At 51.5% G+C, this 55,731-nt stretch carries 59 protein-coding genes and 1 pseudogene (2 of these 60 only partly in view); 32 read left to right on the top strand and 28 right to left on the bottom strand.

Annotated elements, in window-relative coordinates; translation table 11 throughout:
* The 3 genes from NM96_05710 to NM96_05700 all read right to left on the bottom strand — a co-directional run.
* Positions 1-102: the 5' end (the start) of a phosphoadenylyl-sulfate reductase gene (locus NM96_05710; GenBank protein AVR78899.1), read on the bottom strand. It extends 630 nt beyond the left edge of the window; the window shows 102 of its 732 coding nt (coding positions 1-102); the start codon lies at positions 100-102; the stop codon falls past the left edge of the window.
* Positions 103-232: 130 nt separating this feature from the next.
* Positions 233-1,291: a DNA polymerase IV gene (locus NM96_05705; protein ID AVR78898.1), complete on the bottom strand. Its 1,059-nt coding sequence runs from the start codon at positions 1,289-1,291 to the stop codon at positions 233-235.
* Between the two features lie 93 nt (positions 1,292-1,384).
* Positions 1,385-2,230, bottom strand: a complete 846-nt coding sequence (locus NM96_05700; GenBank protein AVR78897.1) for a 23S rRNA (adenine(2030)-N(6))-methyltransferase RlmJ — start codon at positions 2,228-2,230, stop codon at positions 1,385-1,387.
* A 214-nt stretch (positions 2,231-2,444) separates the two neighbouring features.
* On the opposite strand from NM96_05700, the gene recD reads away from it, so the two are divergent.
* Positions 2,445-4,202: an exodeoxyribonuclease V subunit alpha gene (gene recD / locus NM96_05695; GenBank protein AVR78896.1), complete on the top strand. Its 1,758-nt coding sequence runs from the start codon at positions 2,445-2,447 to the stop codon at positions 4,200-4,202.
* Positions 4,203-4,453: 251 nt separating this feature from the next.
* Complete coding sequence (locus NM96_05690; GenBank protein AVR78895.1) at positions 4,454-5,572, top strand: hypothetical protein; 1,119 nt, start codon at positions 4,454-4,456, stop codon at positions 5,570-5,572.
* 148 nt (positions 5,573-5,720) lie between these two features.
* On the opposite strand, the gene NM96_05685 is transcribed toward NM96_05690, so the two are convergent.
* The gene (locus NM96_05685; GenBank protein AVR78894.1) at positions 5,721-6,122 is read right to left on the bottom strand and encodes an RNA-binding S4 domain-containing protein; all 402 of its coding nucleotides are present in this window, start codon (positions 6,120-6,122) and stop codon (positions 5,721-5,723) included.
* A 219-nt stretch (positions 6,123-6,341) separates the two neighbouring features.
* Here NM96_05685 and NM96_05680 point away from each other — a divergent pair, with 219 nt between their 5' ends.
* From NM96_05680 to NM96_05660, 5 genes are all read left to right on the top strand, one after another.
* Positions 6,342-7,301, top strand: coding sequence for an acetyl-CoA carboxylase carboxyl transferase subunit alpha (locus tag NM96_05680; protein AVR78893.1), 960 nt, complete (start codon positions 6,342-6,344; stop codon positions 7,299-7,301).
* Positions 7,302-7,394: 93 nt separating this feature from the next.
* On the top strand, positions 7,395-8,738 hold the full coding sequence (tilS, locus tag NM96_05675; protein ID AVR78892.1) for a tRNA lysidine(34) synthetase TilS: 1,344 nt from the start codon (positions 7,395-7,397) through the stop codon (positions 8,736-8,738).
* 83 nt (positions 8,739-8,821) lie between these two features.
* Entirely contained in the window at positions 8,822-9,421 is a 600-nt protein-coding gene (rpoE, locus tag NM96_05670) for an RNA polymerase sigma factor RpoE (protein ID AVR78891.1), read from the top strand.
* A 44-nt stretch (positions 9,422-9,465) separates the two neighbouring features.
* Entirely contained in the window at positions 9,466-10,011 is a 546-nt protein-coding gene (locus NM96_05665; protein AVR80278.1) for an anti-sigma factor, read from the top strand.
* Between the two features lie 175 nt (positions 10,012-10,186).
* A complete protein-coding gene (locus NM96_05660) occupies positions 10,187-10,969 on the top strand; it encodes an RNA methyltransferase (protein AVR78890.1) in 783 nt (260 codons plus the stop codon).
* 130 nt (positions 10,970-11,099) lie between these two features.
* On the opposite strand, the gene NM96_05655 is transcribed toward NM96_05660, so the two are convergent.
* On the bottom strand, positions 11,100-12,272 hold the full coding sequence (locus tag NM96_05655; protein ID AVR78889.1) for an L-lactate dehydrogenase: 1,173 nt from the start codon (positions 12,270-12,272) through the stop codon (positions 11,100-11,102).
* On the bottom strand, positions 12,269-12,469 hold the full coding sequence (locus tag NM96_05650) for a hypothetical protein (protein ID AVR78888.1): 201 nt from the start codon (positions 12,467-12,469) through the stop codon (positions 12,269-12,271). The genes NM96_05655 and NM96_05650 overlap by 4 nt, the downstream gene beginning before the upstream one ends.
* A gap of 154 nt (positions 12,470-12,623) precedes the next feature.
* Here NM96_05650 and iscR point away from each other — a divergent pair, with 154 nt between their 5' ends.
* The 8 genes and pseudogenes from iscR (at position 12,624) to iscA (ending at position 17,323) form a co-directional block, all read left to right on the top strand.
* A complete protein-coding gene (iscR, locus tag NM96_05645) occupies positions 12,624-13,070 on the top strand; it encodes a Fe-S cluster assembly transcriptional regulator IscR (GenBank protein AVR78887.1) in 447 nt (148 codons plus the stop codon).
* A 29-nt stretch (positions 13,071-13,099) separates the two neighbouring features.
* Complete coding sequence (gene iscS / locus NM96_05640) at positions 13,100-14,314, top strand: IscS subfamily cysteine desulfurase (protein AVR78886.1); 1,215 nt, start codon at positions 13,100-13,102, stop codon at positions 14,312-14,314.
* A 42-nt stretch (positions 14,315-14,356) separates the two neighbouring features.
* Entirely contained in the window at positions 14,357-14,749 is a 393-nt protein-coding gene (locus NM96_05635; GenBank protein AVR78885.1) for a hypothetical protein, read from the top strand.
* 289 nt (positions 14,750-15,038) lie between these two features.
* Positions 15,039-15,224, top strand: a complete 186-nt coding sequence (locus NM96_05630) for a hypothetical protein (GenBank protein ID AVR78884.1) — start codon at positions 15,039-15,041, stop codon at positions 15,222-15,224.
* Between the two features lie 131 nt (positions 15,225-15,355).
* Positions 15,356-15,849, top strand: a pseudogene (locus NM96_05625) (cell filamentation protein Fic).
* Positions 15,850-15,861: 12 nt separating this feature from the next.
* Complete coding sequence (locus NM96_05620; protein AVR78883.1) at positions 15,862-16,248, top strand: Fe-S cluster assembly scaffold IscU; 387 nt, start codon at positions 15,862-15,864, stop codon at positions 16,246-16,248.
* A gap of 444 nt (positions 16,249-16,692) precedes the next feature.
* Complete coding sequence (locus NM96_05615) at positions 16,693-16,938, top strand: recombinase RecA (GenBank protein ID AVR78882.1); 246 nt, start codon at positions 16,693-16,695, stop codon at positions 16,936-16,938.
* A 64-nt stretch (positions 16,939-17,002) separates the two neighbouring features.
* Entirely contained in the window at positions 17,003-17,323 is a 321-nt protein-coding gene (gene iscA / locus NM96_05610) for an iron-sulfur cluster assembly protein IscA (protein AVR78881.1), read from the top strand.
* On the opposite strand, the gene NM96_05605 is transcribed toward iscA, so the two are convergent.
* On the bottom strand, positions 17,283-17,504 hold the full coding sequence (locus NM96_05605; protein AVR78880.1) for a ribosome alternative rescue factor ArfA: 222 nt from the start codon (positions 17,502-17,504) through the stop codon (positions 17,283-17,285). The genes iscA and NM96_05605 overlap by 41 nt on opposite strands.
* Positions 17,505-17,586: 82 nt before the next feature.
* On the opposite strand from NM96_05605, the gene hscB reads away from it, so the two are divergent.
* The 6 genes from hscB (at position 17,587) to NM96_05575 (ending at position 24,402) form a co-directional block, all read left to right on the top strand.
* The gene (gene hscB / locus NM96_05600; protein ID AVR78879.1) at positions 17,587-18,093 is read left to right on the top strand and encodes a Fe-S protein assembly co-chaperone HscB; all 507 of its coding nucleotides are present in this window, start codon (positions 17,587-17,589) and stop codon (positions 18,091-18,093) included.
* A 357-nt stretch (positions 18,094-18,450) separates the two neighbouring features.
* The gene (locus NM96_05595) at positions 18,451-20,730 is read left to right on the top strand and encodes a ribonucleoside-diphosphate reductase subunit alpha (GenBank protein ID AVR78878.1); all 2,280 of its coding nucleotides are present in this window, start codon (positions 18,451-18,453) and stop codon (positions 20,728-20,730) included.
* A gap of 2 nt (positions 20,731-20,732) precedes the next feature.
* Positions 20,733-21,689, top strand: coding sequence for a CAAX protease (locus tag NM96_05590; protein ID AVR78877.1), 957 nt, complete (start codon positions 20,733-20,735; stop codon positions 21,687-21,689).
* 218 nt (positions 21,690-21,907) lie between these two features.
* The gene (locus NM96_05585) at positions 21,908-23,041 is read left to right on the top strand and encodes a ribonucleotide-diphosphate reductase subunit beta (protein ID AVR80277.1); all 1,134 of its coding nucleotides are present in this window, start codon (positions 21,908-21,910) and stop codon (positions 23,039-23,041) included.
* A gap of 119 nt (positions 23,042-23,160) precedes the next feature.
* On the top strand, positions 23,161-23,463 hold the full coding sequence (locus NM96_05580) for a 2Fe-2S ferredoxin-like protein (protein AVR78876.1): 303 nt from the start codon (positions 23,161-23,163) through the stop codon (positions 23,461-23,463).
* A 111-nt stretch (positions 23,464-23,574) separates the two neighbouring features.
* Positions 23,575-24,402 (top strand): d-alanine-poly(phosphoribitol) ligase, encoded by an 828-nt coding sequence (locus NM96_05575; GenBank protein ID AVR78875.1) that lies wholly within the window; start codon positions 23,575-23,577, stop codon positions 24,400-24,402.
* 176 nt (positions 24,403-24,578) lie between these two features.
* On the opposite strand, the gene NM96_05570 is transcribed toward NM96_05575, so the two are convergent.
* The 4 genes from NM96_05570 to NM96_05555 all read right to left on the bottom strand — a co-directional run bounded on the left by NM96_05570 (position 24,579) and on the right by NM96_05555 (position 29,152).
* Positions 24,579-25,874: an FAD-binding oxidoreductase gene (locus NM96_05570; GenBank protein AVR78874.1), complete on the bottom strand. Its 1,296-nt coding sequence runs from the start codon at positions 25,872-25,874 to the stop codon at positions 24,579-24,581.
* 285 nt (positions 25,875-26,159) lie between these two features.
* Complete coding sequence (locus tag NM96_05565; GenBank protein ID AVR78873.1) at positions 26,160-27,047, bottom strand: polyamine ABC transporter permease; 888 nt, start codon at positions 27,045-27,047, stop codon at positions 26,160-26,162.
* Positions 27,047-28,012 carry a putrescine/spermidine ABC transporter permease gene (locus tag NM96_05560; GenBank protein ID AVR78872.1) on the bottom strand — a complete coding sequence of 322 codons (966 nt, stop codon included), beginning with the start codon at positions 28,010-28,012 and terminating at the stop codon, positions 27,047-27,049. Before NM96_05560 ends, NM96_05565 begins: the two co-directional genes overlap by 1 nt.
* 15 nt (positions 28,013-28,027) lie before the next feature.
* Positions 28,028-29,152: an ABC transporter ATP-binding protein gene (locus NM96_05555; protein ID AVR80276.1), complete on the bottom strand. Its 1,125-nt coding sequence runs from the start codon at positions 29,150-29,152 to the stop codon at positions 28,028-28,030.
* Positions 29,153-29,691: 539 nt separating this feature from the next.
* Between NM96_05555 and NM96_05550 the strand changes: the two genes are divergently transcribed.
* A complete protein-coding gene (locus NM96_05550) occupies positions 29,692-30,372 on the top strand; it encodes a JAB domain-containing protein (GenBank protein AVR80275.1) in 681 nt (226 codons plus the stop codon).
* Positions 30,373-30,556: 184 nt separating this feature from the next.
* On the opposite strand, the gene NM96_05545 is transcribed toward NM96_05550, so the two are convergent.
* A complete protein-coding gene (locus tag NM96_05545; GenBank protein ID AVR78871.1) occupies positions 30,557-31,060 on the bottom strand; it encodes a DUF1841 domain-containing protein in 504 nt (167 codons plus the stop codon).
* Positions 31,061-31,187: 127 nt separating this feature from the next.
* Here NM96_05545 and NM96_05540 point away from each other — a divergent pair, with 127 nt between their 5' ends.
* Complete coding sequence (locus NM96_05540) at positions 31,188-31,787, top strand: ABC transporter substrate-binding protein (GenBank protein AVR78870.1); 600 nt, start codon at positions 31,188-31,190, stop codon at positions 31,785-31,787.
* 60 nt (positions 31,788-31,847) lie between these two features.
* Here NM96_05540 and NM96_05535 read toward each other — a convergent pair whose 3' ends face one another.
* Positions 31,848-32,507 carry a nickel-dependent hydrogenase b-type cytochrome subunit gene (locus NM96_05535; protein ID AVR78869.1) on the bottom strand — a complete coding sequence of 220 codons (660 nt, stop codon included), beginning with the start codon at positions 32,505-32,507 and terminating at the stop codon, positions 31,848-31,850.
* Between the two features lie 132 nt (positions 32,508-32,639).
* Here NM96_05535 and NM96_05530 point away from each other — a divergent pair, with 132 nt between their 5' ends.
* Positions 32,640-33,539: an NAD(P)H-hydrate dehydratase gene (locus NM96_05530; protein ID AVR78868.1), complete on the top strand. Its 900-nt coding sequence runs from the start codon at positions 32,640-32,642 to the stop codon at positions 33,537-33,539.
* Between the two features lie 335 nt (positions 33,540-33,874).
* A complete protein-coding gene (locus tag NM96_05525; protein ID AVR80274.1) occupies positions 33,875-35,401 on the top strand; it encodes an ABC transporter permease in 1,527 nt (508 codons plus the stop codon).
* Positions 35,402-35,437: 36 nt separating this feature from the next.
* On the opposite strand, the gene NM96_05520 is transcribed toward NM96_05525, so the two are convergent.
* Positions 35,438-36,163: a methyltransferase gene (locus NM96_05520; protein ID AVR78867.1), complete on the bottom strand. Its 726-nt coding sequence runs from the start codon at positions 36,161-36,163 to the stop codon at positions 35,438-35,440.
* A gap of 134 nt (positions 36,164-36,297) precedes the next feature.
* Here NM96_05520 and mpl point away from each other — a divergent pair, with 134 nt between their 5' ends.
* The gene (mpl, locus tag NM96_05515) at positions 36,298-37,674 is read left to right on the top strand and encodes a UDP-N-acetylmuramate:L-alanyl-gamma-D-glutamyl-meso-diaminopimelate ligase (protein AVR78866.1); all 1,377 of its coding nucleotides are present in this window, start codon (positions 36,298-36,300) and stop codon (positions 37,672-37,674) included.
* Positions 37,675-37,926: 252 nt separating this feature from the next.
* On the opposite strand, the gene NM96_05510 is transcribed toward mpl, so the two are convergent.
* Positions 37,927-38,892: an IS30 family transposase gene (locus tag NM96_05510; GenBank protein AVR78865.1), complete on the bottom strand. Its 966-nt coding sequence runs from the start codon at positions 38,890-38,892 to the stop codon at positions 37,927-37,929.
* 320 nt (positions 38,893-39,212) lie between these two features.
* A complete protein-coding gene (locus NM96_05505) occupies positions 39,213-39,557 on the bottom strand; it encodes a cupin domain-containing protein (GenBank protein ID AVR78864.1) in 345 nt (114 codons plus the stop codon).
* A gap of 198 nt (positions 39,558-39,755) precedes the next feature.
* On the opposite strand from NM96_05505, the gene NM96_05500 reads away from it, so the two are divergent.
* The gene (locus NM96_05500; GenBank protein ID AVR78863.1) at positions 39,756-40,664 is read left to right on the top strand and encodes an IS30 family transposase; all 909 of its coding nucleotides are present in this window, start codon (positions 39,756-39,758) and stop codon (positions 40,662-40,664) included.
* 54 nt (positions 40,665-40,718) lie between these two features.
* Here NM96_05500 and NM96_05495 read toward each other — a convergent pair whose 3' ends face one another.
* The 3 genes from NM96_05495 to NM96_05485 form a co-directional block, all read right to left on the bottom strand.
* Positions 40,719-40,847, bottom strand: a complete 129-nt coding sequence (locus tag NM96_05495; protein AVR78862.1) for a FeoB-associated Cys-rich membrane protein — start codon at positions 40,845-40,847, stop codon at positions 40,719-40,721.
* Complete coding sequence (locus NM96_05490; protein AVR78861.1) at positions 40,847-42,709, bottom strand: ferrous iron transporter B; 1,863 nt, start codon at positions 42,707-42,709, stop codon at positions 40,847-40,849. The genes NM96_05495 and NM96_05490 overlap by 1 nt, the downstream gene beginning before the upstream one ends.
* Before the next feature lie 171 nt (positions 42,710-42,880).
* Positions 42,881-43,147 carry a ferrous iron transport protein A gene (locus NM96_05485; GenBank protein ID AVR78860.1) on the bottom strand — a complete coding sequence of 89 codons (267 nt, stop codon included), beginning with the start codon at positions 43,145-43,147 and terminating at the stop codon, positions 42,881-42,883.
* 138 nt (positions 43,148-43,285) lie between these two features.
* Here NM96_05485 and NM96_05480 point away from each other — a divergent pair, with 138 nt between their 5' ends.
* The 3 genes from NM96_05480 to NM96_05470 all read left to right on the top strand — a co-directional run bounded on the left by NM96_05480 (position 43,286) and on the right by NM96_05470 (position 45,453).
* Positions 43,286-43,465 carry a hypothetical protein gene (locus NM96_05480; protein AVR78859.1) on the top strand — a complete coding sequence of 60 codons (180 nt, stop codon included), beginning with the start codon at positions 43,286-43,288 and terminating at the stop codon, positions 43,463-43,465.
* Positions 43,465-44,091: an NAD(P)H-hydrate epimerase gene (locus tag NM96_05475; protein ID AVR78858.1), complete on the top strand. Its 627-nt coding sequence runs from the start codon at positions 43,465-43,467 to the stop codon at positions 44,089-44,091. The genes NM96_05480 and NM96_05475 overlap by 1 nt, the downstream gene beginning before the upstream one ends.
* 318 nt (positions 44,092-44,409) lie before the next feature.
* Positions 44,410-45,453, top strand: a complete 1,044-nt coding sequence (locus NM96_05470) for a sulfate ABC transporter substrate-binding protein (GenBank protein AVR80273.1) — start codon at positions 44,410-44,412, stop codon at positions 45,451-45,453.
* Positions 45,454-45,621: 168 nt separating this feature from the next.
* On the opposite strand, the gene NM96_05465 is transcribed toward NM96_05470, so the two are convergent.
* The 4 genes from NM96_05465 to NM96_05450 form a co-directional block, all read right to left on the bottom strand.
* Positions 45,622-46,530 carry a drug/metabolite DMT transporter permease gene (locus tag NM96_05465; GenBank protein ID AVR78857.1) on the bottom strand — a complete coding sequence of 303 codons (909 nt, stop codon included), beginning with the start codon at positions 46,528-46,530 and terminating at the stop codon, positions 45,622-45,624.
* Between the two features lie 365 nt (positions 46,531-46,895).
* Entirely contained in the window at positions 46,896-47,948 is a 1,053-nt protein-coding gene (gene bioB, locus NM96_05460) for a biotin synthase BioB (protein ID AVR78856.1), read from the bottom strand.
* 422 nt (positions 47,949-48,370) lie between these two features.
* Positions 48,371-49,345 carry a class 1 fructose-bisphosphatase gene (locus NM96_05455; protein AVR78855.1) on the bottom strand — a complete coding sequence of 325 codons (975 nt, stop codon included), beginning with the start codon at positions 49,343-49,345 and terminating at the stop codon, positions 48,371-48,373.
* 72 nt (positions 49,346-49,417) lie between these two features.
* Positions 49,418-49,813 (bottom strand): hypothetical protein, encoded by a 396-nt coding sequence (locus tag NM96_05450; protein ID AVR78854.1) that lies wholly within the window; start codon positions 49,811-49,813, stop codon positions 49,418-49,420.
* A gap of 148 nt (positions 49,814-49,961) precedes the next feature.
* Between NM96_05450 and NM96_05445 the strand changes: the two genes are divergently transcribed.
* Positions 49,962-51,305, top strand: a complete 1,344-nt coding sequence (locus NM96_05445; protein AVR78853.1) for a polynucleotide adenylyltransferase PcnB — start codon at positions 49,962-49,964, stop codon at positions 51,303-51,305.
* A gap of 179 nt (positions 51,306-51,484) precedes the next feature.
* Here NM96_05445 and NM96_05440 read toward each other — a convergent pair whose 3' ends face one another.
* From NM96_05440 to NM96_05430, 3 genes are all read right to left on the bottom strand, one after another.
* Positions 51,485-52,399 (bottom strand): tRNA pseudouridine(55) synthase TruB, encoded by a 915-nt coding sequence (locus tag NM96_05440; protein AVR78852.1) that lies wholly within the window; start codon positions 52,397-52,399, stop codon positions 51,485-51,487.
* A 1-nt stretch (position 52,400) separates the two neighbouring features.
* Positions 52,401-52,811 carry a hypothetical protein gene (locus NM96_05435; protein AVR78851.1) on the bottom strand — a complete coding sequence of 137 codons (411 nt, stop codon included), beginning with the start codon at positions 52,809-52,811 and terminating at the stop codon, positions 52,401-52,403.
* Between the two features lie 82 nt (positions 52,812-52,893).
* Positions 52,894-53,265: a 30S ribosome-binding factor RbfA gene (locus tag NM96_05430; GenBank protein AVR78850.1), complete on the bottom strand. Its 372-nt coding sequence runs from the start codon at positions 53,263-53,265 to the stop codon at positions 52,894-52,896.
* Between the two features lie 118 nt (positions 53,266-53,383).
* Here NM96_05430 and NM96_05425 point away from each other — a divergent pair, with 118 nt between their 5' ends.
* Complete coding sequence (locus tag NM96_05425) at positions 53,384-54,424, top strand: oxidoreductase (protein AVR78849.1); 1,041 nt, start codon at positions 53,384-53,386, stop codon at positions 54,422-54,424.
* 69 nt (positions 54,425-54,493) lie between these two features.
* Here the strand turns inward: NM96_05425 and NM96_05420 are convergent, their stop codons facing one another.
* Complete coding sequence (locus NM96_05420) at positions 54,494-54,730, bottom strand: hypothetical protein (protein ID AVR78848.1); 237 nt, start codon at positions 54,728-54,730, stop codon at positions 54,494-54,496.
* Between the two features lie 27 nt (positions 54,731-54,757).
* A protein-coding gene (gene recA / locus NM96_05415; protein AVR78847.1) for a recombinase RecA crosses the window boundary here: on the bottom strand, positions 54,758-55,731 show its 3' portion. It continues 73 nt past the right edge of the window; the window shows 974 of its 1,047 coding nt (coding positions 74-1,047); the start codon falls outside the window, past its right edge; it ends in the stop codon at positions 54,758-54,760.

Here is a 55,731-nt window from a genome sequence, read left to right as displayed (position 1 = left end):
TTTGAGGCGGGTTTCGAGCGTGGCGGTCAACTCGGGCAGCCGGCGCCGTTCGGCTTCGCCTGTCGTCGGGATGCACCAAAGCTGGGGGCGGAAGAGGGACATGGTTGGCTTGTTCCTTGGTTTTTGTTTTCAGACGACCCCTCTTGCGGCAAAAGGGGTCGTCTGAAAGTTTGTACGGAACATTATTGTCGGGCGGTCTCGCGCGAAGGGGAAAGAATGCTTTTCTATTTCTTTATAACCAAAGCGATTGCTGCTGGTCTTTCGGCACGAGGTGGTTCACGCCTATGCCGATGAGACGGAAGGCGTCTTCGCGCTGGGGCGGCACGCGCTGCATCAGGGTCTGCGCGGCGCAAAGCAGGGCGTCGGTGTCGGGCAGGACGGAAGAGTAGGTCAGGGAGCGGGTGATGATGCGGAAATCATGGGTTTTCAGCTTGAGGGTTACGCCTTTAGCTTCGACATTTTTGCGTGCGATTTGCCGCCACAAGTCTTCAGCAAGATGGGGCAGATGTCCGGCTGCCTGTTCGAGCGACAGGTCTTCGGGCAGGGTGATTTCGGTGGAGATTTGGAGGCGTTCGCGTTCGGCTTTGACGGGGCGTTCGTCCGTACCGCGCGCCAAATCATAGAGGCGGTAGCCGTAGCGTCCGAAATGGTTTAACAGTTCGCCGCGCTCGAAACGGCGCAAATCGCCCGCCGTCTGCATGCCCAGCGACTGCATTTTTTTCAGCGTTACCTTGCCCACGCCGGGGATTTTGCCCAAAGGCAGGGTTTCCAAAAAAGCCATGACTTTGTGCGGCGGCAGGACGAATTGTCCGTTCGGCTTGCGCCAGTCCGACGCGATTTTTGCTAGAAATTTGTTCGGCGCGATGCCTGCGGAAGCGGTCAGACCGGTTTCTGCAAAAATGGTGGCGCGGATTTCTTTGGCAACTTCGCTGGCGTAAGGGATGTTTTTGAAATTATGGGTCACGTCAAGATAGGCCTCGTCCAGCGACAGGGGTTCGATTAAATCAGTATAGCGCCTGAATACGGCATGAATCTGCGCGGAAACCTGACGGTACAAATCGAAATGCGGCGGCACATAAACCGCTTGCGGACACAGCCTTTTCGCCGTTGCCACCGACATCGCGGAATGCAGTCCGAACTGCCGCGCCTCATACGATGCGGCGCAAATCACCGAACGCGCACCCTCCCACGCCACGACCACGGGCAGCCCTTTCAAATGCGGCTGCTCGCGCAGTTCTACCGATGCGTAGAACGCGTCCATGTCGATATGGATGATTTTGTGCTGGGACATTGCAGAAAGACGGAAAGGAAAAGAGACAGGTATTTTAGCGGAAAACGATAGGCAAAGGTCGTCTGAAACCGGTTTCAGACGACCTTTGCCGGTTTATTTGATTTGATAGTCTAAAACGAAACGCGCCGCATCATCTTGAGCCAGAATTTCCGTCAGGGTGGGCAGCGTATCCGCCAATTTTTTTGCCAGCAGATAGGGCGGATTGATGACGAGCATCCCGCTGCCGTGCATACCGAAGCCGTCTTCGCGAGGTTTGTGGACATAAAGTTCGGCTTGAAGGTAATTTTCGGGCATGAGTTTTTTCAACTGCTCCGGCAGCTTGCGGCTTTCTTCGCGGTTCAAGCAGGGATACCAAACCAGATAACAGCCCGACTCGAAACGTTTGAGCGCGTCTTGCAGGGTTTGGACAACGCGGCGGTAATCTTGTTTCTCCTCATAGGGCGGGTCGATCAGTACCACGGCGCGGCGCGGCGGCGGGGGAAGCAGCGAAATCAGTCCGCGATAGCCGTCAGTCTGCGTGATTTGTCCGCGTTTGCCCAGACGGGCTTCTTTCATGTTGTTTTGCAAATGCGCAAAATCGGCAGGATGAAGTTCGAACAGGCGAAGTTTGTCGCAGTCGCGGGTGAGAAAGCGGGCAAGCCAGGGCGAGCCGCAGTAGAGGTTTTCATCGGGCAGGATTTCTTTCAGACGACCGGTAAAGTCGGACAAATCCGAAGGCAGCGCATCTGCTTGAAGCAGCCGTGCAATCCCCTGCCGGTATTCTCCGACCTTCTGCGCCTGCTCTCCGCGCAAATCATACAAACCCGCGCCGCTGTGGGTGTCGATATACCAATACGGTTTGTCTTTGAGGTTGAAATATTCCAGCGTAAGGAAGAGGGTGAAATGTTTGAGCATATCGGCGTGGTTGCCGGCATGGAAGGCGTGGCGGTAGCTGAGCATGGCAGGGGTCGTCTGAAAACAGGGAAGGGCGATTATATCCGCAAATGGAGCGGGACTGTTGCCGGGCTTTCAGACGACCTTGGGATTGCGCTGGAAGTAAACCGTCCTGACAGGCTGCCGTCGCGGAAATTTTTGTTTTGTCCGATATAATACAGGTCGTCTGAAAACCGGATGTCCGTTTTCAGACGACCTTTTTTCAATACGGGAAACGAAGATGGCTGAGAATACCGCCGATGATTTGAACCTTGCCGCCGCACAAGCGGCCGGGCATTTGCTGGAGCGTTGCGTACCGGAGCATGCTGCGGTGCTGGCGCCGTATGTGTTGCGGCTGTTTGCTGCTTTGCAGAACGGGCATTCGTTTGTTTGGCTGGATGAGGGCGAGGCGGAGGAATTGGCGGGATTGGCGCCGACGGTCGGGCAGAGCGCGTCGCCGTTGGTGTTGCAGGGCAAAAAGCTGTTTTTGGGGCGGATGTGGCAACTCGAGCATGATTTGACGGCTGAAATCAAGCGTTTGGCAGAAGCGGAAGTCGAGCCTGTGGATTGGATGAGCGCGTCGCAAAACTTGTCCGGCTGGTTTGCCGACAAAGGCAGCGCAGGGCAGCGGGATGCGGCGGGGCTTGCCCTGCTTCAAGCGTTTATGCTGATTACGGGCGGGCCGGGTACGGGCAAGACGACGACTGTGGCGAAACTTTTGGGGCTGATTTGCACCAACTCTGCCACGCGCCTGCCGCGTATCGCGCTGGCCGCGCCGACGGGCAAGGCGGCGGCGCATATGGCGCGCGCGCTGCATCGGGCGGTGGACGGTTTCGAGATGCCGGATGTGGTGCGCAATCATTTGTCCGCGCTGGAAGGACAGACGGTTCACCGCCTTTTGAAACTGCGCCCGCCGCAAATGCTGCCTGCGTTTGACGGCAACCATCCGCTGCCTTTGGATGTGTTGGTAGTGGATGAGGCTTCGATGTTGGATGTTTCCCTGCTGCTTCACTTGCTACGTGCGATTCCGTCGGGCTGCCGCGTGATTTTTTTGGGCGACGAGTTCCAACTGCCTTCGGTCGGCGTCGGCGCGGTATTGGCGGCGTTGTCGAGACGGACGGTTTTGGATAAGGGGACGGCGGAGCAACTGAGTATTTATCTGCCTGAACACGGTTTCCCCGTGGAGGAAAATCCGCCGGCTTTGTCGCAAAACGTTGCGCAACTGACAGTCAGCCACCGTTTCGGCGCAAATAGCGGCATCGGTTGCTTGGCGAGGGCGGTCGTATCGGGCAAGAGCGGGGAAGGTTGGGCGCAGTTTGCCTTGTTCCCCAACGAGCTGGAAATCCGCGAAGGTCGTCTGAAACAGCAGGCGGAGCTGCTTTACCGAAAACACGAAAAATATTGGCAGGCAGTCGATAAAAACGATGTGGCACTGGCGTTCGGACACGCGGCGGACGTGGTCGTTTTGGCGGCATGGCGGCAGGACGCGGAGGCGTTCAACGAAGAGTATTGCCGTTATCTGCAACGCAAACATCGGGCGGGCGCGGATACGCCGTGGTTCGCGGGACAAATCATCATGATTGCGCGCAACGACTATACGCTGGAAGTGTTCAACGGCGACATCGGGCTGATTATGCCCGACGCGGAATCGGCGAACGGCTTGGCGGCGTATTTTCCGAATGCGGACGGTTTCAAAAAAATCGCCATCAGCCGCCTGCCGCAGTTTGATTCCGCGTTCGCCATGACTGTGCATAAAAGCCAGGGTTCGGAATATCGGGAAGTCTGGCTGCTGCCGCCGTCGGGGAAAATAGAGCAGGGCGGGGATGACGCGCTGTCGGGCTTAAACAATGCGCTGCTCTACACCGCCATCACCCGCGCACGGGAACGCTTCGTCTTTTGGGGAAATGAAGAGCAATGGCGGATGGCGGTGGAAACCCGCAAAACCCGCCGCACGGCATTGGGCGACATCTTGGACGCGATGTTCGTACCGAAAGCTTGAATCAAACCCTAAAGGCTAAAGGTCGTCTGAAAACGAAACGGATGCTGCCGGGAGTTTTCAGACGACCTTTCTCTATTGATGTGCGTCAAAATCAGTTTGGAAATAAGCATAATACTCTAAATCTTCTTGACGGTTTGTGCCGTCTTTCATAGGATTACAGCCGTTCGATTACAAAAATTAGTAAATTTCTAACAAATATTGATTAGGAATTTTTGTTAAAAATACCTTTTACCCTTCAATCGGAGATTGGCATGAACATCCAAAAAAACTTTGCCGTTGTATGCGCTGCCTTGGCGGCATTACCCACCGCATTTGCAGAAACCGCTAGCGTAGAGCGCGATGCCGCCGCATTGGCAACGACGAGCGATTACGTCAATTCGGGCAGCGTCATCCGCAAAGACGAAGACAAAATCAGCATTTTCAACGATTTGCTGACCGTAAACGGAACATTCCGCGTCCGTGCCGACACCAAAGACATCAATGCCAACAACAGCAGCACCAATCCCACGCCCGACGCCTCCAATACCAATTTCAACGCCGAATTTTGGTTGCGCGCCAAACTTTATAAAGACTGGAAACTGGTGACCCAAATCGAACCCAACATCGACTTGAAAACCGGCAAATTCAACGGCGACCACGATGTTCCCGTGAACAAACTGTATGCCGAAGGCTCGATTACCGAAGGCGTCAAAGCCCGCGTCGGTAAATTCGGCGCATTCTCCTCCTACGGACGCGTCTGGGATACCGAAGTAACCGGCGGCGAAATCTTCTTTGACAACAAAACCCTGCCCACCAAAATTTACGCTGGCCGCCGTACCGGCAGCCTCAACGACAACGTATGGGGCATAGGCGGCCGCCGCAAACACTTCGCCGCCATTCAAAGCAGCCTGCCGATTAATGAAAACATCAACGTCGGCGCAACCGTCAGCTACATGAAAGACATAGACGTGCGTGGCGCGAAGAAAAACGCCGTCTTCGGCGAAATCGGCGCAGATGTCAAATTCAACGACGATTGGCGTTGGATGGCGGCGGTCAGCAAGTCCAACATCAAAGCCTATAACGACGCAGGACAAAAAATCAAAAACGACGGCGTGTTCACCGAAGTCCGCTACAAACTCGCCGACTGGAAAGTCCGCAATTCCTACGACGTCTTCCTGAATTACCGCCGCGTCGGTGCGCTTTCGGGAGTATCTTCCGTACAAGACTACAGTAAAAACGTACAAGGCGTACAAGTCGGCGCGACCTACGTTCCTTGGAAAAACTGGAAAGTGTCAGGCTTTTACTTGGCAGGCAAACAAGTTACCCCGACTGCCGGTTCAAGCAGACAAGACGTCAACGTCTTGCGCGGTCAGGTGGAATACAAATTCTAAGCCGTTTGGATAAAGGTTTTGTAGAAACGAAAAAACAGGCAGGGAAAACCTGCCTGTTTTAGTTCGGATAAGATTTCAGACGACCTGTACCTGTTTCCTGATAAAGGTCGTCTGAAAAGTACGATTCCACCAAGACAAACTCCGAATCCTACCAGCTGTCGCGCTTCATGCGGTCGAGTTGGCGGCGGTCGCGTTTGGTCGGTCTGCCGTCGGGATACGCCGCGCTGATGCGGCTTGCTTGGTCGAGTTGTTTCTGCGCTTCGCGTTCGGCGGCGGTTTTCATGTCTTCTTCGTAAAGCTGACGCGCTTCGGGGGCGGGGCGGCGCTGGTGGTTGAGTGCCAATACTTTGATTTTGTAAGGCAGTGAATTGAGCGTCAGGTCGATGATGTCGCCCGCGCTGATATTTTTGCTGTTTTTGACTTTGGCGCCGTTGACCTGAACCCTGCCCAATTCGATATGTTTTTGAGCCAGCGCGCGGGTTTTGAAAAAGCGTGCAGCCCAAAGCCATTTGTCGAGCCGCATCGCCGTATTGTCGTGTTCGTTTTTCATAGCCTGTTTGAAATGATTGAACTGAATGGAAGTTTATCATAAGATACGGCACTTCATTTGTTTAGTGCAGATATACTATATCATCCGCAAAAGGTCGTCTGAAAAGGCATCCGCCCGATTATCTGCCGTTTTGCACGGCATATCCTCAATGAGAAATGCTGCCAAATATGCCTGATTGGCGTATGATAGCGGCAGCGTCCCTACCGAGAGCTTCACCCTATGAAACCAGTTTTTTTGGATTTTGAACAACCCATCGCCGAATTAACCAATAAAATCGAAGAGCTGCGCTTTGTGCAGGGCGAATCCGCCGTCGATATTTCCGATGAAATCGCCAGATTGCAGAAGAAAAGCAACGACTTGACCAAATCGATTTTCAACAAGCTGACGCCCGCTCAGATTTCGCAGGTTTCACGCCATCCCCAACGTCCTTACACCTTAGATTATATTCAAGCCATTTTCACCGATTTTGAAGAGTTGCACGGCGACCGCCATTATTCAGACGACCATGCCATCGTCGGCGGTTTGGCGCGCTTCAATGGACAAAGCGTGATGGTTATCGGCCATCAAAAAGGCCGTGACACCAAAGAAAAAATCCGCCGCAATTTCGGTATGCCGCGCCCTGAAGGCTATCGTAAAGCGTTGCGCCTGATGCAGACCGCCGAGAAATTCAATATTCCCGTGATGACTTTTGTCGATACGCCGGGCGCGTATCCGGGCATCGGCGCGGAAGAGCGCGGTCAGTCCGAAGCCATCGGACGCAACCTCTACGAATTGACCCGCCTGCGTGTGCCGGTTTTATGTACCATTATCGGCGAGGGTGGTTCCGGTGGCGCGCTGGCGATCGCGGTCGGCGATTACGTCAATATGCTGCAATATTCGACTTACTCGGTTATCTCTCCGGAAGGTTGTGCGTCCATTCTGTGGAAAACCGCCGAAAAAGCGGCAGATGCCGCGCAAGCCTTGGGCATTACCGCCAAACGCCTGCAAGAACTGGATTTGATCGATACCGTGATCAACGAGCCTTTGGGTGGGGCGCACCGCGATTTTGAAACGATCATGAAAAACGTCAAAACGGTTTTGGAAGCCGAGTTGCGCGAAGCGCAAAATATGCCGATGGCGGACTTGCTGGCGCGCCGTTTCGACCGGATTATGGCTTACGGTAAGTTTACGGATAAGTAAACAATTGATGTGTAGAAAAGCAGGCAGAAGCTCCCCCCTGCCTGCTTTTTCATTTCTAAGAACTTGCCTTGCCGACAGCATAGATTACGCCATATGAACCCGACGTCGCCTGAAAACCTTCCGCCTCAATGCCGCAGTTTGTTGGAAACCCTGCGTCTTTCGGCGCGTTCGCTTCCTGATGGTTGTACGGTAACGGTCGGATTGAGCGGCGGTTTGGATTCGGTGGTGTTGCTGCATATGCTCGCGTGTTTGCGGGAAGAGCTTGGTTTGAATGTACACGCTTTGCACGTTCATCACGGATTGAGCCGCAATGCGGATGACTGGCTGGTGTTTTGCACACGCTTATGCCAAGAATGGAATGTGCCGTTCAGAAGCGTAAAAGTTGAAGTCAAAAAAGACGGGTTGGGAATCGAAGCCGCCGCACGGAAAGCACGTTATCAGGCGTTTTCAGACGACCCCTCCGGCATCATCGCGTTGGCGCACCATAAGGATGACCAAATTGAAACGTTTATGCTCGCGGCAGTTCGCGGCGGCGGTATCAAAGCACTTGCCACCATGCCGCCATGGCGCAAGCTGGATGAGGGAACGCAAATTTGGAGGCCGCTGCTGACGTTTTCCCGAAAAGAACTGGAAAGCTACGCCGTTGCCTGCAATCTGCCGAACATCGAAGACGAAAGTAACGCCGATACAGCTTTTTTAAGGAATTGGATGCGTTACGAGGCGTTGCCGGTTTGGCGGGAGCGCATTCCGAATTTTGACCGTCATGTTTGTGCCAACATTCGTTCTTTGCAAACCGATTTGGCGATTTTAGACGAAGTTGTCGAAGCGGATTATCAGACGGTTTGTCAAAGCGGACGCTTCCAAGTCAGCCGCTGGCAGACATTCAGCGAAGCGCGCCGCAGCCGGATTCTTTGGCGGTTTTTTAAAGAGAATGGGATTGTGGAAAGTTCTCCGAGAAAACTGGCGGATTTCGCGCGGATACTGTTGGAAGCAGAAACTGCACAATGGCAGTTCGGCGAAACATCGGTATGTTTATACCGGGATTTTTTATTCATATTGAAACAAAACCAGTTTGCGGACGCGGATTGGATAAAGGGAAAAGAAGTCAGAGGTCGTCTGAAAGATATTCTCCAAGAAAACGGCTTTTTTCTGGTGCCGCACCGCAACGGATTGCCGGAATCGGTCTTGGAAGAAGAAGGAATCATTCGGACGGCGGGCAGTGATGATATGATGAATGTAGGTTTTTTGTATAAAAACGTTAAGAAAGTGTTGCAGGAAAACCATATTGTACCGTTCGTTAGAAAATGCTGGCCGATTATCACAAATACTGACGGAAACTGCATTGCTATTGTTAACCTTACGGTAAGCCACGATTTTCAAGGGATTGACGGTTTTTTACCGGTTTATGGAAAATTTTTGAGATATAAATGGAACTAAATGCGGCAATAGCTGTCTTTAACTGGCACAGCACGCTTTACTACTTTATAGCTTATAATGCAGTTATTATAAAAAGGTAAAATATGAATGATCGCCAGATTGATCAGGTCTTGGTAGAGCGCGCGCAGAAAGGCGAACAAAAAGCATTCGAGATGCTGATGTCCAAATATCAGCGTCGGCTCATCAGATTGATTTCCCGTTTTGTCAAAGACGAACACGAAGTCAACGATGTGGCGCAAGAGGCAATGATCAGGGCTTACCGTGCCTTGCCGAATTTTCGTAGCGAGAGCGCGTTTTATACCTGGCTGTACCGGATTGCTATCAATACTGCCAAAAATTTCTTAGTAACATCAGGAAAGCAGCCGTTCGTCAGTGCAGAGGCTGCCAATGAAGATGGGGATATTCTGGATTTGTCGGATCAGATTGCGGATTACCATACGCCGGAAGCTGAGATGATCAATCGGGAAATCCTGCAAACAGTCGAATCAACAATTTCGCATTTGCCCGAGGACTTACGCAAAGCCATTACCTTGCGGGAAATGGACGGTTTGTCTTACGAGGAAATCGCCACGATTATGGATTGCCCGATAGGGACGGTTAGATCCCGTATTTTCAGGGCACGGGAAGTGATAGCAAAAGATTTGAGGCCGTTGCTGGAAACTTCTGAAAATCAAAGGTGGTAATAAAAATGGTAATAACTATGAACACAACACACGAATATATCTCCATGTTGATGGATAACGACGATGTATCTGAAGAGATGCTTGATCGTCTGTTGTCCGACGATGCCGCTGCCGAAGCGTGGTACGAGTACCATCTGATTGGCGATTGCATGCGCTATAAAGCAGGTACGGGGCGTGATGCGGATTTCATGCAAAGCGCAGCATTTACTGCTACGCTTGCTGAAATCAGCGAAGAACATAAGCAACGTCATAAGGCTGAAGTTGCCGCAGCGATGTCTGCTAAGGGTGTTCAAGCTGCAAACAATTCCTTCTTTAAATCTTTCGCCGTTGCTGCCAGCGTTGCTGCAGTTGCTGTGTCTGTATGGCAATTCGCCCCTCAAGTGCAGGGTGGGTTGGCAGATATAGTTGCGGAAAAAGTTGCTGATACCAAAAACCAGCAGGAACATATCGTGCCCGTAGCTGCTAATCCGGCAGTAAAAAATGCTTCAGATGCCGTGGTAGTACCTGAATCCGCAAAGAATGACAAAGGTGTTAGTCAGATTACGGTTCGAACCGAAACGCAGGTTCAACAGGATTCCGTCGTTCATTAAGCTGCATAGAGATAAAGATTTCCATCAAGTAGAGAAATCCCTTCCCGAGCTATTCGGGCAGGGATTTTATTTTTGACCGGATGCATCTTGAGGTCGTCTGAAAAAGCGGGTTGAAAAAAGTCGGACGGTATTGCGCTGTATCCTTTTTATTTGAATCCGCTATATAATGCGGCACATGAAATTGATTACCTCCGCGCAAAACGAGCAGCTCAAGCATTTGTCCAAGCTGCTGACACAATCTAAAGCACGCCGTGAATACGGGCAAACCGTGTTGGAAGGCGTGCATCTTTTGCAGGTCTATTTAGAGGCGGGATATACGCCCAAACAAGTGTATTTGCCCAAAAGTAAAAACACGCATCCTGAAATCCGAAATTTAATCAGCAGCTTGGACGAAGATTGTATTACTTGGGTCGGAAACGAAGCCTTGTCTAAAATCACCAGTCTGAACGATGCCGATGATGTAATGACTTGGATAGAGATTCCGCCGCAAGAGGATTTGCCTTTAAGCGGCGACTGCGTGGTGTTGGACAGGCTGCAAGACCCGGGCAATGTCGGTACGGTTTTACGCAGCGCGGCAGCTTCGGGCATTAGGCAGATTGTGTTGGGTAATGACTGCGTCGATATTTGGTCGCCCAAGGTATTGCGCGCGGGTATGGGGGCGCATTTTCTGCTGGATATATACAGCCGCGTTTTTCTACCGCAATGGCTGGATGCTTATCAGGACAAAATATGGGCAACCGCTTTGGACGGGTGCAACCCTTCCGACTTGTACCAACTGGATTTAAACGCCCCTTGCGCTTGGGTTTTCGGCAATGAAGGCAGCGGCGTGAGTCGGGAAATTTTAGAAAAAGTCGACGGTTGCATCAGAATCCCGATGCTGGGACAGACCGAGTCGTTAAACGTCGCCATGGCGGCAACGGTATGTCTTTTCGAGCAAATGCGCCAACGCATTGCGTAAGCACTTTCAGACGACCGGTCCGTTTGGTAAAAACCTGATTAAGGTCGTCTGAAAACCTTATCTTCTGCAAGCTCAAAACACCAAACCGGCGGTTAATCTGTTTAACCGCCGGTTTGGTGTTTCAAAGCCATCAGAATTTGTCATCAGGCCAGCGCGTACTTTGCAAAATACCGGCATCGACGTCCTGAATATTGCGGTGGCCTGTAAACGCCATGGATATGTCCATTTCCTTATACAGGATTTCCAGTGCGCGGGTAACGCCTTCTTCGCCGTATGCGCCCAAGCCGTAGAGGAACGCGCGGCCTATCATCGTGCCTTTTGCGCCCAAAGCCCATGCTTTGAGGATATCCTGACCGCTGCGGATGCCGCTGTCCATCCAAACTTCGATGTCGCTGCCGACTGCGCTGACGATGTCGGGCAAGGCTTTGATGGAGGATACGGTATCGTCAAGCTGGCGGCCGCCGTGGTTGGAAACGACCAATGCGTCCGCGCCGCTTTTCGCTGCTTTTTCCGCATCTTCAGGTTCCATAATGCCTTTGATAATCAGCTTACCGCCCCATAAGTCTTTAATGCGGGCGACGTCGTCCCAGCTCAGGCGCGGGTCGAATTGTTCGGAAGTCCATGAAGACAGCGAAGACAAATCGCCGACGTTTTTGGCGTGTCCGACGATATTGCGGAACGTGCGGCGTTCCGTGTTCAGCATTTTCATGCACCATTCGGGCTTGGTTGCCAGATTGATTAAATTGGCGATGGTCGGTTTCGGCGGCGCGGACAGACCGTTTTTGATATCTTTGTGGCGTTGACCCAAAACCTGCAAATCGGCGGTCAAAACCAATGCCGAACACTTGGCATCTTTCGCGCGCTTAATCAGGTTTTCCATAAACTCGCGGTCGCGCATCACATAAAGCTGAAACCAAAACGGCGCGCTGGTGTTTTCGGCAACGTCTTCAATCGAGCAGATGGACATGGTGGAGAGCGTAAACGGAATGCCGAACTTCTCCGCCGCCCGCGCCGCCAAGATTTCACCGTCGGCGTGTGCCATACCGGTAAAGCCCGTCGGTGCAATCGCCACCGGCATTTTCACGTCCTGACCGATCATTTTGGTTTCCAAGCTTCTGCCTTCCATATTGACCAACACTTTTTGGCGGAAGCGGATGTCTTTGAAATCCGAAGTGTTTTCGCGGTAGGTGGTTTCCGTCCAAGAACCTGAATCGATGTAATCGTAAAACATGCGCGGCATCTTGCGCTTGGCGACAAGGCGCAGGTCTTCGATACAGGTCATTTTGCTCAAATCGCGTTTCATTGTTGATTGCCTCTGTTAAGGGGTTGCTTATGGCTTGGGTCGTCTGAAACGGGCAGGGCGGTTTCAGACGACCTTTTGCAATACCATAATGATTTAGTATGAATTAGATAATCTATATCAATCGCAATTATAAAGCAAATGGTTTTAACCCCGCCAAACGCAGGGTAATAGCACTTTTCAGACGACCTCGGATTCAAGTTTCAGATAAAAAAGAGAAATCTTCAGGCAGATAAAAATCCATTCGCCCAGCCATTTAAACAAACAATCGGAAGACGCCCGAATATACTTGACTGAATCACTCAGATATTAGACAATCGCACCACTATAAAAAAGCCGACACAGGCACCTACCATGAGACTGACCACAAAAGGGCGTTTTGCCGTTACCGCCATGATCGATTTGGCGATGAACGCGCAAACCGGCGCTGTCAAACTCAGCGCCATCAGCGAACGCCAAAGCATTTCGCTTTCCTATCTCGAACAACTATTCAGCAAATTGCGGCGCGCCGGGCTGGTTGAAAGCCTTCGCGGCCCCGGCGGCGGCTACATCCTCGCCGCCCCTCCCGCACAAATCAATATCGCCCAAATCATTTCCGCTGCCGAAGACAAGCTGGACGCCACCCAATGCAGCAGCAAAGCCAACTGCCACCACGGCGCGCCTTGTTTGACGCACGACCTTTGGGAAAACCTGAATAAAACCATCAACGATTACCTCAGCAGCGTTACCCTGCAAAGCATCATCGAACAGAAAAACAGCGATGACGGCAGCCACGTCATCCAATTTACACATATCCATTAAGTACATTACAGAAAAAGAAAGAGCAAACCATGACCGTCAAAACCCCCGTTTATCTCGACTACGCCGCCACCACCCCCGTTGACAAACGCGTTGCCGAAAAAATGATTCCCTATCTGACCGAAACCTTCGGCAACCCCGCCTCCAACAGCCACGCATTCGGCTGGGAAGCAGAAGAGGCCGTCGAAAAAGCCCGCGCCGACATCGCCGCCCTGATCAACGCCGACCCCAAAGAAATCATCTTCACCAGCGGCGCGACCGAGTCTGACAACCTCGCCATCAAAGGCGCGGCAAACTTCTACAAAACCAAAGGCAAACACCTCATCACCGTCAAAACCGAACACAAAGCCGTGCTCGACACCATGCGCGAACTCGAACGCCAAGGTTTTGAAGTAACTTACCTCGGCGTACAAGAAAACGGTTTGATCGATTTGGAAGAACTCAAAACCGCCATCCGCGACGACACCATCCTGATTTCCGTGATGTGGGTGAACAACGAAATCGGCGTAGTGCAAGACATTCCCGCCATCGGCGAAATCTGCCGCGAACGCAAAATCATCTTCCACGTCGATGCCGCCCAAGCCTGCGGCAAAGTGCCTGTTGACGTTGAAGCCGCCAAAATCGACCTGCTGTCCATGTCCGGTCATAAAGTATACGGCCCCAAAGGCATCGGCGCACTGTACGTCCGCCGCAAACCCCGCGTCCGCCTCGAAGCCCAAATGCACGGCGGCGGCCACGAACGCGGCTTCCGCAGCGGCACCCTGCCTACCCACCAAATCGTCGGCATGGGCGAAGCCTTCCGCATCGCCAAAGAAGAACTCGAGCAAGACATGGCGCACTACCGCAAACTGCGCGACATCTTCCTCAAAGGCATCGAAGGCATCGAAGAAGTCTATATCAACGGCGACCTCGAACACCGCGCCCCGAACAACCTGAACGTCAGCTTCAACTTCGTCGAAGGTGAAAGCCTGATTATGGCGGTGAAAGAACTCGCTGTATCCAGCGGCTCCGCCTGCACCTCCGCCTCGCTCGAACCCAGCTACGTCCTGCGCGCGCTCGGCCGCAACGACGAACTGGCGCACTCATCCCTGCGCATCACCTTCGGCCGCATGACCACCGAAGAAGAAGTGAAATTCGCCGCCGAACTGATCAAATCCAAAATCGGTAAATTGCGCGAACTGTCTCCGCTGTGGGAAATGTTCAAAGACGGGATTGATTTGAACTCAATTGAATGGGCGGCGCATTAAGAGCAGCTTGCACTCAAAAAACCATCACGAAAGGAATAAATTATGCTGGGTTGGTGGATAAGTGTTTTCAGCGATGCAGACAGGCAAGAGCCACATCTCATCGCCTCGTGGGAGTGCGGCGTTTCCGGTGCGGACTGGCTGGATGAACTTTGCAAAGAAGGGCGAGCCACGCAGACCGAGAACAAAGGCGGCTATCCAGATGTTTACCAAACGCAGACGCGGCACGTCGCCCCGTGGCTGCTAGGCGGTAAAATCTCGCCGCAGGGCAATGCGCCGCATGGAAACTTCACGCCTGTTTTTATGGAAGACGACAAGGGCGAAACCGTGCTGATGAAGTCGTACGGCTATCGTCCTTTGAAACTGCATCGTCCTGAATTGCTGCGTACATTGCCGCCCAAAGCGGTTTTGACGATACAGGTATTTGATTTGAGCTAAAGCATCCGTTTTCAGCAACCTACCTATAAATAAAAAAGGTCGTCTGAAAATCCCCAAAGACCTTTTCAGACGACCTAAAAGCCACCACATTAAAATCAAGGATACAACCCATGAACGAACAAGAACTCGACCTCGATAATCTCGACAACCTGCTTGAAGATTTTGACGGCGTTACCGTGGAAGGCGGTGTCGATTCGGAAAACGACGACGGCTGCGAAGGCGGCGCGTGCAAAATCTAAGGCGGCAGGGGTCGTCTGAAATATTGTTCGGAAGCAAAATAAGGAATCCCATGTCCCTACAAATTCAGGAACAGCATCATTTGCCGCAAACGACGCATTCCATTATTGGTTCGTGGCGGATGGAGCAGTTGAACATCAGTCTAGAGACCATACATGATATGCAGCGTTTGGTGGAAGGCAAAATCAGTTTGGATGAGGCTTTGGACGGCATCAAACAAAGAATGGCGGAAAAATGAGCAAATACGGCGGAGAAGACACTATTTATATGAATGGAGGCGTATTTAAAAACAAGCTCTCCATCCAAGATAGTGAATTGCTGAAAACCGCCGAAAAAGAATTTTCCGCTGTTCGCGCCCAATATCTGCTTTTGCAACCCATTACGGACAATTTCGATTTGGCCCATTTACAGACTATTCATCGCGAACTGTTTGGCGATGTTTATGATTGGGCAGGCGAAATCCGGCGGATTGATATTTCCAAAGGTAATACCCGATTTGCCAATTTTGCTTTTATCGAAAACGAAAGCCGTAAACTTTTAGAGAAGCTGCGAAACGAAAACTATTTGCAGGGGTTGGATAAAGATAAATTCGCCGAGCGTGTAGCCTATTATTTGGGCGAGTTGAACGTCCTACATCCTTTTCGTGAAGGAAACGGCAGAACATTGCGCCTGTTTATGACGCAATTGGCAATGAAAAACGGTTTGCAGATACATTAGCAAAATATCTCTGCCGAACAAATGATTCAAGCCTGTATTCAGGCATACCATGCCGATAGCAGCTTATTGGCACGCCTAATTTTAGAAAATTTAGAACAATCGTCTTTTTCAGACGACTAAAACATCAACAAACCACGATATTTTAAGGAAACCACATCATGGCATACAGCGATAAAGTAATCGATCACTATGAAAACCCCCGCAATGTCGGTACTTTCGATAAAAACGACGAGTCTGTCGGCACCGGTATGGTCGGCGCGCCGGCCTGCGGCGACGTTATGCGCCTGCAAATCAAAGTGAACGACGAAGGCATCATCGAAGACGCGAAATTTAAAACTTACGGCTGCGGCTCCGCCATCGCTTCGTCCAGCCTGATTACCGAGTGGGTCAAAGGTAAAAGCCTGGATGACGCGCTGGCAATCAAAAACAGCGAAATCGCCGAAGAACTGGAATTGCCGCCTGTGAAAATCCACTGCTCCATCTTGGCTGAAGATGCGGTAAAAGCGGCTGTTGCCGACTACCGCAAACGTCAGGAAAACAAATAATCCGATTAGTGGGTGCTTTGTCGGCAGACATTTATAGGACTCCTGAAAGTCTTAGGGTTTCCGGAAAAAGTAAACTCGAAGGCTTGTTCCCTTCTCACTCAGAGGTGGAAGACAAGAACACAGAAACTTAATCCTTTTGAAGTTACCGCCAAATTTAGGACTGTCTGCCAATCTATCCCCTCTCCCCGCGGGAGAGGGTTAGGGAAAGGGCAATAAGCCGCAGACTTATATTTAGTCGATACGCCTGCAAAATCAAAAGAAACGGCATGCCTTTTCTTGTAAAGAAGAGGGTAAGGACACAGAAACTTAATCCTTTTGAAGTTGCCGCCAAATTTGGGGCTGCCTGCCAATCTATCCCCTCTCCCCGCGGGAGAGGGTTAGGGAGAGGGCGATAAGCCGTAGGCTTATATTTATCAATACGTCTGCAAAATCAAAGGACACGAAATGCCTTTTACCGATGAAGAAGCCCAATCCCTGCTTGCCGTCAAAGGCATAGGCAAAACCGTATTGCAGCGTTTGCAGCAAATGGGTTTGGATGATGTTGCCACGCTGGCGGCGGCGGATTTGGACGATGTTTTGGAACAGGGCGCAAAATTGACCGGCTCGACCTGTTGGAAAAACAGTCCGCAGGCAAAAGCCGCCGTTTCTGCCGCGATAGCGTGGGCAAAACAGCGTTTTCAGACGACCTGAAAGGCAAGAAGTCGTCTGAAAATGAAAGTAGGTAAAACAATGATTGCGAAATAAGGAAAGAAGCATGATTACCATCACAGAAAATGCAGCCAAATACATCAACAACTACCTGACCAAACGCGGCAAAGGCTTGGGCGTGCGCTTGGGTGTGAAAACCAGCGGCTGCTCGGGTATGGCATACAACCTTGAATTTGTCGATGAGGCCAGCGCCGAAGATTTGGTATTCGAAGAACACGGCGCCCGCATCTATATCGACCCGAAAAGTCTGGTTTATCTGGACGGCACGCAAGTCGATTACACCAAAGAAGGTTTGCAGGAAGGTTTCAAATTCGAAAACCCGAATGTCAAAGACTCTTGCGGCTGTGGCGAGAGCTTCCACGTTTAAGACATAAAAACGGCGGGACAGTATCAAAACCGTCCCGCCATTTTTTCGCTTCCTGTCTGTTGTAGCTGCCTTTGCCTTTTCTTTTCCGTTCCACCTTGTGTCGGAACAAATCGGATTTCACTAAGGCTTTTAAAGCATTGTCGCGTATTTTGCCTTTATTGTGTTGCACTTTACTGCTCATATTCAGTCCTTTTGGTTAAGAATCAGCGGATTATAAGGCAAAATCAGGTTTCTGCCGAAAATTTCACATTAATTATCCCGCCATGTCTCAATATTTCACACTCTTCCAGCTTGAACCCGCTTTCGATATCGACACCGAAAGCTTGGAGCAAACCTACCGCGCCTTGGCTGCCCGTTTCCATCCCGACAAATTCGCTTCAGCCTCCGCCTTCGAGCAAAAGCAGGCAGTGATGATGTCTTCCACCATCAACGATGCCTACCGCACCTTGAAAAATCCCATCGACCGCGCGGCGTATCTGTTGAAAACGTTGGGCATAGACGCCGATGCGCCGGAGCATACCTCTTTCGCTCCTGAATTTCTCATGCAGCAAATGGAATGGCGCGAAGCGCTGATGGATGCGCAAATGGAGCAAAACGATGAAGCCCTGCGCGCGTTGGATCAAGAAATCAGCCGCGAGCAAGACAAGTTGTATCAAGATTTGCGGACGGCCTTTGCAGCGAAAGACCACGAATCCGCCGCCCAATGGGTGCGCCACGGTAGGTTTTTAAACAAACTGCGCAACGAAATCGCCGCCGCATTGCAAGATTAAATACCTAGATTTTGAGCATCTGAAAGGTCGTCTGAAAACCGGAATAAGGTTTCAGACGACCTTTATTGCTTATTCCATCATGTTGTATGCCATTATATTTTCAAAATTTAACACAAATCCGAATTTGCCTTATTTCATAAGCGCATAGCCGAATGAGGGTTTTGATGCTAAAAAACGCATCTTTGCGGTAAGGCTTGAATCATAGGGAAAGAGGTCGTCTGAAAGAAAATTGGGAAAAGCCCGATTTCAAAACAGCGGCCTTGTCAAGACTGGATAAGCGACGAAAAATACACTATATTGTGCCACTCGATATTAATACATACTGTATCTTGTGTTTCAGGATGGAGAAAGCTCACGATGAATGCACCGACTGATTTGAAAGTAACCAAGCGCGACGGACGTTTGGAAAATCTCGACTTAGACAAAATCCACCGCGTCGTTACTTGGGCGGCGGAAGGCTTGAAAAACGTTTCCGTATCGCAAGTCGAGCTCAAATCGCACATCCAGTTTTACAACGGCATCCGCACCGACGACATCCACGAAACCATCATCAAGGCGGCTGCCGACCTGATTTCGCAGGATACGCCCGACTATCAATATCTTGCCGCGCGTCTGGCGATTTTCCACCTGCGCAAAATCGCTTACGGCGAGTTCGAACCGCCGCATCTCTTCGACCACGTTAAAAAACTTACCGATGCGGGCAAATACGACCGCCACATCATCGAAGATTACAGCTGCGAAGAGTTTGACGAGCTGAACGCCTATATCGACCACAGCCGCGACATGACCTTCTCGTATGCCGCCGTGAAGCAGCTCGAAGGCAAATATCTGGTGCAGAACCGCGTTACCCGCCAGATTTATGAAACGCCGCAGTTCTTATACATTTTGGTGGCGATGTGTCTCTTCAGCAAATATCCGAAAGAGACCCGTTTGGATTACGTCAAACGTTTTTACGACGCCGTTTCCACATTCAAAGTATCGCTGCCGACCCCGATTATGAGCGGCGTGCGCACGCCTACGCGCCAATTCTCAAGCTGCGTATTGATTGAATGCGACGACAGCCTGGATTCCATCAATGCCACCACCAGCGCGATTGTGAAATACGTTTCCCAACGCGCGGGCATTGGCATCAACGCCGGACGTATCCGTGGTTTGGGCAGCGAAATCCGCGGCGGTGAAGCGCAACATACCGGCTGCATTCCGTTTTTCAAAATGTTCCAAGCGGCGGTTAAATCTTGCTCGCAAGGCGGCGTGCGCGGCGGCGCGGCAACTTTGTTCTACCCCTTGTGGCACATTGAAGCCGAAAGCCTGTTGGTATTGAAAAACAACCGCGGCGTGGAAGACAATCGCATCCGTCAATTGGACTACGGCGTGCAAATCAACCGCTTGCTGTACACCCGCCTGATTAAAGGCGGCAACATCACGCTGTTCTCGCCCAACGAAGTCCCCGGTCTGTACGACGCGTTCTTTGCCGACCAAGACGAATTCGAGCGTCTCTACACGAAATACGAGCAAGACCCGAATATCCGCAAACGCATTTTGTCGGCTACCGATTTGTTCTCCACGCTGATGCAGGAACGCGCCGGAACGGGACGTATCTACATCCAAAACGTTGACCACTGCAACACGCACAGCCCGTTTGACCCGCGCGTCGCGCCCGTGCACCAGTCCAACCTGTGCATGGAAATCGCCTTGCCGACCAAACCGCTGGACAACATCAACGACCCTAACGGCGAAATCGCCCTGTGTACCTTGTCCGCCTTCAACTTGGGTGCATTAAACAGCTTGGACGAGCTGGAAGGGCTTGCCGATTTGACCGTGCGCGCACTCGATGCCTTGCTGGATTATCAAGACTATCCGGTCGAAGCCGCCCGCACCGCGACCATGAACCGCCGCACGCTCGGCATCGGCGTCATCAACTACGCCTACTATCTGGCGAAAAACGGCGTCCGTTACAGCGACGATTCCGCGCTCGGCCTGACCCACCGAACCTTTGAAGCCATGCAGTATTACCTGCTCAAAGCATCGGTGAACCTTGCCAAAGAATACGGCGCATGCCCGCTGTTCAACCAAACCGTTTATTCGCAAGGCAAACTGCCCATCGACACCTACAAAAAAGACTTGGATGCCGTGTGCAGCGAACCGCTGTTGTGCGACTGGGAAAGCCTGCGCGCCGACATCGTCAAATACGGTCTGCGCAACTCCACCCTGACCGCACTCATGCCGTCTGAAACCAGTTCGCAAATCGCCAACGCCACCAACGGCATCGAGCCGCCGCGCGGATTGGTAACGGTTAAAGCATCGAAAGACGGCATCCTGAAACAGGTTGTGCCCGAATTTGAAACCCTGAAAGACGCCTACGAAACCTTGTGGCAGCTTCCGGGCAACGAAGGTTATCTGAAACTTGTCGGCGTGATGCAAAAATTCGTCGATCAGGCGATTTCCGCCAACACTGCCTACGACCCGGGCAAATTTGAAGGCAACAAAGTTTCCATGAAACAAATGCTCAAAGACCTGCTGACCGCCTACAAATACGGCGTCAAAACCCTGTACTACCACAACACCCGCGACGGAGCGGACGATACGCAGACTGATATTCAGGATGACGGCTGCGCAGGCGGGGCTTGTAAGATTTAACTTTGCAATTAACCTATTTGAAAGTGAAACAGGCTATGCAAAGCAAGCAGATAAAAGAACCCAAGCTTTGGAAATCTTACGATGAGCAGTTGGAAATTCTGAGAAGTAGAGGATTGCAGATTGATGATGAGAAAAAGGCATTAGGATATTTACGCACCATCGGTTATTACCGATTAAGCGGTTATTTTTACTCTTTCCGACAATTTGCTCCTGAAAATCCTAAGAGCAGGTTGGGTGAGTTTATTACAGATACTCGTTTTGATGATGTCAAAAGCCTTTATATGTTCGATAAGAAATTGCGGCAATTGGCATTAGATGCACTGGAAAGAATTGAAGTAGCTCTTCGGGTAAATATTGCCCATACATTGGGGCGGCATGGCTCCTTGGCTTATAAGGATAGCAAATATTCTGCCCCAGGCTTCGACCATGCTGAATGGCTGGATAGGCATAACAAGCTGGTCGAGCGCGAAAAGAAAACCAGTTTTGTTAAACATCATTTGGAACATTATGCCGACTTACCTGTTTGGGTAGCCTGCGAAGTATGGGATTTCGGCACGATGTCTATGCTGTATAAAGGGATGTTGAATAAAGATAAAGACCCTATTGCCAAATTGTATCGTTTGAAAGATGGTAAGCATCTACAAACACATCTGCATGCGTTTAACTTTATTCGCAACGTTTCGGCACATCACAGCCGATTATGGAATAGAGACATTACGTTTAAAGCCAGCTTGAAAGGTTTGTCTGATGCAGAATGGAAATCACTGTCTATCAATAAACCGTTTGTGTATTTTTGCCTGATGAAACGGATGTTGGATGTTATTTGTCCGCGAACCGAATGGGGAAGCCGTTTCCTTGCTTTACTGGATGAGTTTCCTGATGTCGTGAATAAAGCTGTAAGTTTGCGCGATATGGGTTTGGAAAATGATCCGCGAAACTGGAGATTGTGGCAAAGATAAAAGAAGAAAGCCCCCAACCTTGTTGCTCCAACCGCGTAGGTTGGCAAAGTTGGGGGAGTTGTTAGGGAGGATTATAACTAACAGCTATATTTAAGGCAAGAATTTAATGTACAGATACATTCAGACGACCTTACTTAAAACATATAAGGTCGTCTGAAATCCAAATTCCTAAATTTAAATAAACCTGAGAAAAACCCATGTCCTGCGAACACCTAGTCATGTCATACAGCACCTTTTCCAAAACCAAAAACGACGCGCTGAAAGAGCCGATGTTTTTCGGTCAGCCGGTTAATGTTGCGCGTTATGACCAGCAGAAATACGAAGTATTTGAAAAACTGATTGAAAAGCAACTGTCGTTTTTCTGGCGGCCGGAAGAAATCGACGTGTCGCGTGACCGTATCGACTACGCGAACCTGCCCGAACACGAAAAACACATTTTTATCAGCAATCTGAAATACCAAACCCTGCTCGATTCCATCCAAGGCCGCAGTCCGAACGTTGCCTTGCTGCCATTGGTGTCGATTCCCGAGTTGGAAACTTGGATTGAAACATGGAGTTTCAGTGAAACCATCCACTCGCGCAGCTATACCCATATTATCCGCAATATTGTAAATGATCCGTCGGTTGTGTTCGACGACATAGTGCAGAATGAATACATCATCGCCCGCGCCGAAGACATCGCCTGTTATTACGATGACTTAATCGAATACACCCAGTATTACAACCTGTTGGGCGAAGGGACGCACAATGTCGGCGGCAAGCTCGTTAACGTGTCTTTGCGCGAGTTGAAGAAAAAACTCTATCTCTGCCTGATGTGCGTCAACGTGTTGGAAGCCATCCGTTTCTACGTTTCATTTGCCTGCTCGTTTGCTTTTGCCGAGCGCGAGTTGATGGAAGGCAACGCCAAAATCATCAAACTGATTGCCCGCGACGAAGCCCTGCACCTGACCAGCACCCAGCATATGCTCAACCTGATGCGCGCCGGTTCAGACGACCCTGAAATGGCGGAAATCGCCGTCGAATTGCAGGACGAATGTTTCAAACTCTTCAAAAAAGCGGCGGAACAGGAAAAAGAATGGGCTGCCTATCTGTTTAAAGACGGTTCGATGATTGGTCTGAACAAGGAAATTCTGGCGCAATACGTCGAATACATTACCAACCTGCGTATGCAGGCGGTCGGTCTGCCCGCAGGATTCGAAGGTGCTACCCAAAACCCGATTCCGTGGATTAACGCGTGGCTGTCGTCTGACAACGTACAAGTCGCGCCGCAGGAAGTGGAAATTTCTTCTTACTTAATCGGTCAGATTGATTCGGAAGTCAGCGCGGACGATTTGGGCGATTTCGAACTGTAATCAAACTCGGCGGTTTTTCTGCATTTCCATCATCAGAGGTCGTCTGAACAGGTGTAGAAACGAAATCAAAGATTTCGGTTACACCGTGCAGACGGCCTTTCCCGCTTAAACAGATAACAATGGCACTTATCAGCACACACGATAAAACCTTCGAGCTTCAAGAGGGCGAAACCTTATTGGAGGGCTTGGAGCGCACCGGACACGAGGTCGAATACCAGTGCCGCAGCGGTTATTGCGGTTCCTGCCGCGTCAAAATATTAGACGGCAGGGTGTCCTACGACGATTTCCCGCTGGCGTTTGTTGCGCCCGGTGAAATTCTGCCGTGTTGCTGTCGGGTAAATGAAGACATTAAGGTTGATTGCCGCGCTCGAATGAGCGAACCAGATTTGTTCGATGTCGGTTTGTTTGATGAACAGGAATAACTTTAATTGATTAGATTGGTAGTGGATTCGAATAGGGATATGGGTATTTTTATTTGAAGCTATCAACTGACTGATTTTTATATTTTAAATACACATTACTGGAAAAATAAAATGATCAAAAACAATACATCCCAATTTTTCTTATTATCCGTCGCCGTCTTATTGGCGGCTTGCTCTCCTGAAAAACAGGATAAGGTAAAAGAATCTGCCGCTTCTGTGCCTTTATCTTCTGTTTTCGAGAAATCCAATACAAATGATAAGACCGTAGAAACGGACATAAACAAAGTAGAAAGCGCACCTTCTTCAAACTGCACCAACCTGCATCAGATTGGCGGCATTGATGATTTTGTCCGTCAGGTTGCCGAGAATATCGATTCCAGTTGTTTGTTTGAACGCAGCCCTAAAGAATTGGCGGCGGTTTGGGGCATTCCCGGTGGAGACGATCCGCTGGAGCAGGCACTGTTCCCTGATATTGATCCGAATGATCCTAAAAACGTTGATAAAGTGATAGAGGCTATTGATCAGATGGTAAAAGGGGAGCGGAGCTATAATCAGCAGGCGGTAGAACCGGTGGTACAAGAAATGAAAGCACTCAGGCGTCGGGATACTTTGGTTTTATCAACAGGCAAACAGACAAGCCAAGGTTCGGATCAGCCACTGAGGGTAACGCACAATTTTGACATAGAAGGAACGCCGGAATATCTTAAGAAACACGGCGACGGGTTTGGCGGTAGTTTTCAAAACATCAGCCAGTTGCCCGAATATTTGAAATCGCGCGGGAAGATTTTTGAGGCGCAAAGGGTATTCCGCCTTTTCAACCGCGACCGCAGCCCTGATAAACCTTATCTGGAAATTGTGTTTGACGAAAGTGGAAAAATCGTTTCGATTACCGTATATGAGAATGTTTCCAATCCGGCAAGCGAGATTCATTTGATGTAATGGGTTTGGAGCACAAACGGAGAGAGTGGGAATCTAAAATCATCGAGCGTTCGTTGAGCTTTTGATGCGATAGCATTTTGATTGTAAGCCTTCAATTCAATATCGAAAAGGTCGTCTGAAACCTGAATCGGGTTTCAGACGACCTTTTGTTGATGTGTTCGAGCTTAACCAAATGCTTAACGGCTGTCTTTCCATTGGTAATATTTCGAGCCGAGGAAGGAGCCGAGTTTGCGCAGGAAAGGTTGGGTAATGATGCTCGGGTGTTTGAGTTTTTCAAACGGTTTCAGACGACCATTGTCGCCCATGATGGCTTCGGCGATGGCAAGGCCTGCTATGCCGGTAATTGCCATGCCGTGTCCGGAATAGCCTTGGGCATAGTAAACAGTAGGCGCGAGTCTGCCGAAGTGGGGGGCGAGGTTGGCGGTGATGTCGCATTCACCGCCCCATGAATGTTCGATTTTGACATCGGCAAGCTGGGGGAAGACTTTGAGCATGTCTTGGCGGACAAACTCAGTCATGCGGGCGGGGTCGTCGATGAACTCGTTGTCTTTACCGCCGAAGAGTAGGCGGCCGTCGGCGCTGAGGCGGTAGTAGTCGAGGACGTGGCGGTTGTCACAGACGGCCATGTTGTTACGGATAAGTTCTTTGGCGCGTTCGCCCAGCGGTTCGGTGGCGATGATGAAGGTGCTGACGGCGATGGCTTTTTTTTCCAATGGCTTGAATTTTTGATGCAAACCGGCGTAGGTGTTGACGGCATACACGAGGTTTTGGCATTCGATGCTGCCGTCCGGGGTATGGACGAGCCAGCCGCCTTGATAGGGTTCGATACGGGTCATCGGGGACTGTTCGAAAATCTGCGCGCCTGCTTCGGCAGCGACGCGGGCGATGCCCAGGGTATAGTTGAGCGGATGGAGATGGCCGGAATGAGGATCGAACTGTGCGCCCAAGTACATATCGCTGGCAAGTTGTTGCTTGAGTGTGGCTTTATCCCAGAGTTGGTAATGGGTAGCGCCGTAATGTTGTCGGGCGTGTTCATGCCATTGTTGCAATTCTTCCCAATGCTGCGGGCGGATGGCGACGGTGGCATAGCCGCGCTGCCAGTCGCAGGCGATTTGATGTTTTTTAACCCGTTCGTCAACGAGTTCGACGGCTTGCAGGGATTGCTGCCAAAACCAGCGGGCTTGTTCCAAGCCGACTTGTTTTTCGATTTCTTCCATACCGCAGGCGTAATCGCTGATGACTTGCCCGCCGCTGCGCCCTGATGCGCCGAAGCCGATACGGGCGGCTTCGAGTACGGTAACTTCGCGTCCGTTTTCGGCAAGGGGAAGGGCGGTGCAAAGTCCTGTCAATCCTCCGCCGATGACGCAGGTCTCGGTTTTCAGACGACCTTCAAGCTTGGGATAAGCGGCGTGGGGATTGATGGTGCTGAAATAATAGGAGGGAAGGTATTCTTTGAAATTGGGATGAATCATAGGGTAATGCTTTGTGTGGTTTCAGACGACCTTTGGAGGGTATAGTGGATTAACTTTAAACCAGTACGGCGTTGCCTCGCCTTAGCTCAAAGAGAACGATTCTCTAAGGTGCTGAAGCACCAAGTGAATCGGTTCCGTACTATCTGTACTGTCTGCGGCTTCGTCGCCTTATCTTGATTTAAATTTAATCCACTATAGTTGAGGGTCATCTGAAAAGTTGTCAAACGGGTTGTGTGAAGAAAACAGGCTGACCTTGCATTGATGCGGTCAGCCTGTCTGATTGGGTCAATTTGTTTTTTCTGCGGCAAGCTTTTCCTGACGGTAGGCTTCGGCGGCTTCCCGATCGCGTTTGGTTGCTTGGCGCATCATCCAATAATTGATGACGATGACCAGCGTACCGATGATGCCGATCAGGATGGTTGCCAACACATTCATCTGCGGGTCGAGACCCAGCTTGATTTTGGAGAAAATCACCTGCGGCAATGTGGAAGAACCGGGACCAGACAGGAAAGAGGTAATCACCAAATCATCCAGCGACAGGGTAATGCCGAGCAGGAAACCTGAAGCGATGGCAGGGGCAATCAAGGGCAGGGTGATGACGAAAAAGATTTTCAGCGGACGCGTACCTAAGTCCATTGCGGCCTCTTCGAGCGATTGGTCAAGCTCCACCAGACGCGAACGGATGACGACGGTGATGTATGCCATACAAAGCGTCGTATGCCCGAGGAAAATGGTGAAGAAACCGCGGTCGAAGTACAGGTTTTGCAGCAATTCGCTACCTTGCAGGAACATCTGCACCTGAATAATCAGGAGCAGCATGGACAGACCGGTAATCACGTCAGGCATAACCATAGGCGCGGAAATCATACCGGCGAACAAGGTGCTGCCGCGGAAGCGCTTGATACGCGCCATTGCGTAGCCTGCCAGCGTGCCCAAAATGACGGCTGCAAGCGAAGATGCGGCGGCAATGCGCAGCGACAGCCAAGCGGCTTCCAAGATGGTGTCGTTTTCCAGCAATGCGCTGTACCACTTGGTCGAAAAGCCGCCCCAAACGGTAACCAGCTTGGATTCGTTGAACGAATAGATGACCAAAACGACCAGCGGAATATACAGAAACGCCAGCGACAGCATCAGCATCAGTTTCAGGAACCAGGATAATCGGGATTTCTGCATTATTTGGATCCTTCCTCTAATTCGCGGTTTTCATAATGCTGGAACAGCGCAATCGGCACGACCAGCAATGCGACCATGACGACGGCGACGGCAGAAGCCAGCGGCCAGTTGTTTTGGTCGAAGAACGCCTGCCACAAGACTTTACCGATCATCAGGTTTTCCGAACCGCCGACCAGTTCGGGAATCACGAATTCACCGACTGCGGGAACGAAAACCAGCATGGAGCCTGCGATGATGCCGGTTTTGGACAGAGGCAGGGTAATGGTGAAGAACGATTTAATCGGCCCTGCGCCCAAATCAGAAGCGGCTTCAAGCAGGCGGTTGTCGAGTTTCACCAGTTGCGTGTAAAGCGGCAGGATCATAAACGGCAGATAGGCATAGACCATGACCAAGTTCAGCGAGAACGCGTTGTAGAACAGGTCTAAAGGCTCTTCGATAATCTGCATTTTAAGCAGGAAATTGTTGATGATGCCGTTGTGTCCCAGCAGGCCCATCCATGCGTAAACACGCAACAGGAAGGAAGTCCAGAAAGGCAGCATGATGGCAAGCAGCAGACCGTTGCGCATGGCGGGGTTGGCGCGCGAAATCGCATAGGCGGTCGGATAACCAATCAGCAGACAAATGATGGTTGTCGTCAGCGCAGTCTTAATGGAAGACCAGTAGGTCATCAGATAGATATTGCTGTTTTCGCTGTCGCCGAACGGATTCAGGGTATTCCAAAAATTTTGGAAAATATCGGCATAGTTTTGATAACTGATGGCGATGTTCAGACGACCTAAATCTTCATCGACGCTGGTCAGCGGCGTAAACGGCGGAATGGCGATTTCTTGTTCGGCAAAGCTGATTTTCAGCACAATGGCGAACGGAATCAGAAACAGCACCAAAAGCCAAATATACGGTACGGCGATGACCGCGCGCTGACCCGGGCGGCGGAACAGTTTGTTTTTCAGTTTTTTAAGGTTCATCTCATTCCCCTTAAATCAACGGAACAACGGAGTCGGTTGGTTTTCCGGCCAGCTGATATAGACGGTTTCGTCCCAAGTCGGCGGCGTGATGTTGCGCACATACCAATAAGGTGCGGGAACTTGGCTTTTGACGACGCGGCCGTTGGCGAGTTTGATGTGGTAGATGGCGAAGCTGCCCAAGTAGGCGATTTCTTCTACAGTGCCTTTTGCCCAGTTGAAGCGGCCCAAGTGGTCAGGTTTTTCTTTGTACAAATCAATGTCTTCGGGACGGATGCTGACCCAAATGTCTTGTTCGCTTGGGCCACCCAGACCGTGGTCGATGCGGACGTGGTTTTCCAAACCTTCGCATTCGATGACGGCATAATCGGCATGGTCGTCAATCACGACGCCGCCGAAAATATTGGTCTCGCCGATGAATTCGGCGGTAAAGCGGCTGTTGGGGTAGTCGTACACGTCGCTGGGCGTACCGACCTGTTGCAACTGACCGTCAGACATAATGGCGATGCGGGTCGCCATCGTCATCGCTTCTTCTTGGTCGTGCGTGACCATGATGCAGGTTACGCCGACTTGTTCGAGCGTGTTGACCAATTCGAGCTGGGTTTGTTGGCGCAGTTTTTTGTCCAACGCGCCGAGAGGTTCGTCAAGCAGCAGGATTTTCGGACGTTTTGCCAAGCTGCGTGCCAAAGCGATACGCTGTTGCTGACCGCCGGATAATTGATGCGGTTTGCGCTTGGCGTATTTGGTCATCTGAACCAGACGCAGCATTTCTTCCACGCGTGCAGCAATTTCATCTTTGGGCATTTTGTCTTGTTTCAGACCGAAGGCAATGTTCTGCTCCACAGTCATGTGCGGGAACAGGGCATAGCTTTGAAACATCATATTGATGGGGCGCTCGTAGGGGGCAAGTTTGGTAATGTCTTGACCGTCCAGAATGATTTTGCCCTGATTAGGGCTTTCCATGCCCGCCAGCATACGCAGCAGCGTGGATTTGCCGCTGCCGGAGCTGCCCAAAAGGGCAAAGATTTCATGTTGATAAATATCTAAGTCGATGTTATCGACAGCGTAATTGTCACCAAACTTTTTCACCAAGCCTTGGATTTTAAGATAAGGTTTGGCTGAAGACGCAGTGGTTGCGGTCATAATGGCAATACTCCAATAAAAATGACGAGTACCGGCAAAACGGATTTTCGAAAGGGTGATAAAAAGCTGTTTGATTGCTGGCGGGAGTCGCAACGTCGAAACGTCGTCTGAAACTCTTGTGAAGCGCACGGGCAGCATGGATGGGAAACGGCTGGAAATCCAAGGATAAACCGCCTCCGCCGAACTCGCTATTATATTAGCCTATGGCACGCAGGGGCAATACGAAATTGCCCGAAGGGGCTGATTTCCCGCGGATTTGATTTAAACAGGACATTTTGAAACCTGTCAGATTGAATCTGCGGTCAATCCATACGGGTGAATAAGGAAAGGCAATCGCTTTCACAAGCGAAGTTGAGCGCGTTGTTTTTATGCAATTAATTTATATGAATATTATGCTTATATTTTAAATATTCATTCAAAATATAATAAAATATGAAATATTTACATTAATTGCTTGATAAGCATTTCGTTGCAGCAAGTGCAATAACAAGCAGATTTTCAAACAAATTTTTTCGTGAATGTTCACGCAAGGGGTAAACATGAGTATCAAACAATGGCCTGAAGGCGAGCGGCCGCGCGAGAAATTGTTGGCACATGGCGCAGGCGCGTTGAGCGATGCTGAGTTGCTGGCGATTTTGCTGCGGGTAGGTACGCGCGGGATGAGCGCGGTGGATTTGGCGCGTTATCTGCTGAACGAGTTTGGCAGCTTGGGCAAGCTGATGAGCGCCGACGCTAAAACGCTTTCCGCATACAAGGGTATGGGTTTGGCGAGTTTTACCCAATTTGCTGTCGTCAAAGAAATCGGCAGGCGGATTTTGGGCGAGGATTTACAGGAAAATATCACGCTTTCCAGCCCGAAAGCCGTTGCCGATTATCTGCGCCTGCATTTGGGGCACGAAAAGATAGAAGTCAGCACCGCGCTTTTGCTCAACCGCCAAAACAGGCTGATTGCCATGCGCGAACTCTCGCGCGGAACGGTGGCGGAAAATACCGTCTATATCAGGGAAATCGTCAAGCTCGCATTGGACGAATACGCCGACAGCCTGATTATCGCGCACAATCATCCCGGCGGTTCGGCAACGCCTTCGCAATCGGACATCGCGTTTACAGGTCGTCTGAAACAGGCTTTGGCATTGGTTGATGTCTCGCTTTTAGACCATTTTATTGTTACGGCGACAGAAGCCTGCTCGATGCGGGAACAGGGGTATATGGAAGGGTAAAGTGATATTGCCGGGCGGGGTAAAGGTTAAGATAAGGTCGTCTGAAAACGGATTTCAGACGACCTCTTTACTGATTTTAGTGTGATAGATATGTAAGGTAGCCGATATTTTGAACTAAACGGGCATGAAGGGTCGTCTGAAAATTCTTTTCTATAAACTGGAAACTAGGTGAGACTAGATGAACTCAAGCCCTTTCGCTGATGATGCCGGACACGCCGACTTCGTGCGGATTGATGCGGGCGGTTTCTTCCTGCCCCAGTCCGACCAGTTTGCGCAGCCGAGTCATATAGGCATTGACATCCAAGCCGCGTCCGTAGCGTTGCGCTTCCCATATGGTTTCTGCCAGCGCATCCATCATATCGTGTTCGGCACGTACCCAATCGCCGCCATAGCGCACGCAGAGTTGTCCGTGTATGACGCGGATGCCGGGCGGCTGGTCGATGGCTGCTTGTTCTTGCAGGGAGAGATGCAGCGACATATGCAGGAAGGGATTGGTTTCTCCTTCTTCGGGCGTCCAGGTTTTGTCCAGATAGTCTTCGATATTTTCGAGATAGCGGGAGTATTCGGGATGGGCTTCGATAATCCGCAGGGCTTTTTGTTGCAGGCCGTCCAGTTGCAGGGGGGTGAGGCGTTGTTGCCAGACATGGGCGAAAAATCGGCGGACATCGTGTGTGTTGACATCGTACATGGCGGGAATTTCAGAAATTCGGATAGGGCGATTATATAGTTATCTTTCCTGCTTTTACATTTGATTAACGGTTTATGCCTCAGGGCGTTTTAAAATGCAGCTTTGCTTCTTATCTTATGGAATAATGATGAACCCTTATTTGTCCGCTTTTGTATTATCTGTCCCGATGGTGGTTGCCGCGCCTTATGTGGCGGCTGAAACACACCCCGCACAGGCTCAGATGCAGCAGAATATAGATGCAGTTTTGAAAATTGCGCGCAACGGCTCTTTGAGCGAGGCGCAAAAGGTCAAGCAGATCGAGCAGTATGCAGACCGTTATCTGGATTACGAACGCATTTCCGCTTTGGCGGTCGGCGCGCCTTGGCGTGAATTCTCCGCCACTCAGAAAACGGAATTTATCCACGCTTTTAAAGACATGATTATAGCCATGTATTCGCATTCCGCCTTAATCGGCGCGGCGGATGCGCAGGTAAGGCTGTTGCCGAAAATGACGGTCAACGGCAATAAGTTTGACGTATTTTCTGAACTGCACACCAAAAAAGGGACGAAATACGAAGTAGCCTACCAGCTTTATAAGGTCGGCCCTGTCTATAAAATCTACAACATCCGCGTGGACGGAACGAGCCTGGTAACGGTTTACCGCAACCAGTTCGGCGAACTTATCAAGCAAAAAGGCATAGACGGCACCATTGCGACCGTCAAAGCCAAAGGGCTGAAAAAGCAATAAATCCAATGACAAAAGGTCGTCTGAAAGTTTCAGACGACCTTTTTCTATTTGTTTAAATTGTTATTTCAACATCAAAATCGCAGCCACCGCCACAGCCGCCACTGCCAATGCGGCAATCAGTTTGGCGGCGGAAGCAAATTTCAAGGTAACGGTTTGCCCCTCGATATACTTGTAGCCGCTGATCATCGGGCGGATCAAATCTTTTTTCTTCAAAAACTTATACGCCAAGACCGTAACGATGTGTAGTCCCGCCAATGCCGCCAGCAGGTTGAAGAAATTGACGTGGATTTTGCGCATCAGGCTGCCCGTGTCCGAGCTGACCAAATGGTTCAGATAGCCGCTGTCGGTAAACGTGTTTTCATCGGCGGCAAACAAGCCCGTCGTCGCTTGCAGCAAAACCGCCGCAATCAGCGCGATGACCATCAGCGCGCCCAAAGGGTTGTGTCCGGGCTGCTCATTTTCCGTCAGGCTGCCTTGCAGGTAGCGGCGGATGGATGACGGGCCGCGCACGAATTGCGAAAACCGAGCCGTATCGCTGCCCCACAAGCCCCAACACAGGCGGAAGACAATCAGCCCCGCCACCAGCAGCCCGCAGCGCAAGTGCCAAACCAGCATCCCGCCGCCAGCCTGCGCGCTGTACCACATAAATCCGACCGACAAGACCAAGAGCCAGTGAAACAGACGCGTTGGCAAATCCCAGACTTTGACTTTTTGTTTCATTAAATATTCCTTGTTGTGCGGTTGTAGTGTTCCTATACGGGGCGGTAGAATCGTGAAAACAACAGTCGATAGATAAAAGACATCCTCTTTTCGCCACGCATCCGCTATTTTATCCCAAACTCAGGCAGATTGATGATGAACCCGTCCTATAAGCTCCCCGATACGCCCGATTTTTTTCAGACGACCTCGCAATTTCCCGACGTATTCGCCCCACGCCAAGCGGAATCGCACAAAGGGACATACGGCACGCTCGCCGTCGTCGGCGGCGCATCGGGCATGAGCGGAGCCGTTGTCCTCGCTTCCACCGCCGCGATTTATCAAGGCAGCGGCAAAGTGTGGGCGGGCTTCAATCAAACCGCCTTGCCCTTTGCCGTCATCCCCGAACGCCCCGAAATCATGCTGGCGACTGCCGAAGACCTGCTGAAACGCAAGGACATCATCGCATGGGCGGTCGGCTGCGGCATGGGTTTGGGCGAAACCGCCAACCGAATCTTAAATACCGTGTTGACGCACAATCAAGATGCACCGTTGTTGCTTGATGCCGACGCACTGACTTTGCTAGCAAGGTCTAACCCCGAAACCCGCGAAGCAGCACAAAAGCGCGGTAATCTGGTTCTGACCCCGCATCCCGCCGAAGCCGCCCGCCTGCTCGGTACATCCACCCAAGCCGTTCAGCAAAATAGAATGTCCGCCGTCCAAACCATCAGCGCAACATTCCAAGCCGTAACCGTCCTAAAAGGACACCGCACACTGGTCGCCGCGCCCGACGGCACGGTCTATACCAACCCAAGCGGCAACGCCGGACTTGCCACCGCAGGCAGCGGCGACGTTTTAAGCGGCATCATCGGCAGCCTGCTCGCTCAAGGCATCCCGCCGTTCCAAGCCGCTTGCGCCGGCGTATGGCTGCACGGCGCGGCAGCGGATGTCATCAAACATTCATCGGGCGTAGAAACCGGTATGCTCGCAGGCGAAATCGCCCCTGCCGCCAGATGGTTGAGGAATCGGCTCGTGACGGATAAAACAAAAAATTGAGCAGGAAGGAGGTCGTCTGAAAACAATTTGTCGCACTTGGTTTCAGACGACGTTTAAAATATGCGGGTTCGGGACAAGTCAAGCCGCAGCGCAGGCTTTGCCCGCGAGCCTGCCGATTGGATTCCAAGTCGGACAATTAACAGGGTCGTTTTTCCGCGGGCAAAGCCCACGCTACATTCTGTGTGTTTTCATACGACGTATTGCACTCCGGCCTTCTGAGGGATTTTTTGGGTTATATACCCGATACAAGTGCATTTTTCTAATCGGATGTTGTTTCCGTTTTTCAGACGATGTCCGATATTTTTAAATTTTTTTATCGGGCTGAACATCAAACCATGTCTTCCATCCGCTCTTTCAGTTCCACTTTACTGCTCGCGCTGCTGCCTTTGGGCTTCCTTATCGTGATGGTCGTCGCGCCTTTGGTTGCGCTGGCTTTTTACGACGGGAGTGCATGGGGCGGGGTGTTGCGAGATGACTATATGCAGCACCTTATCTTATGGACGGTGTTTCAGGCTTTGGCAACCTGCGTGCTGGCGGGGATTTTGGGCGTGCCTGCGGCGTGGGTGTTGGCGCGTTTGGATTTCCGGGGACGCGCTTTGGTGTTGAGGCTGTTGATGCTGCCTTTCGTGATGCCGACTTTGGTAGCGGGTATGGGCGTGTTGGCTTTGTTCGGCACAAACGGTGCCGTTTGGGCGGGCTGGCAGGATACGCCGTATCTGTTGATTTACGGCAATGTGTTTTTCAACCTGCCGGTTTTGGTGCGCGCGGCGTATCAGGGATTTTTGCAGGTTCCCGAGGCGCGCCTGCAAACGGCGCAGGCTTTGGGGGCGGGGGCATGGTGGCGGTTTTTAAGGGTGGAATGGCCGGTATTGCGCCCGTGGTTGGCAGGCGGTTTGTGTTTGGTTTTCCTGTATTGTTTTTCGGGGTTCGGACTGGCTTTGCTGTTGGGCGGCGACCGCTATGCGACGGTGGAAGTGGAGATTTACCGGCTGATTGCGTATGAATTGGATATGGCGCAGGCTTCCGTCTTGGTATGGCTGGTGTTGGGGATTACCGCGGCGGCGGGATTGCTGTATGCGCGGTTGAGCCGTCGGACGGATGCGGATAAGGCACACGCCGCACCGCGTCCGCGCAAGCCCGCAACAGCGGCGGAACGGCTGATGGTCGTGGCGGTATTGTCGGTGTTGTGTGTGTGCTGCCTGATGCCCCTGCTTGCGGTTGTCCGGCAGGCCGCACTTGCCGGAGGGTCTTGGCGGGTATTGCTCGAGGGCGAAACGCTGGCGGCGCTTTGGAACACCGTTCGTTTTTCGGCGGCGGCGGTTGCTGCCGCTGCGGTATTGGGCGTGTCGTATGCCTGCTTGGCAAGACGCGCGGCGTGGGTGAGGGGGGCGGTATTTTTGCCGTTTATGGTGTCGCCGGTCTGTGTGGCGTTCGGCGTGCTGCTGCTGTATCCGCAATTGACGGCATCGCTGCCGCTTTTGATTGCCGCTTATGCGCTGTTGGCGTATCCGTTTGTCGCCAAAGATGTTTTGGCGGCGTGGGATGCGTTGCCGCAAGGCTATGGCGAGGCGGCGAGGACTATGGGGGCAAACCGTTTTCAGACGACCTTTTACATCACCGCCCCATTGCTGAAACCTGCTTTCAGGCGCGGGCTGACTTTGGCGGCGGCAACCTGCGTCGGCGAATTTGCGGCAACGCTGTTTTTGGCACGTCCCGAATGGCAGACGCTGACCACCCTGATTTACGCCTATCTGGGCAGGGCGGGGGCGGATAATTATTCGAGGGCGATGGTGTTGACGGCGGTACTGATGCTGTTTGCGACGATGGTGTTTTTGCTGTTGGACGGAAAGGACGAGGACTGAAGCGTGTTGAAGGTCGTCTGAAAAGGCGGTTTCATCTTAGTGAAACTGGTTTTCAGACGACCTTTTCGGTTTGCCTGTCTTGACCGTATATTCCAGCGCTTTATAAGGTTTTAATGTGCTTGAAATATAACCGTTTTCAGGGCGGCGGACGTAATCGAGATAATCCTGCATGGCAGGTGAGAAGCCTTCCACATCGTCCACGGCGATGACCGCGCGGTCGGCAAGATTGGGTTCCAGCAGCTTGAATACGGGGAATACCAAATCCGGCCAGCCGTCGAGTAAGACGAAATCGGGGCAGATGGCTAAGTCTTTTAAGGTTTCCAGCGCATCACCTTCGCGAAGCTCGATATAGTCTGCCAAACAGGCTTCTTGGAAATGTTTTCTCGCCGCTGCGGCTTTGTGCGGCAGATATTCGCAAGTGATGACGCGCCCGCCGTTGCGCTTGGCGGCTGCGGCAAGATACAGCGTCGAAATGCCGTAGGAAGTTCCGAATTCGACAATGTTTTTTGCTCCCGATGCCAAAGCCTGCATATACAAAAACTTGCCTTGTCGCGGTGCGATGGGGATGTATTTGTCTTCGTAAAAACTTTCGTTTTCCCCCGTCCAATCCAGCCCTTTGCCCAAGAGCTTGAAAATCTTGGGCAGAAAATGAAAAAACATCTGTCTGTTTTGCTTTAAGGCTTGGGTGTAGAGCCGCAGTAAGACGGATTCGGCTTGAGGCGCTTGCAGAAAAGCGAACATTTGGGGTGTCAGCTTGGGCATGGGCTTTCTCCTGTTCAGTTCAAATCCTCTATATTGTCCATCTTGCCACAGCTTCGCTTTTCAGACGACCCCTCCGTCCAAACTCCGCTATAATGGCGGCTTTCCCATTATTTCATTCAAAAGACGGTCTTATCATGAAACACATCCACATTATCGGTATCGGCGGCACGTTTATGGGCGGGGTGGCCGCCATTGCCAAAGAAGCGGGGTTTAAAGTCAGCGGTTGCGACGCGAAGATGTATCCGCCGATGAGCACCCAGCTCGAAGCCTTGGGCATAGACGTACACGAAGGCTTCGATGCCGCGCAGTTGGACGAATTTAAAGCCGACGTTTACGTTATCGGCAATGTCGCCAAGCGCGGGATGGATGTGGTTGAAGCGATTTTGAACCGCGGCCTGCCTTATATTTCCGGTCCGCAATGGCTGTCGGAAAACGTGCTGCACCATCATTGGGTGCTCGGCGTGGCGGGGACGCACGGCAAAACCACCACTGCGTCCATGCTCGCATGGGTCTTGGAATATGCCGGACTCGCGCCGGGCTTCCTCATCGGCGGCGTACCGGAAAACTTCAGCGTTTCCGCCCGTCTGCCGCAAACGCCGCGTCAAGACCCGAACAGCAAATCGCCGTTTTTCGTCATCGAAGCCGACGAATACGACACCGCCTTTTTCGACAAACGCTCCAAATTCGTGCATTACCGTCCGCGTACCGCCGTGTTGAACAATCTGGAATTTGACCACGCCGACATCTTTGCCGACTTGGGTGCGATACAGACCCAGTTCCACCACCTCGTGCGCACCGTGCCGTCCGAAGGCTTAATCGTTTGCAACGGACAGCAGCAAAGCCTGCAAGACACTCTCGACAAAGGCTGCTGGACGCCGGTGGAAAAATTCGGCATCGAACATGGCTGGCAGGTCGGCGAAGTCAATGCCAACGGCTCGTTCGACGTGTTGCTTGACGGCAAAAAAGCCGGACACGTCGCATGGGATTTGATGGGCGGACACAACCGCATGAACGCGCTCGCCGTCATCGCCGCCGCGCGCCATGCCGGAGTCGATATTCAGACGGCCTGCGAAGCCTTGAGCGCGTTTAAAAACGTCAAACGCCGCATGGAAATCAAAGGCACGGTGAACGGCATCACCGTTTACGACGACTTCGCCCACCATCCGACCGCCATCGAAACCACCATCGAAGGCCTGCGTCAGCGCGTCGGAAACGCCCGCATTCTCGCCGTCCTTGAGCCGCGTTCCAACACCATGAAACTCGGCACCATGAAAGCCGCCCTGCCCGAAAGCCTCAAAGGTGCCGACCAAGTATTCTGCTACGCCGGCGGCGTGGACTGGGACGTCGCCGAAGCCCTCGCGCCTTTGGGCGGAAAGCTGCACGTCGGACAAGACTTTGATGCCTTCGTTGCCGAAATCGTGAAACATGCCGAAGCAGGCGACCATATTTTGGTGATGAGCAACGGCGGTTTCGGCGGGATACACGGGAAGCTGCTGGAAGCCTTGAAATAAGGTCGGTTGAAAGTTTGGAATGATTGAGGTCGTCTGAAAACCGGAGTTTGGTTTTCAGACGACCTTTTTGTGGTGAAGGAATGGGATGGGGCAGACCCGATATAGTGGATTAACTTTAAACCAGTACGGCGTTGCCTCGCCTTGCCGTACTATCTGTACTGTCTGCGGCTTCGTCGCCTTGTCCTGATTTAAATTTAATCCACTATAAAGTTCGCTTTTAAGGTTCCTTGGATTCGGATTTCAAGTGCAACACTAGGGTACCAGTGGTTGGAACAGATTTAAGAATAAAACACTTGGCGTTTCGTAGCCAAGTGTTTTTCTCGGCCGGTGGTTCAACTCATCTTGAACCCTGCGTATCTCCCGATTATTGATATTTCGGAAATTGGTCTGTTTGGGGAAATATTGCCGGATGAGTCCGTTGGTGTTCTCATTCAGCCCTTTCTCCCAAGAATGGTAAGGGCGGCAAAAATAGGTTTTCGCCTTCAATGCTTTGGCTATTTTGGTGTGTTGGTAGAACTCTTTGCCGTTATCCATGGTGATGGTGTGGACTCTGGCTTTATATGCCTTTAATACCCTAATGGCCGCCCGGGCAGTGTCTTCGGCTTTTAAGTTCTTCAATTTGCAGATGATGGTGTAGCGGGTAACGCGTTCGACCAAGGTCAATAACGCGCTTTTCTGATTTTTGCCGACGATGGTGTCGGCCTCCCAATCGCCGATGCGGGTTTTCCGGTCGACAATGGCGGGGCGGTTTTCTATGCCGACGCGGTCGGGCACTTTGCCTCTGGTCCATGTGCTGCCGTAGCGTTTGCGGTAGGGTTTGCTGCATATTCTGAGATGTTGCCACAAAGTGCCGCCGTTGCTTTTGTCTTGGCGAAGGTAGCGGTAAACGGTGCTGTGATGGAGTGTGATCCCGTGGTGTTTATGCAGGTAGGCACATACCTGTTCGGGACTGAGTTTGCGGCGGATAAGGGTGTCGATGTGTTGAATGAGCTGCGAATCGAGCTTATAGGGTTTTCGCCGGTGCTGTTTGGTCAGCCGGCTTTGCTTCTGTGCTTTTTCGGCGCTGTATTGCTGTCCTTGGATGCAGTGCCGCTTGATTTCTCGGCTGATGGTGCTTTTGTGGCGGTTGAGCTGTTTGGCGATTTCGGCGATGGTGCAGTAGCGGGACAGGTATTGGATATGGTATCGTTCGTCTTGGGTCAGTTGTGTGTAGCTCATGGCAATCTTTCTTGCAGGAAAGGCCGTATGCTACCGCATACTGGCCTTTTTCTGTTATGGAAAGTTGCACTTCAAATGCGAATCCGCTCCCTTTTAGACGGCAGTCTGTCAGTTGTTGAGCCTGCTCCCTTTGATGGAGTTTTCAAATTTTCCTGTCCGCCTTCCAAGGCCGAACCCCATCACTTTGCCCGTTTCCTTGTCGATAAGGATGAGAAAATGGCGGCACAGTTTGATGGGGTTTTCATTTTTGGTATATTGAAATTTTTATGGTTGATCTGTTTTCAGACGGCCTCCGATAGATTGGTGCCGTCTGAAAAAGGTTATACCTGTTCAAATCCTGCTTTCGGGCTGATAACCGAAATCAAAATGCAGTCTTCTTTGCCGTTGTTGCGCGCACCGTGGATTTGGTGGTTGCCGACTATCACGCTCTCACCTGCGCGGATGATGCGGCCGCTTTGTGCGTCGTCCACCAGCTCGGCTTCGCCCTGCAATACAATCCAGATGTCCGCACCGCGCAGATGGCGGTGGGCGGGCAGCATAGTTTGTGGCGGAATCTGCCAAAGCACCATGTTGTCATGCTTGTCTTGATGCAGCACGGTGCGCACGGCTTCGGTGGGGTTTTGTTGTAAAAAATCGGTGAAACGGATAATTTGCGGGATTTTCATGCCATTACTCCTTGCGTGGTTCGAATCATAAAAAACTGCACCCTAACTGCCCAGAGTGCGTATTTGGCCTTTAGGGTGCAGTTCAATCTTGCAACCGGTTTTCAGACGACGGCGGATTCGCATTTGAAGTGCAACTTTCCATAACAGAAAAAGGCAAGTATGCGGTAGCATACGGCCTTTCCTGCAAGAAAGATTGCCATGAGCTACACACAACTGACCCAAGACGAACGATACCATATCCAATACCTGTCCCGCCACTGCACCATCGCCGAAATCGCCAAACAGCTCAACCGCCACAAAAGCACCATCAGCCGAGAAATCAAGCGGCACTGCATCCAAGGACAGCAATACAGCGCCGAAAAAGCACAGAAGCAAAGCCGGCTGACCAAAAAGCACCGGCGAAAACCCTATAAGCTCGATTCGCAGCTGGTTCAACACATCGACACCCTTATCTGCCGCAAACTCAGTCCCGAACAAGTATGCGCCTACCTGCATAAACACCACGGGATCACACTCCATCACAGCACCGTTTACCGCTACCTCCGCCAAGACAAAAGCAACGGCGGCACATGGACCAGAGGCAAAGTGCCCGACCGCGTCGGCATAGAAAACCGACCTGCTATCGTCGACCGGAAAACCCGCATCGGCGATTGGGAGGCCGACACCATCGTCGGCAAAAATCAGAAAAGCGCGTTATTGACCTTGGTCGAACGCACTACCCGCTACACCATCATCTGCAAATTGAAGAACTTAAAAGCCGAAGACACTGCCCGGGCGGCCATTAGGGTATTAAAGGCATATAAAGCCAGAGTCCACACCATCACCATGGATAACGGCAAAGAGTTCTACCAACACACCAAAATAGCCAAAGCATTGAAGGCGGAAACCTATTTTTGCCGCCCTTACCATTCTTGGGAGAAAGGGCTGAATGAAAACACCAACGGACTCATCCGGCAATATTTCCCCAAACAAACCGATTTCCGAAACATCAGCGATCGGGAGATACGCAGGGTTCAAGATGAGTTGAACCACCGGCCGAGAAAAACACTTGGCTACGAAACGCCAAGTGTTTTATTCTTAAATCTGTTCCAACCACTGGTACCCTAGTGTTGCACTTGAAATCCGAATCCAAGGACCTTTCTGCTTCCTAGCTATCCATACTCAGCCGCAACCGCCGCATTTGCCGCAGCCGCTGCTGCAATCGCGTTTTTTCGGTTTGAATACGAATTTTCGCAAGAGGAAGAATACGCAGGCGAGCATAATCAAGCCGACGATAATATATTGAGTCATCACATTATCCTTGAAGTAATTTGGTAAACCACAAATGCGGCAAAGTAAGCCATCAGGAACAGATAGCCGGTAATCATCACCATATTTTTTGTGGATTTGGTTTCGCGTTTAATCACAGCCAATGTCGCGGCGCACATGGGAGCATACACATACCAAGCCAGGAAGGCGAAGGCGGTCGGCAGGCCCCAGTTGTTGTGTATGATCGGAATCAGCGCGTTTTGTACGGCGTCTTCAGACGACGCGCTGACGGCATAGACCGTACCCAGCGCGGCAACGACGACTTCACGCGCGGCAATGCCCGGAATCATGGCGATACACATTTCCCAAGTGAAGCCCAGCGGGGCGAACAATGGTTGGATAGCGTGGCCGAGCATACCCGCCAAGCTGTAGTCGATTGCCGCACCTGTTGCACCTGCGGGCGGTTGCGGCCAGCTTACCAAGCCCCACAAAACTACGGCAAGGGCGAAGATAATCGTACCGGCACGTTTGAGGAAGGCTTTGACCCTGTCCCACAGGCTGGTCATGATGTGTTTGAAGTTGGGCGTGCGGAAAGTCGGCAGCTCCATTAAGAGGGGGAATTGCTGTACGTTGCCTTTCATACGCGCCAAGCGTTTCATGATATACGCTGCCAAGGCGGCAGACAGGATGCCTGCGAGATAGAGGATAAACAGCGTCAGCCCTTGCAGGTTGAAAATTCCGCCTACTGTGCGGTCAGGAATGACGGCGGCGATAATCAGCGCGTAAACGGGCAGCCGCGCGGAGCAGGTCAGCAGCGGGGCGACGGCGATGGTAACGAGGCGTTCGCGCGGGTCATTAATCGTACGCGCCGACATCACGGCGGGAACGGCACAGGCGAAACTCGACAGAAGCGGGATAAACGAGCGTCCCGACAGACCGCTTTTTGCCATGAGGTTGTCCAACAAAAACGCCGCGCGCGGCAGGTAGCCTGAGTCTTCTAAAAGCAGGATGAAGGCGAACAGGATCGTAATCTGCGGCAGGAACACCAACACGCTGCCCAAACCGGCAATGACGCCGTTGACGAGCAAGTCGCTGAGGATGCCCGGCTCCATGTTGGCGCCTATCCATTCGCCCAGCGCGGTAAAGCCGCCTTCGATGGCGTCCATAATCGGCGCCGCCCATGTGTAAACCGCTTGGAACACCATAAACAGGATGACCAGCAGCATAATCATGCCCCAGACGGGGTGCAGCACGATGTCGTCGAGTTTTTTGTGCCATGCGGGCAGCGTCATCTGGGTGCGCACGACTTGTGCCAAAATCGACTCGACTTCTTGATAAAGTTTGTCGCTATCCAGCGCATCGAGCGTGCGTTCGGCAGAAGCGGGATTGGCGGGGAAAGAGCGTTTGCGCGGCAGCTTCACCACGGCTTCGCGTACCGCCTGTACGCCCGACGCGCTCACTGCAACTGTTTCCAAAACAGGTGCATCCAACAACTCGCTCAGTTTGGCCGCGTCGATATTCAAGCCCCTTCTGCGGGCGACGTCGCTCAAATTCAGCGACACCACCATAGGCAGTCCCAGCGTTTTCAGTTCCAAAATCATGCGCAGGGTCATACGCAGGTTGGTCGCGTCGGCAACGGCAATAATGGCATCGGGCGGAATGCCCATCTTGCCCACCATTACATCTTTTGCCACTGCTTCGTCGGGGCTGGTCGTGCGCAGGCTGTATGTGCCCGGCAGGTCGATAATGCGGACCGCCTCGTCGTCGAGGAAGGCACCCTCGCGCTTATCGACCGTTACGCCCGGATAATTGGCAACCTTAGCATGTGAGCCGGTCAAACCGTTGAACAAAACGGTTTTGCCGCAGTTTGGTGCACCAATCAAGGCAAAATAGCTTAGTTCCATGAATTGAACTCTCCTTTTTTGATTGTTTGATAAGTTTGGAGTGGGATTTGGGGAAAAGGTTTTGAAATTGTGTTTTCAGACGACCTAGGTCGTCTGAAAAGGATGGGGCGGTCAGATTAAATCCGCCTATGCCGCATTTTCAAAATAGAAGCCTGCCTGCGTGTACAGCGGTCAGCCGTCAATCACATGGCACATAATCTTTCCTGCTTCTTCCTGCCGCAACGAGAATTGCGACTGGTTGCCCAAACGTACGGCAAACGGACCGCGTCCGAATCCGCCGACGGCAATCACTTGCAACGGCATTCCACTTGAAAAGCCCAAGTCGGCAAGGCGGCGTGTAACCAGCGGGTCGAGTTCGCCGAAAGTCGAATTGGGGACGATGGAGTCGATGTGCGCGACTGCGCCTTTACTGAGTTTTGACAAAGGTATGGCAGACATAGTGTGTTTTACTTTCGTTGTCGATTGAAAAAAGAGACGGCAAGTAAAGACGAATCAGACACAGGGTAGCCAGAGGCATATCCCAACGCCCGTCCCCGCAAAAGAAGTAGTTTTGATTGTTTATCACTTTGTTTTATTATGATAATAAATCTTGTTAACATAAAAATCAAATACAAAGCGACCAAGTTCCTTATTTTCAGACGACATATTGCGACAAATCAAAGAAAGCGAATGATTCGTTGTGAAAGTCGGGAAGGGCTATTGATAAGGTTTGCATTTGGATGTTTGATAGGCAGTAAAGAGAAAAGGAGCGAATGATGAAAATCTACACCGCCGCAGAAATGCGCGAACACGAGCAAATGGCAGTCGATAAAGGCACGACTTTCGAGCAACTGATGGAAAACGCGGGACAAGCCGCCGCCGCGGATTTGCTGCGCCGTTTCCCCAAAGCAGGGCGCGCGTTAATCGTTTGCGGCAAGGGTAACAACGGCGGCGACGGTTTGGTCATCGCGCGCGTGTTGTCGGAGCGGGATTGGCAAGTAGATGTCGTCTTCGTCTTGGGAGACAAACTGTCGCCGCTGGCGCAGTTGAACCGCGAGCGTTTGAACCATTCGGACGGCGTCAGCTTTATCCGATCCGATGAACTGGAAGGTCGTCTGAAAACAGGTTACGACCTCGTTATCGAAGGCATTTTCGGGACAGGTTTCAGCGGCGCATTGCCCGAAACAGCTGCCGCCGTCTGCCGCCTGCTGAATCAAGTCGACGGCTTCAAAATTGCGTTAGACGTCCCGACCGGGCTGAACTGCGACACCGGCGAAGCAGACAAAGACACCTTCCGCGCCGACCTGACTTACGCCTTCGCCGCCTACAAACCCGCGCATATGACTGACGCAGGCAAAGCATATTGCGGCGAAACCGTGTGTTTGGATATTGGGATAGAGTAGCCCTCTTCTGGGTTTAGATAAAAACGTCGTCTGAAAATATGGCTTTAGCAAAGTCTGCTCTGCCTGTTTTCAGACGACGTTGTTTTTGAGATTGGATATGGAATAAAGTCCTGCAATATGGAAGAAGCCGATACGATCGGAAAGTATATCGTGCAGAAAAACTTCCGAGTGCTTTAAATTCCCAATCGATATGAAATCATCGGGCATTGGCCGAAGTTTGGGGTTTATAACCAAAATCGCTAAACCCGAAAGCAAACATTATTTCCGTCGTCTGAAACGTCGGTATAAAGTGTGCCTGTCAAATATTTGGAGAACAAAATGACTGTCCGCACAACCGCCCTTTTCGCCGCCGCCGTTTTAGCGGCATGCTCGCCGCAATCCGAACAAAACACCGCTTCACCGTCTTCTCCTGCGGCAGACGGCAAAGGTGTCAAACTGTTGAATGTTTCTTATGATGTGGCACGAGATTTTTATAAGGAATACAACCCTTTGTTTGTCAAAGAATATCAAAGCAAACACAAGGGCGCAGACATAGACATTCAACAGTCGCACGGCGGTTCCAGCAAGCAGGCATTGTCTGTTGCCAACGGCCTGGCGGCGGATGTCGTTACCATGAACCAGACTTCTGACATCGATTTGTTGGCTCAAAAAGGGCTGATTAAACCCGATTGGGCAAAACGTCTGCCGGACAATGCCGTTCCCTATACCAGCGTAACCGTTTTCCTTGTCCGCAAAGGCAATCCCAAACAAATCAAAGACTGGAACGACTTGGCGAAAGACGGTGTCAAAATCGTACTTGCCAACCCGAAAACTTCCGGCAATGGCCGCTATGCTTTCCTTGGCGCATACGCTTACGGTTTGAAAGCCAACAACGGCGATGAAGCCAAAGCGCAGGAATTTGCCGCTTCCGTCCTGAAAAACACGCCTGTGTTTGAAAACGGCGGACGTGCCGCCACGACAACATTCAGTCAGCGCAATATCGGCGACGTTTTGGTTACCTTTGAAAACGAGGCGAATCACGTCAGTAAAAAACTGACCCAAGATCAGTTTGAAATCGTTTATCCGAGCTATACCATTCTGTCTGAAACCCCTGTTGCCGTTGTGGACAGCGTTGCCGACAAGAAAGGTACGCAGGAAGCCGCTAAGGAATATTTGGAATATCTATGGAGCAAACCCGCGCAGGAGCTTGCCGCCAAACTCTACCTGCGTCCGCGCAATGCCGAAGTCTTCGCCGCACACAAAGCAGATTTCCCCGAAATCGAAACCTTCAGCCCCAACGAAAAATTCGGTACATGGGATGAAATCATGAAAAAATTCTTCGCTGACGGCGGTTTGGTCGATAAACTGTCGCCCAAAAGATAAGTTGGTACTTTGATAAGAAAAACGTCGTCTGAAAACCGGCTTGAGCAAAACCTGCCATGTCGGTTTTCAGACGACGTTGTGTTGAGATATGATACAGTCGGGGGCGGTTACGCTTTTATCGGTATATGTTTCAACCGAAAATCTTATTTCTATGATTTAGAGGTGCGGTCATGCTTTCTTTTGTGTTGCCAACCAGCATACGGCCGATCCGATGCATACCATCGCCGCACCTTGCCAAAATTCCGTAGGAAGCGGTGCGTCGAGCAGGAAGGATGAAATCAGGGCGGAGAAAACGGGGATAAAATAAGATGCTCCTGCCAAAACGGTCATGTTGCCGCGCGAGATGCCGATGTTCCACACTGCATAGCCCAAACCCATACAGGATGCGGCAGCAAGCGCATATAAGACTGATTCGGTATCGAAATTGAGGCTGCCGTAGCTGCCTGCAAAATATTTTGCCCACAGAACGCAGGAAACGAGGAAAAAGAAAAAGCCGACGGCATTACCCTGCGCCTTAACCCGCGCGGTCAGTGTGCAATATGCCGCCCAAAACAGCGCGTCCAAGAGCGCCATGATATAGCCTGCGGGATTGGCGAGGACATTGCGGTAAATATGGGCTGGGGACAATCCGCCTTCCCCGCCCAAGACAATGGCAATGCCGATGAAGGATAGTGCAAAGCCTATGGCGATCCACCATTTTGCCGGCTGTTTGTTAAACCAGACAGCGCCGATGATGGTAAAAGTCGGCCATAAATAATTGACCATGCCGATTTCGACGGTTTGTCTGGCGTTGTCCGCATATCCGATGGAAAGGGACAGGCACAATTCGCAGCCGACAAAAAAGATACCTGCCCAAAAAAGGTAATTCCGGCTGAAGCGGCGCAAATCGGGTTTGCCGAAAATCAGCAGCAGCAATATCGTGGCAAGGCTGTACATGACTGCTGCGCCGCCTACCGCCCCCATGTGCAGGCTCAAGGTACGGATTAACCCGATAACGGAACTCCAAAAACAGACGGCGAAAAGGCCGATGAAGGTGGCCTGTTTCGGGGAGATGGGATAGGCGGTAAGACGGAACATGATGCGGTGTATTGGAAGTGCGGATGGAATGGCGAGAGACGGTAATGTTTTTGTTTGAATCTGCCTGTCTGCGTGTTCAAAAAGGCCGTCTGAAAACATCGCTTCATTGAATGATGCTTTCAGACGACCTTTGTATCGTTTTGCGGGAATCTAGGAAAAACTTGCTCTTTTTTAGAGAGCGATTCCACAGAAAAACGAAGGTTTTTTCAAGGGCGAATTATAATGGAATAGATGGGAGGCAAACAAGGTGGCATAATGCTTGAATCTTATTTTCATCTCTACAAAAAAGGTCGTCTGAAAATCTGTTTCAACGAAATGAAACGTTGATACCCGTTTTCAGGCGACCTTGTGTTTTTGTGGAAGGATTAATAATCGACCTTAATCTTGGGCGTTTCCTGCGCCGCTTCGTATTCTTCTTCCAACTCAAACCGCAGCGGATACAAATCCAGCTTTTCCATCAGCAGGCGGTCGCCGTCTTCGTCGGGGTTTTCGGTGGTTAAGAGCTTGTCGCCGTAGAAAATCGAGTTCGCACCCGCCATGAAACACATTGCCTGCATGGATTCGGGCATACTCGAGCGTCCGGCGGAAAGGCGGACATAGCTGTGCGGCATGGTAATCCGCGCCACGGCGATGGTACGGACGAACTCCGTCCAATCCAAATCTTCGGCATCGGCAAGCGGCGTGCCTTCCACTTTAACCAACTGGTTAATCGGTACGCTTTCGGGCTGCGGGTCGAGGTTGGCGAGGCTGGCAATCAGTCCGGCACGCTCGGCGCGGGTCTCGTTCATGCCGACGATGCCGCCGCAGCAGACTTTCAAACCGGCGTTGCGAACTTTGCCCAAGGTGTCCATGCGGTCTTCGTGTTTGCGGGTATGGATGATGTCGTTGTAGCGGTCGGGGTCGGTATCGAGGTTGTGGTTGTAGTAATCCAAACCTGCTTTTTTGAAGTCTTCCGCCATACCGTCTTCGAGCATACCAAAGGTGCCGCAGGTTTCCATGCCCAAACCCTTCACGGCTTTGATGATTGCGGAAACCGTCTCCACGTCTTTCGGTTTGGGGCCGCGCCATGCCGCGCCCATGCAGAAACGGCTTGCGCCGCGCGATTTGGCGATTTTGGCTTTTTCGACGATTTCGTCCACATCCATCATCTGCTCTTTGCCCAGATTGGTGTTGTGGTGCGCCGATTGCGGGCAGTAGGCGCAGTCTTCGGGGCAACCGCCGGTTTTGATGGACAACAGGGTGGAAAGCTGGATTTCGCGCGGGTTGAAATTTTGGCGGTGGATTTCGGCGGCTTGGTAAACGAGGTCGAGGAAGGGAAGTCCGAACAGGGCTTCGACATCGCATTTTTTCCAATAGCGCGCGGTCGGATGCGGCTTGCGCTCGGTCTTACGGCGCAAGGCGACGGGAGAGATGGTCATAGTGTGTTCTTTCGTATTTACAGCGGCGCAATGACGCTGACTGCCTGACTGCCGGCGCAATGACGGCAGCGGCACGGTTGGAGTGAAACGTCGTCTGAAAACAGACGAGGAGGAAGTGTAACGCGTTTGAAAAACGGGGGCAAAAAAATTCTAGTCGGCGGTCAGCAAAGGCTTGACAAATTCTGCTTATTTTTTGGGAATTTTATCTGCCTGTTTTTTAATCAATTATATTTTCTTCTTTTATATCAATTATTAATTTGATATATCCACAGCGGAATTCACATAAAGCATGGATAATCGGAAGCAAGGTAAGGAGGTATTTTTTTATCTGGTCATTCCAATTTTCAGAATATTGGGAAAAGGTCGTCTGAAACATACACGGTAATTTCAGACGACCTTTTTACATTTAATTTTTACACCTGTCAGGCTTGATGAAGTTTGCGGATATAGTCCACTTCTTCTTTGCTGCCCATGAAGACGGCGACGCGTTGGTGCAATCCGACCGGCTTGACATCCAGCATGTCGGTCTGTCCGTCGAAAGCTGCGCCGCCTGCCTGTTCCAAAATCAGGCTCATCGGGTTGGCTTCGTACATCAGGCGCAGTTTGCCCGGTTTGGAGAGATCGCGTTTGTCTTGAGGGTACATGAACACGCCGCCGCGCATCAGGATGCGGTGGATTTCGGCAACCATGCTGGCAACCCAGCGCATATTGTAGTTTTTACCGCGACTGTCGGTTTCACCTGCCAGCAATTCGTCGATATAACGTTGGACGGGCGGCAGCCAATGGCGGCGGTTGGACATATTGATGGCAAATTCTTTGGTGGTTTCGGGGACGCGCGGATTTTCATTGGTCATCACAAAATTGCCGTCCTCGTCCAAAGTAAAGACGGAAACACCGTGTCCGACGGTCAAGACCAGTTGGGTTTGCGGGCCGTATAAAACATAACCTGCGGCAACTTGATCTCGGCCTTTTTGCAAAAATGACGCCGTTTCCAAATCGCCTTCGGGTTTCTCCAAAATGGAAAAAATTGTGCCGACGGAGATGTTGACATCAATGTTGGACGAGCCGTCCAGCGGGTCGAATAAAACCAAATAGCGTCCGTCAGGATGGGCGGTGACAAAAGTGTCTTCCTCTTCGCTTGCCAAACCGGCAACAGACGGATTGTCTTTTAAGATACGGATAAGAATATCGTTGGCGATAACGTCGAGTTTTTTTTGGTCTTCACCTTGGATGTTGCCTGTACCTGCCATACCCAAAACGCCTGAAAGTGCGCCGAGGCGGACTTTTCCGCTGATTTCGCTGCAGGCGGAGATGACGGATTCCAATACGCTGCCTAATTGTTCGGGCAGGGCGTTTTGATGTAAATGTTCCGGAAGGAATTGCGCGAATGTGGTCATGTCAAACTCGATTTCTTGAATGATTTTGAAAAACGTCCGAAGAAGGTTCAGACGAGGTTTGAAGAAGGGGGCTTATTTGCTATCCGAAGCGGCGCGCTTGCCGTCCAATCCGACGGTTTCTTTCAAACAGTCCGTGGTGCTCTGTTTGATTTGTTCTTTGACGTTTTCACTGATATTGCCCGACAGGATGGCAGACATATCTTCCACCGAAATGCGGTCTGCCATTTTTTCAGCAGTGCAGGTACAGACTTGAAGTACGGTTTCTTCCGAAAGCAGGCTTGTTTTCGGTACTTTGGCAACGCATTGCTCCGTTGCGCCTTCGACAAAACCTTTGCGGAATTCGCTTTTGAATTTGTCGGTAACGCTGTCGGAAGACCCGTCTGAACAGGCGGTCGCGGCAAGGACGAGGAATAAGGATAATACGTTGGTTTTTTTCATCATCGGACAGGAAGGATAAGTTTGGTTCATTGTAATTTAAAACCGCTGAGCCTGCCAGCCGGAGGCTGCGAGGCTTCAGACGACGTAGGTTAGCGCAACTTAAGGTATAATGACGCCCCGCCCGCATCGGTGGCTTCCGTTTGCAGGCGGAAGGATAACAAGAAAGAGTATCAGGAATATGTTGAAAAAATGGCTGAACAAAGTTTTGTCCGGCAGACAGAGCAGGCAAACCGAGGTTCGCAAAGAAATCATCCCCGCTGAAGAATACCGTATCAGCGCGGATATGATCAGTTTTGCAGCGGAAAAAACCGTCAAACGTTTGCAAGAGGAAGGATTCAAAGCCTATATCGTAGGTGGGGCGGTCAGGGATATGCTGTTGGGTGTAGAGCCTAAAGACTTCGATGTCGCCACCGATGCTACGCCGGAGCAGGTGAGAAAAATTTTCCGCCGCAGCCGCATCATCGGCAGGCGTTTTCAAATCGTCCATGTCATGACAGGTCCGGAAACCATAGAAGTAACGACATTCCGCGGCGGCGGCAAGGTGCAGCAAAACGCGCACGGCAGGATTATGAAAGACAACACTTATGGCAGCATAGAAGAAGATGCGATGCGCCGAGACTTTACCTGCAATGCGTTGTATTACGATCCGATACGCGAAGAAATTTTGGATTTCCATAACGGCGTCAACGATATAGCCGACAGAAGCCTGGTTATGATAGGCGATGCTGCGGAGCGGTATCGTGAAGATCCTGTCCGTATCCTGCGCGCCGTACGCTTGTCGGGCAAACTTGGCTTTTCGGTGGAAGAATCCACTGCCGCTCCGATTCCGGAGTATGCTGGTCATCTGAAACACGAACCTGTCGCCCGCCTGTTTGACGAAATCATGAAGCTGCTGTTTTCCGGCCATGCGCGGGAATGTTTGAAAAAACTTAACAGCTTGGGTGTTTCAGACGACATCCATCCGCTTTTGACTGCGTTAAAATCGGCGGAAAAGCCTGAAAACCGCATTATTTCGCTTGCACTGAAAAACACTGACGAGCGGCTGCGTCAGGACAAATCGGTTTCAGTCGGCTTCGTCTTGGCTGCCGTATTGTGGCCGGATGTCAACCGACGCTGGCAACGGAATCTGGCACAGGGGCAAAAGCCTGCGCCTGCTCTGACAGACGCTATCGAATCCCTGCGGAGCGATGTTGAAAAAGGTTGGGGCGTGCCGCAGCGTTTTGCCGCGACCATGCGGGAAATCTGGCAGTTCCAACCGCAATTCGAACAGATGCGCGGCGCCCGTCCGCACCGCCTGCTCGCGCAGCAGCGTTTCCGGGCTGCTTACGACTTTCTGGTGTTGCGCGGCGAAGTGGGCGAGATTGACCGCCAAACGGTCGAATGGTGGAACAGTTTCCAGCATGCCGATGAAGGTTTGCGCAATGAAATGACGACAAACCATGCTCGTGCGCAGGGCAACGAAGGTGTGAAAAAGAAACGCCGCCGCCGTCCGCGCAAAAAGAAAACGGAACAAGGGCAATAGAGATAATAGTCGAAAAGTCGTCTGAAAACGGGTATGACAGGTTTTCAGACGACTTTTTTCATGGGGCTAGAACGGTTGTTTCAAATCTGCCAATATTTTAAGAAATTCAACTGAAAAGGTCGTCTGAAAACTATATTTCAGACGACCTTTTCTATATTTTCACTTAAGAATCAGATTCTTCATTCTTTCGCCGTATTCATCAGCCGCAGGGCTTTGAGGCGACCGATTTCTTTTTGGTATTCCACCAAGCCGATAAATGTTCCGCTTCTGTCGTAAACGCGGATGGGCTGATTGGCGGAGATGTCCTCGGTAAACTGCGGGCGTTGGCCGCATTTGAGCATGGCTACGGCGCGGTCGTTCAGTTCGATTTTGGGGAGGTGCCGCACTAAAACGTCGCAGGGCAGGAGCAGGGCGTCGCGTTCGGTTTCGTCGAATGCCGCCAAGGCGTCGAGCGTGTGGCTTTCGCGGATGGTGAAACCGGCGGTTTCGGTGCGGCGCAGGGCGGTCAGGTGGGCGAATGTGCCGATGTGTTTGGCGATGTCTTCGCTGAGGGTGCGGATGTAGGTGCCTTTGCTGCAACGTACGTCGATGACGGCTTTGGGTGCGTCAAACTCGGTAATATCGATGGCGTAAATGGTGATGTCGCGCGGTTTGCGTTCGATGACGATGCCTTTGCGGGCGTATTCGTACAGTGGTTTGCCTTCGTGTTTGAGGGCGGAAAACATCGGCGGCACTTGGCGGATGTTGCCTGTCAGGGCTTGGCATGCCGTCTGAAATTCGGCTAAGGAAATATCGGCTCGGGCAGTAGCGATGATTTCGCCTTCGGCATCGCCCGTGCTGCTGGCTTCGCCGAGTTTCAGCGTGGCGGTGTAGGCTTTGTCGGCATCCAGCAGGTATTGGGCGAACTTGGTCGCTTCGCCAAAGCAGACGGGCAAAAGTCCGGTCGCCAAAGGATCGAGCACGCCGGTATGCCCCGCTTTTTCGGCGTTGTAGAGGCGGCGGGCTTTTTGCAGGGTGGTGTTGCTGGAAAGTCCTTCGGGCTTGTCGAGCAGGAGGACGCCGTTGATGGGACGTTTGGCAGGTTTGGCGGTCATGTCAGTGGAGAAGGAAGGAAAGGGATAAGATGGAAGTGCCGAGTAGGATGATCGGCGTTTCCGATATTGTTTTTCTGAGGATGATGTGGCTGTGCGGATTTGGTGTTGCTACTGTGTAGCTGCCTTTTTTCAGACGGCCTTGCTTTAAAAGCGTGATGCGGCCGTCGGTACGGCGGAAACTGGCATGAAACAGCGGTTTGGAGAGAGGTACTTCCCGCCCGTTTAGGTCGGTGATGTGGAAGGAGATTTGTCCGTCTCCATCATGCCAAACCGAGTAACACCCGTTTTTACCTATGTGGATTTCGTTGCCCGATGCGGTATCAAAGACGATTTTCCCTTTGCGTAAACTGAAAGCGTAGCAGGCACAATAGGAGAAAAATACTAAAAACAATAGAAATTCGGGAAAGGTCATGGATATATCCTAAAGCAGAGCAAGGAGGCCGTCTGAAACAGATCTTCGGTTTTAATACCGGGTGTTCAGAAGAGCTTTATTTTTAATCTTCCACCGGCTTTTCCGCCGCCACTTGGTCGATGAGGCTGGAAATGCTCATGCCGCGTTCGAGCGATTCGTCGTATTTGAAGTGCAGTTCCGGCGTTTTGAAGAGTTTGATGCGTTTCGCCAGCTCGCTGCGCAAGTGGCCTTTGGCGTGTTCCAAGGCTTCTTCGGTGATGTCGCGGGTGCTGTCGTCGAGGACGGTGTAGAACACGGTGGCGTGGCTGTAATCGCGGGTGACTTCGACTTCGTTGATGGTGATGAAGCCTGCGCGCGGGTCTTTCAGGCCGGTGCGGACCAGCTCGGCCAGTTCGCGCATGATTTGTTCTTTGACACGGTCTTGGCGGGCATAGCCGCGTTGCGGTTTTCTCATGGTTTTCCTTAAACGGCGGCGGCCGTTTCAACTTTGTTTTCAGACCGCCTGTGTGAAATAAGTGCGGTATTATAACGGATATACGGCAATTTGAGGTCGTCTGAAAAGGAGTTTGGCTGTGCGGAAAATCAAAATCGGATTGGCAGGGTTCGGCATGTCGGCGCAGGTGTTCCATCTGCCGTTTTGGCGTGCGGATTCGCGGTTTGAAGTCGTGCGTGTGTTTGAACGCAGCGGCAACAAAGCTCAGGCAGTCCTGCCGCAGGCGCAGACCGTGCGCTCGTTTGAGGAGTTGCTTGCCGATGATGTGGATTTGGTGGTCGTTACCACGCCGAACCAGACGCATTTCGATTTTGCCGCTCAGGCTTTGCGTGAGGGTAAAAATGTGGTGGTGGAAAAACCATTGTGCGCCACGGCGGCGCAAGCCTTGGAACTGGCGGAACTCGCCGAGCGGCAGGGCGTATTGCTGACCGTTTACCAAAACCGCCGCTGGGACAGCGCGCCGCTGACCGCCAAAAAGCTGCTTTCAGACGACCTCTTGGGCGAAATTGTGGATGCAGAGTTCCGTTTCGAGCGTTATGCGGCTGCCTTGAACAAAAAACGCTGGAAGGAAACCGGCGAGGCGGGCGTAGGGCTGGTGTACGATTTGGGTTCGCACCTCATGGATATGGCGGTCGATGTTTTCGGGATGCCCGACGAGCTTTATGCCGACGTGCGCTATCAGCATGAAGGAGCAGTCAGCGACGACAATTTCTATATCGCGCTCTATTACGCCGACGGCAAAAAAGTCGCCCTGACCGCGAGCAAATATGCCCGCGAACCCTTGCCGTTCATGACTTTGCACGGCAAACGAGGTTCATACGTCAAACAAAATGCCGATAACCAAGAAGCTCTGCTGATCGACGGCGCGCAACCCGTTGGAGCGTGGAATCGTGAACCGGAAGACGAATGGGGCATCCTGCATACGGAAATCGACGGAGCGGTCGTCCGCAAAAAAATCGAAAGCGTCAGCGGAAATTATGCGGCGTTTTATGAAAACCTTTATGACGCGCTGCAAGGCAAATCTCCCGCAGCAGTGCAACCGCGCCAAGTGGCGGATGTGCTGGGGCTGCTGGAAAAAGTATATGAAAGCGCGAAATCGGGGTGTCGGGTTAAGGTGTAGGGAGATTAAAAGTTACAGGGAACAGGATTTCTGAAATTTTTAAAATACAGAAGATTAACTTGGAAGTTGCTATTTTCTCCTATGCCTGTGCGAGGACAAGCTATGGTGGAAAGCCAGACCTTGGCTATTTCTTCGGTAACATTTAAAAATTGCCGTAATTCCTAATTTCCAGATGCCTACCTTTATCGGAATGGCGATGTAGGCATTTCTATCATTTTTAAGGCTATGTTTTCTGTCGAATGCGAAAAGGTCGTCTGAAAACTTTTTAGCGAAACCCGCTATATTCGTTTTCAGACGACCTTTCATATTTTTTATTGAAAGACAGGCAGAGGCTTATTCTTCCGGACGTTCGCCGTCGGTGTCGTCCAGTTTGCCTTCGGTAATATCAACGTTGATACCCACGGCAGCGCGGATTTTGGCGTCGATTTCGTTAGCGATTTCCGGGTTTTCTTTCAACCATACGCGGACGTTGTCTTTGCCTTGTCCGATTTTGGCGCCGTTGTAGCTGTACCATGCGCCTGATTTTTCAACGATGTCGTATTTGACGCCAAGGTCGATCAGTTCGCCTTCCCAGCTTACGCCTTCGCCGTACAGGATATCGAATTCGGCTTGGCGGAACGGGGGCGCTACTTTGTTTTTGATGACTTTGACTTTGGTTTCGTTGCCGATAACGTCGTCACCTTTTTTGATTTGTCCGGTGCGGCGGATGTCGAGGCGGACGGAGGCGTAGAATTTGAGGGCGTTGCCGCCGGTGGTGGTTTCGGGGCTGCCGAACATCACGCCGATTTTCATACGGATTTGGTTGATGAAGACGACCAGTGTGTTGGTGCGTTTGATGTGGCCGGTAAGCTTGCGCAAGGCTTGGCTCATCAGGCGGGCTTGCAGGCCAACGTGGCTGTCGCCCATTTCGCCTTCGATTTCGGCTTTGGGTACGAGGGCCGCTACGGAGTCAACGACAACCATGTCCACGCCGCCAGAGCGTACCAGCGTGTCGCAGATTTCCAAAGCCTGTTCTCCGGTGTCGGGTTGGGAGAGGTAGAGTTCTTCTACTTTAACGCCGAGTTTGCGGGCGTAAATCGGGTCGAAGGCGTGTTCGGCGTCAATAAAGGCGCAGATACCGCCGTTTTTCTGGCATTGGGCAATGGCTTCGAGACAGAGCGTGGTTTTACCGGAGGATTCGGGGCCGAAGATTTCCACGACACGGCCGCGCGGCAGACCGCCGACGCCTAGTGCCAAGTCCACGCCGAGCGAGCCGGTGGAGATGACGTCAAGGTTTTCTTCTTGCTGGCTGCCGTCCATTTTCATGA

The sequence above is a fragment of the Neisseria mucosa genome (assembly GCA_003028315.1).
GTDB lineage: Bacteria > Pseudomonadota > Gammaproteobacteria > Burkholderiales > Neisseriaceae > Neisseria > Neisseria mucosa.
Note: the sequence above shows the minus strand (reverse complement) of the source record. Positions and strands in the feature narration are given on the sequence as shown.

Excerpts from the sequence above, each read along its gene's own strand:
- NM96_05705 (AVR78898.1), bottom strand. The coding sequence starts at position 1,291 with ATGTCCCAGCACAAAATCATCCATATCGACATGGACGCGTTCTACGCA.
- NM96_05700 (AVR78897.1), bottom strand. The coding sequence starts at position 2,230 with ATGCTCAGCTACCGCCACGCCTTCCATGCCGGCAACCACGCCGATATG.
- recD (AVR78896.1), top strand. The coding sequence starts at position 2,445 with ATGGCTGAGAATACCGCCGATGATTTGAACCTTGCCGCCGCACAAGCG.
- NM96_05690 (AVR78895.1), top strand. The coding sequence starts at position 4,454 with ATGAACATCCAAAAAAACTTTGCCGTTGTATGCGCTGCCTTGGCGGCA.
- NM96_05685 (AVR78894.1), bottom strand. The coding sequence starts at position 6,122 with ATGAAAAACGAACACGACAATACGGCGATGCGGCTCGACAAATGGCTT.
- NM96_05680 (AVR78893.1), top strand. The coding sequence starts at position 6,342 with ATGAAACCAGTTTTTTTGGATTTTGAACAACCCATCGCCGAATTAACC.
- tilS (AVR78892.1), top strand. The coding sequence starts at position 7,395 with ATGAACCCGACGTCGCCTGAAAACCTTCCGCCTCAATGCCGCAGTTTG.
- rpoE (AVR78891.1), top strand. The coding sequence starts at position 8,822 with ATGAATGATCGCCAGATTGATCAGGTCTTGGTAGAGCGCGCGCAGAAA.
- NM96_05665 (AVR80278.1), top strand. The coding sequence starts at position 9,466 with ATGTTGATGGATAACGACGATGTATCTGAAGAGATGCTTGATCGTCTG.
- NM96_05660 (AVR78890.1), top strand. The coding sequence starts at position 10,187 with ATGAAATTGATTACCTCCGCGCAAAACGAGCAGCTCAAGCATTTGTCC.
- NM96_05655 (AVR78889.1), bottom strand. The coding sequence starts at position 12,272 with ATGAAACGCGATTTGAGCAAAATGACCTGTATCGAAGACCTGCGCCTT.
- iscR (AVR78887.1), top strand. The coding sequence starts at position 12,624 with ATGAGACTGACCACAAAAGGGCGTTTTGCCGTTACCGCCATGATCGAT.
- iscS (AVR78886.1), top strand. The coding sequence starts at position 13,100 with ATGACCGTCAAAACCCCCGTTTATCTCGACTACGCCGCCACCACCCCC.
- NM96_05635 (AVR78885.1), top strand. The coding sequence starts at position 14,357 with ATGCTGGGTTGGTGGATAAGTGTTTTCAGCGATGCAGACAGGCAAGAG.
- NM96_05630 (AVR78884.1), top strand. The coding sequence starts at position 15,039 with ATGTCCCTACAAATTCAGGAACAGCATCATTTGCCGCAAACGACGCAT.
- NM96_05620 (AVR78883.1), top strand. The coding sequence starts at position 15,862 with ATGGCATACAGCGATAAAGTAATCGATCACTATGAAAACCCCCGCAAT.
- NM96_05615 (AVR78882.1), top strand. The coding sequence starts at position 16,693 with ATGCCTTTTACCGATGAAGAAGCCCAATCCCTGCTTGCCGTCAAAGGC.
- iscA (AVR78881.1), top strand. The coding sequence starts at position 17,003 with ATGATTACCATCACAGAAAATGCAGCCAAATACATCAACAACTACCTG.
- NM96_05605 (AVR78880.1), bottom strand. The coding sequence starts at position 17,504 with ATGAGCAGTAAAGTGCAACACAATAAAGGCAAAATACGCGACAATGCT.
- hscB (AVR78879.1), top strand. The coding sequence starts at position 17,587 with ATGTCTCAATATTTCACACTCTTCCAGCTTGAACCCGCTTTCGATATC.
- NM96_05595 (AVR78878.1), top strand. The coding sequence starts at position 18,451 with ATGAATGCACCGACTGATTTGAAAGTAACCAAGCGCGACGGACGTTTG.
- NM96_05585 (AVR80277.1), top strand. The coding sequence starts at position 21,908 with ATGTCATACAGCACCTTTTCCAAAACCAAAAACGACGCGCTGAAAGAG.
- NM96_05580 (AVR78876.1), top strand. The coding sequence starts at position 23,161 with ATGGCACTTATCAGCACACACGATAAAACCTTCGAGCTTCAAGAGGGC.
- NM96_05575 (AVR78875.1), top strand. The coding sequence starts at position 23,575 with ATGATCAAAAACAATACATCCCAATTTTTCTTATTATCCGTCGCCGTC.
- NM96_05570 (AVR78874.1), bottom strand. The coding sequence starts at position 25,874 with ATGATTCATCCCAATTTCAAAGAATACCTTCCCTCCTATTATTTCAGC.
- NM96_05565 (AVR78873.1), bottom strand. The coding sequence starts at position 27,047 with ATGCAGAAATCCCGATTATCCTGGTTCCTGAAACTGATGCTGATGCTG.
- NM96_05560 (AVR78872.1), bottom strand. The coding sequence starts at position 28,012 with ATGAACCTTAAAAAACTGAAAAACAAACTGTTCCGCCGCCCGGGTCAG.
- NM96_05555 (AVR80276.1), bottom strand. The coding sequence starts at position 29,152 with ATGACCGCAACCACTGCGTCTTCAGCCAAACCTTATCTTAAAATCCAA.
- NM96_05550 (AVR80275.1), top strand. The coding sequence starts at position 29,692 with ATGAGTATCAAACAATGGCCTGAAGGCGAGCGGCCGCGCGAGAAATTG.
- NM96_05545 (AVR78871.1), bottom strand. The coding sequence starts at position 31,060 with ATGTACGATGTCAACACACACGATGTCCGCCGATTTTTCGCCCATGTC.
- NM96_05540 (AVR78870.1), top strand. The coding sequence starts at position 31,188 with ATGAACCCTTATTTGTCCGCTTTTGTATTATCTGTCCCGATGGTGGTT.
- NM96_05535 (AVR78869.1), bottom strand. The coding sequence starts at position 32,507 with ATGAAACAAAAAGTCAAAGTCTGGGATTTGCCAACGCGTCTGTTTCAC.
- NM96_05530 (AVR78868.1), top strand. The coding sequence starts at position 32,640 with ATGATGAACCCGTCCTATAAGCTCCCCGATACGCCCGATTTTTTTCAG.
- NM96_05525 (AVR80274.1), top strand. The coding sequence starts at position 33,875 with ATGTCTTCCATCCGCTCTTTCAGTTCCACTTTACTGCTCGCGCTGCTG.
- NM96_05520 (AVR78867.1), bottom strand. The coding sequence starts at position 36,163 with ATGCCCAAGCTGACACCCCAAATGTTCGCTTTTCTGCAAGCGCCTCAA.
- mpl (AVR78866.1), top strand. The coding sequence starts at position 36,298 with ATGAAACACATCCACATTATCGGTATCGGCGGCACGTTTATGGGCGGG.
- NM96_05510 (AVR78865.1), bottom strand. The coding sequence starts at position 38,892 with ATGAGCTACACACAACTGACCCAAGACGAACGATACCATATCCAATAC.
- NM96_05505 (AVR78864.1), bottom strand. The coding sequence starts at position 39,557 with ATGAAAATCCCGCAAATTATCCGTTTCACCGATTTTTTACAACAAAAC.
- NM96_05500 (AVR78863.1), top strand. The coding sequence starts at position 39,756 with ATGAGCTACACACAACTGACCCAAGACGAACGATACCATATCCAATAC.
- NM96_05495 (AVR78862.1), bottom strand. The coding sequence starts at position 40,847 with ATGACTCAATATATTATCGTCGGCTTGATTATGCTCGCCTGCGTATTC.
- NM96_05490 (AVR78861.1), bottom strand. The coding sequence starts at position 42,709 with ATGGAACTAAGCTATTTTGCCTTGATTGGTGCACCAAACTGCGGCAAA.
- NM96_05485 (AVR78860.1), bottom strand. The coding sequence starts at position 43,147 with ATGTCTGCCATACCTTTGTCAAAACTCAGTAAAGGCGCAGTCGCGCAC.
- NM96_05480 (AVR78859.1), top strand. The coding sequence starts at position 43,286 with ATGATAATAAATCTTGTTAACATAAAAATCAAATACAAAGCGACCAAG.
- NM96_05475 (AVR78858.1), top strand. The coding sequence starts at position 43,465 with ATGAAAATCTACACCGCCGCAGAAATGCGCGAACACGAGCAAATGGCA.
- NM96_05470 (AVR80273.1), top strand. The coding sequence starts at position 44,410 with ATGACTGTCCGCACAACCGCCCTTTTCGCCGCCGCCGTTTTAGCGGCA.
- NM96_05465 (AVR78857.1), bottom strand. The coding sequence starts at position 46,530 with ATGTTCCGTCTTACCGCCTATCCCATCTCCCCGAAACAGGCCACCTTC.
- bioB (AVR78856.1), bottom strand. The coding sequence starts at position 47,948 with ATGACCATCTCTCCCGTCGCCTTGCGCCGTAAGACCGAGCGCAAGCCG.
- NM96_05455 (AVR78855.1), bottom strand. The coding sequence starts at position 49,345 with ATGACCACATTCGCGCAATTCCTTCCGGAACATTTACATCAAAACGCC.
- NM96_05450 (AVR78854.1), bottom strand. The coding sequence starts at position 49,813 with ATGAACCAAACTTATCCTTCCTGTCCGATGATGAAAAAAACCAACGTA.
- NM96_05445 (AVR78853.1), top strand. The coding sequence starts at position 49,962 with ATGTTGAAAAAATGGCTGAACAAAGTTTTGTCCGGCAGACAGAGCAGG.
- NM96_05440 (AVR78852.1), bottom strand. The coding sequence starts at position 52,399 with ATGACCGCCAAACCTGCCAAACGTCCCATCAACGGCGTCCTCCTGCTC.
- NM96_05435 (AVR78851.1), bottom strand. The coding sequence starts at position 52,811 with ATGACCTTTCCCGAATTTCTATTGTTTTTAGTATTTTTCTCCTATTGT.
- NM96_05430 (AVR78850.1), bottom strand. The coding sequence starts at position 53,265 with ATGAGAAAACCGCAACGCGGCTATGCCCGCCAAGACCGTGTCAAAGAA.
- NM96_05420 (AVR78848.1), bottom strand. The coding sequence starts at position 54,730 with ATGAAAGGTCGTCTGAAAACGAATATAGCGGGTTTCGCTAAAAAGTTT.